The organism is Variovorax sp. RA8, assembly GCF_901827175.1.
GTDB lineage: Bacteria > Pseudomonadota > Gammaproteobacteria > Burkholderiales > Burkholderiaceae_C > Variovorax.
Genome location: NZ_LR594662.1, coordinates 2516361 through 2573501 on the forward strand (window position 1 = coordinate 2516361; position 57141 = coordinate 2573501).

General features: G+C 67.3%; 49 protein-coding genes (1 of these 49 cut by a window edge). 19 read left to right on the forward strand and 30 right to left on the reverse strand.

Annotated elements, in window-relative coordinates; all coding sequences use genetic code 11:
- The 4 genes from E5P3_RS11930 to E5P3_RS11945 all read right to left on the reverse strand — a co-directional run.
- Positions 1-359 carry the start of an MBL fold metallo-hydrolase gene (locus E5P3_RS11930; RefSeq protein ID WP_162586164.1) on the reverse strand. It extends 544 nt beyond the left edge of the window, so only the first 359 of its 903 coding nucleotides appear in the window; its start codon is at positions 357-359; the stop codon falls past the left edge of the window.
- A gap of 85 nt (positions 360-444) precedes the next feature.
- The gene (locus E5P3_RS11935; RefSeq protein WP_162586165.1) at positions 445-1278 is read right to left on the reverse strand and encodes a universal stress protein; all 834 of its coding nucleotides are present in this window, start codon (positions 1276-1278) and stop codon (positions 445-447) included.
- Between the two features lie 117 nt (positions 1279-1395).
- On the reverse strand, positions 1396-1923 hold the full coding sequence (locus tag E5P3_RS11940; protein WP_162586166.1) for a flavodoxin family protein: 528 nt from the start codon (positions 1921-1923) through the stop codon (positions 1396-1398).
- A gap of 195 nt (positions 1924-2118) precedes the next feature.
- Positions 2119-2310, reverse strand: coding sequence for a YgaP family membrane protein (locus E5P3_RS11945; RefSeq protein WP_162586167.1), 192 nt, complete (start codon positions 2308-2310; stop codon positions 2119-2121).
- A gap of 174 nt (positions 2311-2484) precedes the next feature.
- Here E5P3_RS11945 and E5P3_RS11950 point away from each other — a divergent pair, with 174 nt between their 5' ends.
- From E5P3_RS11950 to E5P3_RS11975, 6 genes are all read left to right on the forward strand, one after another.
- Positions 2485-2916, forward strand: coding sequence for a cytochrome c (locus E5P3_RS11950; RefSeq protein ID WP_162586168.1), 432 nt, complete (start codon positions 2485-2487; stop codon positions 2914-2916).
- A 185-nt stretch (positions 2917-3101) separates the two neighbouring features.
- Positions 3102-5720 carry an ATP-dependent chaperone ClpB gene (gene clpB, locus E5P3_RS11955; RefSeq protein ID WP_162586169.1) on the forward strand — a complete coding sequence of 873 codons (2619 nt, stop codon included), beginning with the start codon at positions 3102-3104 and terminating at the stop codon, positions 5718-5720.
- 46 nt (positions 5721-5766) lie between these two features.
- Positions 5767-7467, forward strand: coding sequence for an alpha-glucan family phosphorylase (glgP, locus tag E5P3_RS11960; protein WP_197893959.1), 1701 nt, complete (start codon positions 5767-5769; stop codon positions 7465-7467).
- 106 nt (positions 7468-7573) lie between these two features.
- Positions 7574-8404 carry a universal stress protein gene (locus E5P3_RS11965; RefSeq protein WP_162586171.1) on the forward strand — a complete coding sequence of 277 codons (831 nt, stop codon included), beginning with the start codon at positions 7574-7576 and terminating at the stop codon, positions 8402-8404.
- Between the two features lie 79 nt (positions 8405-8483).
- The gene (locus tag E5P3_RS11970) at positions 8484-9158 is read left to right on the forward strand and encodes a response regulator (RefSeq protein ID WP_162586172.1); all 675 of its coding nucleotides are present in this window, start codon (positions 8484-8486) and stop codon (positions 9156-9158) included.
- Positions 9155-10537: an ATP-binding protein gene (locus E5P3_RS11975; RefSeq protein WP_162586173.1), complete on the forward strand. Its 1383-nt coding sequence runs from the start codon at positions 9155-9157 to the stop codon at positions 10535-10537. The genes E5P3_RS11970 and E5P3_RS11975 overlap by 4 nt, the downstream gene beginning before the upstream one ends.
- Positions 10538-10541: 4 nt before the next feature.
- Here E5P3_RS11975 and E5P3_RS11980 read toward each other — a convergent pair whose 3' ends face one another.
- From E5P3_RS11980 to E5P3_RS12055, 16 genes are all read right to left on the reverse strand, one after another.
- A complete protein-coding gene (locus tag E5P3_RS11980; protein WP_162586174.1) occupies positions 10542-11174 on the reverse strand; it encodes a tetratricopeptide repeat protein in 633 nt (210 codons plus the stop codon).
- Positions 11175-11238: 64 nt separating this feature from the next.
- Positions 11239-12099 carry an SDR family oxidoreductase gene (locus tag E5P3_RS11985; RefSeq protein WP_162586175.1) on the reverse strand — a complete coding sequence of 287 codons (861 nt, stop codon included), beginning with the start codon at positions 12097-12099 and terminating at the stop codon, positions 11239-11241.
- A complete protein-coding gene (locus E5P3_RS11990) occupies positions 12096-12794 on the reverse strand; it encodes a TenA family transcriptional regulator (RefSeq protein WP_162586176.1) in 699 nt (232 codons plus the stop codon). Before E5P3_RS11990 ends, E5P3_RS11985 begins: the two co-directional genes overlap by 4 nt.
- Before the next feature lie 21 nt (positions 12795-12815).
- Positions 12816-14237, reverse strand: a complete 1422-nt coding sequence (locus tag E5P3_RS11995; protein ID WP_162586177.1) for an AMP-binding protein — start codon at positions 14235-14237, stop codon at positions 12816-12818.
- On the reverse strand, positions 14234-14869 hold the full coding sequence (locus E5P3_RS12000) for a thermostable hemolysin (protein ID WP_232073105.1): 636 nt from the start codon (positions 14867-14869) through the stop codon (positions 14234-14236). The genes E5P3_RS11995 and E5P3_RS12000 overlap by 4 nt, the downstream gene beginning before the upstream one ends.
- Before the next feature lie 106 nt (positions 14870-14975).
- Entirely contained in the window at positions 14976-15338 is a 363-nt protein-coding gene (locus E5P3_RS12005; protein WP_162586178.1) for a hypothetical protein, read from the reverse strand.
- Between the two features lie 106 nt (positions 15339-15444).
- On the reverse strand, positions 15445-16164 hold the full coding sequence (locus E5P3_RS12010) for an ABC transporter ATP-binding protein (protein WP_197893960.1): 720 nt from the start codon (positions 16162-16164) through the stop codon (positions 15445-15447).
- 56 nt (positions 16165-16220) lie between these two features.
- Positions 16221-17465 (reverse strand): ABC transporter permease, encoded by a 1245-nt coding sequence (locus tag E5P3_RS12015; protein WP_162586180.1) that lies wholly within the window; start codon positions 17463-17465, stop codon positions 16221-16223.
- 4 nt (positions 17466-17469) lie between these two features.
- Positions 17470-18513: an efflux RND transporter periplasmic adaptor subunit gene (locus tag E5P3_RS12020; protein ID WP_162586181.1), complete on the reverse strand. Its 1044-nt coding sequence runs from the start codon at positions 18511-18513 to the stop codon at positions 17470-17472.
- A gap of 102 nt (positions 18514-18615) precedes the next feature.
- Positions 18616-20787 carry an exonuclease domain-containing protein gene (locus E5P3_RS12025; protein WP_232073106.1) on the reverse strand — a complete coding sequence of 724 codons (2172 nt, stop codon included), beginning with the start codon at positions 20785-20787 and terminating at the stop codon, positions 18616-18618.
- Entirely contained in the window at positions 20784-21152 is a 369-nt protein-coding gene (locus tag E5P3_RS12030; protein ID WP_162586182.1) for a response regulator transcription factor, read from the reverse strand. The genes E5P3_RS12025 and E5P3_RS12030 overlap by 4 nt, the downstream gene beginning before the upstream one ends.
- Entirely contained in the window at positions 21149-23920 is a 2772-nt protein-coding gene (locus E5P3_RS12035) for a sensor histidine kinase (RefSeq protein ID WP_162586183.1), read from the reverse strand. The genes E5P3_RS12030 and E5P3_RS12035 overlap by 4 nt, the downstream gene beginning before the upstream one ends.
- A 7-nt stretch (positions 23921-23927) precedes the next feature.
- Complete coding sequence (locus tag E5P3_RS12040; protein ID WP_162586184.1) at positions 23928-24128, reverse strand: hypothetical protein; 201 nt, start codon at positions 24126-24128, stop codon at positions 23928-23930.
- 12 nt (positions 24129-24140) lie between these two features.
- Positions 24141-25223, reverse strand: a complete 1083-nt coding sequence (locus E5P3_RS12045) for a putative nucleotidyltransferase substrate binding domain-containing protein (protein ID WP_162586185.1) — start codon at positions 25221-25223, stop codon at positions 24141-24143.
- Positions 25224-25233: 10 nt separating this feature from the next.
- Positions 25234-26961, reverse strand: a complete 1728-nt coding sequence (locus E5P3_RS12050) for a cation acetate symporter (RefSeq protein WP_162586186.1) — start codon at positions 26959-26961, stop codon at positions 25234-25236.
- Positions 26958-27266 (reverse strand): DUF485 domain-containing protein, encoded by a 309-nt coding sequence (locus E5P3_RS12055; protein ID WP_162586187.1) that lies wholly within the window; start codon positions 27264-27266, stop codon positions 26958-26960. The genes E5P3_RS12050 and E5P3_RS12055 overlap by 4 nt, the downstream gene beginning before the upstream one ends.
- 192 nt (positions 27267-27458) lie before the next feature.
- Here E5P3_RS12055 and E5P3_RS12060 point away from each other — a divergent pair, with 192 nt between their 5' ends.
- Positions 27459-27935: a bacteriohemerythrin gene (locus E5P3_RS12060; RefSeq protein ID WP_162586188.1), complete on the forward strand. Its 477-nt coding sequence runs from the start codon at positions 27459-27461 to the stop codon at positions 27933-27935.
- Between the two features lie 76 nt (positions 27936-28011).
- Here E5P3_RS12060 and E5P3_RS12065 read toward each other — a convergent pair whose 3' ends face one another.
- The 4 genes from E5P3_RS12065 to E5P3_RS12080 form a co-directional block, all read right to left on the reverse strand.
- Positions 28012-29208: an NnrS family protein gene (locus tag E5P3_RS12065; RefSeq protein WP_162586189.1), complete on the reverse strand. Its 1197-nt coding sequence runs from the start codon at positions 29206-29208 to the stop codon at positions 28012-28014.
- Complete coding sequence (locus tag E5P3_RS12070; RefSeq protein ID WP_162586190.1) at positions 29208-29855, reverse strand: nitroreductase family protein; 648 nt, start codon at positions 29853-29855, stop codon at positions 29208-29210. The genes E5P3_RS12065 and E5P3_RS12070 overlap by 1 nt, the downstream gene beginning before the upstream one ends.
- 21 nt (positions 29856-29876) lie before the next feature.
- A complete protein-coding gene (locus E5P3_RS12075) occupies positions 29877-32282 on the reverse strand; it encodes an adenosylcobalamin-dependent ribonucleoside-diphosphate reductase (RefSeq protein ID WP_162586191.1) in 2406 nt (801 codons plus the stop codon).
- Between the two features lie 93 nt (positions 32283-32375).
- Positions 32376-32819: a universal stress protein gene (locus E5P3_RS12080; protein ID WP_162586192.1), complete on the reverse strand. Its 444-nt coding sequence runs from the start codon at positions 32817-32819 to the stop codon at positions 32376-32378.
- A gap of 136 nt (positions 32820-32955) precedes the next feature.
- Between E5P3_RS12080 and E5P3_RS12085 the strand changes: the two genes are divergently transcribed.
- From E5P3_RS12085 to E5P3_RS12125, 9 genes are all read left to right on the forward strand, one after another.
- Positions 32956-34878, forward strand: coding sequence for a type IV pili methyl-accepting chemotaxis transducer N-terminal domain-containing protein (locus tag E5P3_RS12085; RefSeq protein ID WP_162586193.1), 1923 nt, complete (start codon positions 32956-32958; stop codon positions 34876-34878).
- 6 nt (positions 34879-34884) lie between these two features.
- Positions 34885-35568: a response regulator gene (locus E5P3_RS12090; protein WP_162586194.1), complete on the forward strand. Its 684-nt coding sequence runs from the start codon at positions 34885-34887 to the stop codon at positions 35566-35568.
- 164 nt (positions 35569-35732) lie between these two features.
- On the forward strand, positions 35733-37022 hold the full coding sequence (locus E5P3_RS12095; RefSeq protein WP_162586195.1) for an MFS transporter: 1290 nt from the start codon (positions 35733-35735) through the stop codon (positions 37020-37022).
- A complete protein-coding gene (locus E5P3_RS12100; protein ID WP_162586196.1) occupies positions 37019-38668 on the forward strand; it encodes an MFS transporter in 1650 nt (549 codons plus the stop codon). The genes E5P3_RS12095 and E5P3_RS12100 overlap by 4 nt, the downstream gene beginning before the upstream one ends.
- A gap of 26 nt (positions 38669-38694) precedes the next feature.
- Positions 38695-42600: a nitrate reductase subunit alpha gene (locus E5P3_RS12105; protein ID WP_162586197.1), complete on the forward strand. Its 3906-nt coding sequence runs from the start codon at positions 38695-38697 to the stop codon at positions 42598-42600.
- Positions 42597-44129: a nitrate reductase subunit beta gene (gene narH, locus E5P3_RS12110; RefSeq protein ID WP_162586198.1), complete on the forward strand. Its 1533-nt coding sequence runs from the start codon at positions 42597-42599 to the stop codon at positions 44127-44129. Before E5P3_RS12105 ends, narH begins: the two co-directional genes overlap by 4 nt.
- A 2-nt stretch (positions 44130-44131) precedes the next feature.
- The gene (gene narJ / locus E5P3_RS12115) at positions 44132-44827 is read left to right on the forward strand and encodes a nitrate reductase molybdenum cofactor assembly chaperone (RefSeq protein WP_162586199.1); all 696 of its coding nucleotides are present in this window, start codon (positions 44132-44134) and stop codon (positions 44825-44827) included.
- The gene (gene narI, locus E5P3_RS12120) at positions 44824-45555 is read left to right on the forward strand and encodes a respiratory nitrate reductase subunit gamma (protein ID WP_162586200.1); all 732 of its coding nucleotides are present in this window, start codon (positions 44824-44826) and stop codon (positions 45553-45555) included. Before narJ ends, narI begins: the two co-directional genes overlap by 4 nt.
- Before the next feature lie 18 nt (positions 45556-45573).
- Positions 45574-46401 (forward strand): peptidylprolyl isomerase, encoded by an 828-nt coding sequence (locus E5P3_RS12125; protein ID WP_162586201.1) that lies wholly within the window; start codon positions 45574-45576, stop codon positions 46399-46401.
- A 25-nt stretch (positions 46402-46426) separates the two neighbouring features.
- Here the strand turns inward: E5P3_RS12125 and E5P3_RS12130 are convergent, their stop codons facing one another.
- The 4 genes from E5P3_RS12130 to E5P3_RS12145 all read right to left on the reverse strand — a co-directional run bounded on the left by E5P3_RS12130 (position 46427) and on the right by E5P3_RS12145 (position 48653).
- Positions 46427-46831, reverse strand: a complete 405-nt coding sequence (locus tag E5P3_RS12130; protein WP_162586202.1) for a ribonucleotide reductase subunit alpha — start codon at positions 46829-46831, stop codon at positions 46427-46429.
- Between the two features lie 214 nt (positions 46832-47045).
- Positions 47046-47471: a hypothetical protein gene (locus E5P3_RS12135; protein WP_162586203.1), complete on the reverse strand. Its 426-nt coding sequence runs from the start codon at positions 47469-47471 to the stop codon at positions 47046-47048.
- Positions 47472-47563: 92 nt separating this feature from the next.
- Positions 47564-48214: a hemerythrin domain-containing protein gene (locus tag E5P3_RS12140; protein WP_162586204.1), complete on the reverse strand. Its 651-nt coding sequence runs from the start codon at positions 48212-48214 to the stop codon at positions 47564-47566.
- A 40-nt stretch (positions 48215-48254) separates the two neighbouring features.
- On the reverse strand, positions 48255-48653 hold the full coding sequence (locus E5P3_RS12145; RefSeq protein ID WP_162589655.1) for a group III truncated hemoglobin: 399 nt from the start codon (positions 48651-48653) through the stop codon (positions 48255-48257).
- A gap of 289 nt (positions 48654-48942) precedes the next feature.
- Between E5P3_RS12145 and acs the strand changes: the two genes are divergently transcribed.
- From acs to E5P3_RS12160, 3 genes are all read left to right on the forward strand, one after another.
- The gene (gene acs, locus E5P3_RS12150) at positions 48943-50919 is read left to right on the forward strand and encodes an acetate--CoA ligase (protein ID WP_162586205.1); all 1977 of its coding nucleotides are present in this window, start codon (positions 48943-48945) and stop codon (positions 50917-50919) included.
- A 13-nt stretch (positions 50920-50932) separates the two neighbouring features.
- The gene (locus E5P3_RS12155) at positions 50933-51433 is read left to right on the forward strand and encodes a universal stress protein (protein WP_162586206.1); all 501 of its coding nucleotides are present in this window, start codon (positions 50933-50935) and stop codon (positions 51431-51433) included.
- A 223-nt stretch (positions 51434-51656) separates the two neighbouring features.
- Positions 51657-52016: an antibiotic biosynthesis monooxygenase gene (locus tag E5P3_RS12160; RefSeq protein WP_162586207.1), complete on the forward strand. Its 360-nt coding sequence runs from the start codon at positions 51657-51659 to the stop codon at positions 52014-52016.
- A gap of 63 nt (positions 52017-52079) precedes the next feature.
- Here the strand turns inward: E5P3_RS12160 and E5P3_RS12165 are convergent, their stop codons facing one another.
- A complete protein-coding gene (locus E5P3_RS12165) occupies positions 52080-53501 on the reverse strand; it encodes an FAD-binding oxidoreductase (RefSeq protein ID WP_162586208.1) in 1422 nt (473 codons plus the stop codon).
- 143 nt (positions 53502-53644) lie between these two features.
- Positions 53645-56938, reverse strand: coding sequence for a PAS domain-containing hybrid sensor histidine kinase/response regulator (locus E5P3_RS12170; RefSeq protein WP_162586209.1), 3294 nt, complete (start codon positions 56936-56938; stop codon positions 53645-53647).
- Positions 56939-57141: the final 203 nt, after the last annotated feature.

Consider the following 57141-nt stretch of genomic DNA (forward strand, 5'->3'; position numbering starts at 1 on the left):
CTCCCGTCCGGCAGGAAACTGCGCTCGAAGTTGTAGAGTTTCCTGAAGGTCGCCTGGACGGTGCGGATGTTCTCGCCGATGGCGATGAGGCCGCCGACCTGCGACTGGATGTGGCGTGCGCCGGACAGATGGTCGGCGTGCGCATGGGTTTCCAGAATCCAGTCGACCTGCAGGCCCATGTCCCGGACATAGGCCAACAGCCGGTCGGCGCCGGCCGTGCTCGTGTGCCCGGACTTGAAGTCGTAGTCCAGCACCGGGTCGATGATCGCGGCTCGCCGCGTCGCATGGTCCCAGACGACATAGGAGACGGTCCACGTATGAGGATCGAAGAAGCCTTGGGTCGTCGTTCGGGCCGTCATGGAGTCCTCCGTAAGTGCGTCATGATTGCTTTCGCTTCGCGGCACGCCGGCCTGGTCGTCGGCATGGCGAGTCCGGCCCAAAGCTTCAATGCGCCATGAGCACCGGTACGCACATCGAATCGAGGACGGCACGCGATGCGCCCCCAAGCACAAGCTCGCGTGCCCGCGTGTGCCCGTAGCACCCCATCACGATCAGGTCGGCGGCGGTCTCGGAGGCCAGCGACAGGATGGCCCGGCCGGCGCCGCTGTCGTCGAGCCGCCGGTGCTCGTGGACGTGATCGATGCCATGCAGATGGAGGTACGGGATCAGTTCCACGGGCGCCGGGAATGCCTCGTCGACGTTGTCGCTCGCACAGACCAGATGGACCTGGCTCGCAGCGCGAAGAAAAGGCAGGGAAGCGGTCAATGCATGGGCACATTCGGGCGTCGATTTCCACGCCACCAGGACCGTTTTCGGTGCCGGCGTCGCGGCACCTGCGAAGGGAACAACGAGCGCGGGGCGGCCGCCGCCGATGATCACCGCCTCCGTGAGATCGCCGGGCACGTCGAAGCCGACGGCATCCCTGGGGTCGCGCTGGCCGAGCACCAGGAGATCCGCCGACAGTGCGCGGCGTGCGAAGCTCGGGATGACCGGCTCTCCTTGCAGCTCCAACCAATCGACTGCGACATCACCCCATGTACGCGCTCGCAGGACAAGCTCGTACGCGTGGGCGCGATGACCCGGATCGATCCGCCCGGCCATGCGGCTCGCCAGCGTGTCCCCCTTGAGAGGGAGCAGCGGCAAGTACTGGGGTGCCACCGCGAACAGGGCAGTGAGGACGGCGTCATGCCGTCGCGCCAGATGGTGCGCGAATCGCAGCCTCGCCTCGGCATGCGTACTGCCGTCGAGGTGCACCAGGATCGAACGGATGGGCGTCATGACGATCTGGTGGCGCGGGACCGAATCTGGTTGAAGCATCCATTCACTGTAGGAGCCGATCGCTGCTGTCGCGTTGCGCTGGATCAAGAGGTGCGTGCATGCGCGTCTTGACATGCATCAAGCCATCTTCGGCGAGTGCGCGGGTCGTCGCGCGGCGGCATGAGTCGCCTCGGCGCCGTTGAGCGCCGCGCCGAAGAACTGGAGCCGGCCGGCGCATGTCCCGTCGTTGATCTCTCGCGCAGTGAATGTCGTACTCAAGATGGGCGCTTCGCCGACGAGATCGGCGATTTCGGCGGCCGCCCCAAACTCGCCGGTGCCTCCGGCGACCGAGATCACCGCGACGTCAGGCAGATGGTCCCGCCGTCGGGTGACGAAGCTGCGCATCGGTCCTGCCAGCCGGCCGAGCCAGATCGGCGACACCAGGACGACCGCGTCGAAGTTTTTTGGAAACGGTCCGTCGTAGCGGATGGCCGGACGCCGTTGCAAAAGTGAATCCAGCACGCATCGCCAGATGCCCGGGATGCCCCGGCGCGGCCGTTCCTCGACGATCTCGGCCAGCTGCCAGCCCAGCTGGTTGCACAGCTGCTCCGAGAGCCGACGGGAGGTGCCGGTGTGCGAATAGACGACCACAAGGACCTTGCTCATTGAGTTCCTCCATCGGTGCGACATGAAAATGGTAGAGCGGCGCGGGCGAGCGAACCTTGCGCTCGATCAACCGCCTGGCTCCTTGGTCAGTCTCGGGTCACCCAGAGGATCAACGCCTTGAAACCGAGCCAAAGCACCGCGGCGCCCAGCAGCGCCAGCGATGCCGCGATGATCCGAAGCCTCTGCACGGCGCCCTCACCCATGCGACGGACAAGTGCTGACGCCGAAGAGCGTATAGGCAGGGCACTTGCCGAAGACCCCGGTCAGCAACAGGATGAGGCCGAGATAGCCCCAGGGGCCGATCACACTCGCCAGGGCCAGCGCGCAGAGCACGGCGCCCATGGTGACGCGGATCACCCTGTCGATGGTTCCCACGTTGCGCATCATGTTGGATTCCTTTCGGCATTGAATACCCGCATGGTGCTTTCTGGCGCGTGTGGCGCTATTGCGGTAGATCAAGCTTTGGTGCCGATGCGGCGTGCAGGAAAGCTTGATGCAGGTCAACCGTCACAGCAGATGCTGTGCCTAGCATCGTCACCACATGCTGCAGGAGAAACTCACATGGCACGCGAACTGATTCTTGCGGGCGTCACGACAGCCATGTTGCTGGGTGCCTCCCTGTCCCTCCCGGTCCTGGCACAGTCTCGCGGCGAGCTGCTGTATTCCACGCACTGCATCGCGTGCCATACCGCGCAGGTTCATTGGCGAGAGAGAAAGCTCGTCACCGACTGGACCAGCCTCAGGGCTCAGGTCTGGCGCTGGCAAACGGACGCAGCGCTGGGTTGGAACGACGATGACGTGGCCGAAGTCGCGAGATATCTCAACGACGAGTTCTACCGATTTCCGCCAGCAACCACGCCGGCGGGCTTGGGCGGATTTGCGTCACGCTGGGAAGGCCGAAGCCAAAGCCAGGAGCAACGCCGGATGCCGGCGGGCGAGAACCTGCGGCCGCCCGCTACAGGGGACAGCGAGAGCGGCGGACCTCGGCGCTGACGCGCACGCGTCGCCCGGCACGAACGGCAGGGCAGAGCGGTGGTCGATGCGCAAGGCTCTCCGGAAGCGGGCAGGAAAGGGCTGCCTGCGAGTTGATCTCGATCAGATGGTTCAAGTATTCATCGGCGCAGACTCGTAGCCGTCGCCGGGATACCTCCTAGATGCCCGGGAAACCGGAGTCATTCATGCGCCAAGACAAACTCACCACCAAGTTCCAGGAAGCCCTCGCCGATGCGCAGTCGCTCGCGCTGGGCAACGACAACGCCTACATCGAGCCGGTCCACCTGCTGGTGGCCATGCTGCGCCAGGGCGAGGGCCCGCGTGCATTGCTGGAGCGTGCCGGCGCCAACGTGCCGGGCCTGCTGAACGCGGCCGAGGCGGCCATCAAGCGGCTGCCGCAGGTCCAGGGCCACGACCAGGTCCAGGTCGGACCCGAGCTGGCCAAGCTGCTGCAGGCCACCGAGAAGGAATCCATCAAGCGCAACGACCAGTTCATCGCCAGCGAGCTCTTCCTGCTGGCCCTGGCCGACAGCAAGGCCGAGATCGGTAACCTTGCGCGCAGCCACGGCGCCACGCGCAAGTCCCTCGAAGCGGCCATCGAAGCCGTGCGCGGCGGCCAGGGCGTCGACAGCCCCGAGGCCGAAGGCCAGCGCGAATCCCTCAAGAAATACACCCTCGACCTCACCGAGCGCGCGCGCCTGGGCAAGCTCGACCCCGTCATCGGCCGCGACGAGGAAATCCGCCGCGCCATCCAGGTCCTGCAGCGCCGCACCAAGAACAACCCCGTGCTCATCGGCGAGCCTGGCGTCGGCAAGACCGCCATCGTCGAAGGCCTCGCCCAGCGCATCATCGCCGGCGAGGTCCCCGAGTCCCTCAAGGGCAAGCGAGTCCTCTCCCTGGACATGGCCGCACTGCTTGCCGGTGCCAAGTACCGCGGCGAATTCGAGGAGCGCCTCAAGAGCGTCCTCAACGAACTTGCCAAGGACGAGGGCCGCACCATCGTCTTCATCGACGAGCTCCACACCATGGTCGGCGCCGGCAAGGCCGAGGGCGCCATGGACGCCGGCAACATGCTCAAGCCCGCCCTTGCGCGCGGCGAGCTCCACTGCGTGGGCGCCACCACCCTCGACGAGTACCGCAAATACATCGAGAAGGACGCTGCCCTGGAGCGCCGCTTCCAGAAGATCCTCGTGGGCGAGCCCAGCGTCGAGGCCACCATTGCCATCCTGCGCGGCCTGCAGGAGAAATACGAAGTCCACCACGGCGTCGACATCACCGACCCTGCCATCGTCGCTGCCGCCGAGCTCTCCGACCGCTACATCACCGACCGCTTCCTGCCCGACAAGGCCATCGACCTCATCGACGAGGCCGCCGCCAAGATCAAGATCGAGATGGACTCCAAGCCCGAGGTCATGGACCGCCTCGACCGCCGCCTCATCCAGCTCAAGATCGAGCGCGAGGCCGTGCGCCGCGAGAAGGACGAGGCCTCCCAGAAGCGCCTGGGCCTCATCGAGGAGGACATCGCCCGCGTGCAGAAGGAGCTCGCCGACCTCGACGAGATCTGGCAGGCCGAGAAGGCCCAGGCCCAGGGCAGCGCGCAGATCCGCGAGGAGATCGACAAGATCAAGTTCCAGATCGCCGAATTCACCAGCAAGGGCGACTTCAACAAGGTTGCCGAGCTGCAGTACGGCAAGCTGCCCGGCCTGGAAAAGCGCCTCAAGGAGGCCCAGGACACCGAGGCCACCAAGGGCAAGTCCAGCGCCCCCACGCTCTTGCGCACCCAGGTCGGCGCCGAGGAGATTGCCGAAGTCGTGGCGCGCGCCACCGGCATCCCCGTCTCCAAGCTCATGCAGGGCGAGCGCGACAAGCTGCTGCAGATGGAGGACAAGCTGCACGAGCGCGTGGTCGGCCAGGACGAGGCCATCGGCGCTGTCGCCAACGCCATCCGCCGCTCGCGCTCGGGCCTGGCGGACCCCAACCGCCCCACCGGCTCCTTCCTCTTCCTGGGCCCCACGGGCGTGGGCAAGACCGAGCTGTGCAAGGCGCTGGCGGGCTTCCTGTTCGACAGCGAGGATCACCTCATTCGCGTCGACATGAGCGAGTTCATGGAGAAGCATTCGGTGGCGCGCCTGATCGGTGCGCCGCCCGGCTACGTCGGCTACGAGGAGGGCGGCTACCTCACCGAGGCGGTGCGGCGCAAGCCCTACAGCGTGCTCTTGCTCGACGAGGTCGAGAAGGCGCATCCGGACGTGTTCAACGTGCTGCTGCAGGTGCTCGACGATGGCCGCCTGACCGACGGGCAGGGGCGCACCGTGAACTTCAAGAACACGGTGATCGTGATGACCAGCAACATCGGCTCGCCCATCATCCAGTCGATGGTGGGGCGGCCGGCCGAGGAGATCAAGGACGCGGTGTGGGACGAGTTGAAGAACTACTTCCGCCCCGAGTTCCTCAACCGCATCGACGAGACGGTGGTCTTCCATGCGCTGGACGCGAAGAACATCGAGGCGATCGCGGCGATCCAGCTGAAGGTGCTGCAGCAGCGCCTGGCGAAGATGGACCTGGCGCTGGAGGTGTCGCCGGCGGCGCTGGCGGAGATCGCCAAGGTCGGCTTCGACCCGGTGTTCGGTGCGCGGCCGCTCAAGCGGGCGATCCAGCATCGCATCGAGAACCCGCTGTCCAAGCTGCTGCTCGACGGCAGCTTCGGGCCGAAGGACACGATCGTGGTCACCACCGATCCGATCCGGGCTCCCGGCAAGTTCATCTTCTCGAACGATCAGGAACTGGAAGTCCACGCTGCCTGAGCGCAGGCGGCTCCCATGAACAGCCCGCCAGATCCAGGAGATGCACATGACAGTGGCGTTCGAAGGTTTCCTCCAGGAGCCCCGCATCGCGTATTTCTCGATGGAGTTCGCGCTGAACGAAAACATGCCGACCTACAGCGGCGGCCTCGGCGTCCTGGCGGGAGATACGATGCGCAGCGCGGCGGACCTCGATCTCCCGATGGTCGGCGTCACCCTGGTCAGCCGGGCCGGCTATTTCCGCCAGGAGATCATCGACGGAGCGCAGGTCGAAAACCCCGATGCCTGGCAGCCGGAGAAGTGGTGTCAACGCTTGCCGGCCAGAGTGGCGCTGTCGATCGGCGGCCATGACGTCTGGATCGGCGCTTGGCTGCACCGGGTGGAGGGCCATTGCGGCGGTGTGATCCCTGTCATCCTCCTCGATACCGACCTGGCCGACAACAGCCCCGAGGACCGCGAGATCACGCACCATCTCTACGGCGGCGACGATGCGTATCGTGTGAAGCAGGAGATCGTGCTCGGCATCGGTGGGGCGCGGATGCTCGCCGCTCTCGGCGTGAAGGTGCTCAAGTACCACCTCAATGAGGGGCACGCCGCGTTCCTCACGCTGGAGCTGCTGCGGCGTCATGCTCATACGCCCCAGGAAGCGGGCAGCGGCGCTTTGCGTTACGACACTGCGGCCGTGCGGAGCCGCTGCGTGTTCACCACCCATACCCCCGTGGAGGCCGGCCACGACCAGTTTCCGTACGCGCTCGCCCAGCCGTTGCTCGGCGACTTCGTCGACGGTGCCCAGCTGAGGGCGCTCGCGGGCGCAGACCGGCTCAACATGACGAGGTTGGCGTTGAACCTGAGCGAGCATGTCAACGGCGTCGCCGGGCGGCACGCGGAGGTCTCCCGCCGCATGTTCCCAGGCTATGAGATCCGTGCCATCACCAATGGGGTGCATCCGTGGACATGGGCCTGCGACAGCTTCCGGCAGCTCTACGACAGATGCATTCCGCCCTGGTGCCATGAACCAGAGCTCCTGATGCGCGCGAACGAGATTGCCGACGAGGAGGTTCGAAAGGCCCACGCCGATGCCAAGGCTGCACTTGCCGAGGAGATCGTCAGGCTGGGCGGGCGCGCGCCCGACGCCGCGGTGGCAACCATCGGCTTCGGGCGGCGAATGACCCCCTACAAGCGACCGGACCTGCTGTTCTCGGACCTCGACCGCCTGCGCGAGATCGCCCGGCGCAATCCATTCCAGATCGTGCTTGCAGGCAAGGCCCATCCTCGCGACAGCGGCGGGAAGCAGTTGGTGGAGCGCCTGCACGAGTACGCGCGCCAGCTGGAGGGCGCTGTCCCTGTGGTGTTTCTTCCCGACTACGACGTGCGCATCGCACGTTTGCTCGTATCCGGCGTCGATGTCTGGCTGAACACGCCGCAGCGCCCGCTCGAAGCCTCTGGAACCAGCGGCATGAAGGCAGCCTTGAACGGCGTGCCCAATCTGAGCGTACTGGACGGCTGGTGGCTCGAAGGATGGATAGAAGGCGTGACAGGATGGGCCATCGGACGCGACGGCAACCCGGATGACGTGGCGGGCGACGCGAGTTCTCTTTTTGGCCAGCTGGAGAACGTGGTGCTTCCGCTCTTCTACAACGATGCCGCCGGGTGGACAAAGGTGATGAAAGGCGCCATCTCGCTCAACGCCTCCTACTTCAACAGCCACCGGATGTTGCGCCGCTATGCCGCAGAGACCTACCTGCGCTGAGCCGCGCCCCCGGCATTGATGAACATCAAGGCCGTCGAATGCTCTGCACGCGAAGATCGATGTATCGCGCCATTCTGCCGATGCACACTTGAAGAGGACCCGAGCCATGAACATCAAGACCATCCTCGTTCACCTGGACCACGCGGACAGGTGCAGCGCCCGCGTCGACCTCGCGCGCGCCATCGCGCGGACGCAGGGCGCTCATCTGATCGGGCTGCTGCCCAGCGGCTTGCTGGAGGGCACGGTTCCAGCAGACGCGCTTCCCACGGGCATGACCGACTACATCGCAGAATCCGCTCGATACTTGCAGCAGCGTGCGCAAGGCATCGCTGAGGGCTTCAGGGCCAGGATGGGGCAGATCTCGCATGAGGTCCGTGAGACCGACGGCACCACCATCGGCTCGCTCGTCGCGCACGGCCGGTCGAGCGACCTTGTCGTCGTCGGGCAGGAGGACCGCGCGAGCGAGTCGGATGTGCCGGTGCGCGGACTCGTGGCCCAGGTGATGCTCGACGTGGGCCGGCCGGTGCTCGTGGTGCCCTACGCCGGCAACTTCGAGCAGGTGGGGCAGGACGTCCTGCTGGCATGGGACGGGTCGCGCGCCGCCGCAGTGGCAATGCGCGAGGCCTTGCCGCTGCTGGCCCATGCGCGCCGGGTCACCCTTGCTTCGTTCCGGCGCACGGCGTCGAGCCAGGAGGATGCGCTGCTGATCCCGGACATGACCCGCTGGCTGCAGCGTCATGGCGTGGAGGCGACAGTTGAGCAGCACGTCACGGAGATCGACACTTCGGACGCGTTGCTTTCGCGAGTCTCCGACCTCGGTGCCGATCTGGTCGTGATGGGTGGATACGGGCACTCGCGTCTGCGCGAGAGGGTGCTGGGCGGCGTCACGCGCGAGGTTCTTGCCCACATGACAGTGCCGGTGCTGATCGCCCATTGATCTCTCTCCCGCGGGGACCAACCCCGGCGGACGTGCGCATAATCGGCCACGCCAGACGGACGATTGCGAGACCCCCTCAATGCGCATCCTGATCGTGGAGGACGACACCTTGCTGGGCGACGCAGTCGCAACGGGCTTGCGCCAGCTCGGTCATGCCGTCGATTGGTTCGGCGACGGGGTTCTCGCAGACGCCGCGCTTTCGACCGCGCCCTACGACGCAGTGGTGCTGGACCTGGGTCTGCCGGGCGGCGACGGCATGCAATGGCTTTCCCGCTGGCGTGGACGCGGCTTGAAGCTGCCCATGCTGATCCTGACGGCGCGCGATGCCGTGGAGCAGCGCATCGCCGGCCTTGATGCAGGAGCGGATGATTACCTGATCAAGCCGATCACCATCGACGAGCTCGCGGCGCGGCTTCGCGCCCTGGTGCGCCGTTCGTCGGGCCAGGCGCAATCGGTGTGGCAGCACGGCGCGCTCGAATACGACCCCGCCGCCAAGGTGGTGCGCTGGAAGGGACAGCAAGTGGACCTCACGGGGCGCGAGATGGCGTTGCTGGAGGCGCTGCTTGCGGATTCGCAGCGGGTGTTGTCCAAGGCTCACCTGCAGGAGAAGCTCTACGACTGGAGTGGCGGCGAACCGGAAAGCAACACCCTCGAGGTGCACATCCATCGCCTGAGGCGCAAGATCGACCCCCGGATCGTCCGCACCGTCCGGGGCATCGGCTATGCGCTCGGCTCCGGAGAGCCCTCGGCATGAGCGAGCGGAAGGCGCGAGAGCCGCGCAGCCTTCAGCGCAGGCTTGTGCTTTATCTGCTGATATGCGCGCCGCTCGTGTGGGCCGTGGCGCTGATCGTCTCCGTCGACCGGGCCCGCCACGAGGTCAACGAGCTCTTCGACACGGAGCTGATCCGCCTCGCGCGCCAAGTGCAAGTGACGCTCAGCGACACCAAGGTGATGGGCGCAGATGCACTGCCGGCGCCGCCGGGGCCAGGGAGCCAGGCAGCCGGCGAATCCGACTTGCGCGACCTGGCCGTCGCGGTCTGGGACGGGCAGGGCCGGCTGTTGCTGGCCGACCGGGAAGGGGCGGAGCTGCCCCGTCGGCAGGACCGTTCGGGTTTTGTCGACGAGAAGATCGGTGACGAGAGTTGGCGCGTGTACTACCTCCAGTCGGTCAACGGCGAATGGCTGGTGGCTGCCGGGCAGAAGATCTACGAACGTGACGAGCTGGTCTTCGGCCTGACGGCAAGCCAGGTGATCCCCTGGCTTCTCGTGCTGCCCGTGCTGCTGCTCACCATGAACTGGGCGGTTCGCCGGGCCCTGGAACCCCTGCGTCAGCTGACCACCGACCTCCAGGGGCGTGGCGCCGACGATCTGGAATCTGTCCCCACCCATTCGACCCCGGCCGAGTTGAAGCCCTTGGTCGGCGCCATGAACGGCCTGTTCGCGCGCATCGAGGCGTTGCTGGCACGGGAGCGCCGTTTCACGGCCGATGCCGCGCATGAGCTGCGCACGCCGCTGGCGATCCTGCGGGTCCAGTGGGATGTGGTCCGTCGTGCGGCCATCGGGCCGGAGCGCGACGAGGCCGAAGCCAAGTTCACTGCCGGCATGGAGCGGATGGGACGGCTCGTTGCGCAAATGCTGGCGCTCTCCCGCCTGGAAGCCGGCAACATGCCCAAGCCGAAGACGGAGGTCCGTTGGCCGATCGTGGTCGAGGAGGCGGTGAATGAATGCCTCGCCCTTGCGGAGCGCCGCAGGATCGAACTGGCGTGCGAATGGCCACCTGCTGACAGGTACCCCATGCCATTGCTCGGGGACGAGCACCTGCTCGTTGCTCTGCTGCGCAATCTGCTCGACAACGCCGTGCGCTACGCCCCGAGCGGAAGCACGGTGACGCTGCGCATCGGCGAGGAGCAACTGGAAGTGGAGAACGAAGGACCGCCCCTCGGCGAGGAGCAATTGGCCCGGCTGGGGGAGCGCTACTACCGCCCGGTCGGTCAGCGCGAGAGCGGCAGCGGCCTGGGCGTTTCCATCGCCCGTCGCGTCGCCGAGCTGCACGGGCTGGAGGTGGCCTTCGAAACCTGCTCGAACGGGCAGGGCGTGCGCGTCGTCGTGCGCTTCGCCGCCCCACCGCGCTGATGGCCTACCTGGCCTTCGCCTTGTCGAGCAGCGCCCGTGCCTCCTCGCGGCGCCCGGCGTCGGCCACCTGCCGCCCCGGGCGCGGTGGTGCCTGAATCGCGCGCTCCAGATAGGCTACAGCCTGATCGGGCTGCTTGGTCTCGAGCAGGTACTCGCCATAGAAGAAGTTGGGGTCGATGCCCTTGGGATTGAGCGACAGCGCCCTCTGCAGGAGCTCCCTGGCCTTCGCCTTGTCGCCGAATCCGACCGGCCAGCCCGGCACTTTGTAGTAGAGAACGCCGAGGCTGTTGTAGGCCGAGCCATCGAGCACGTCGCCGTTGATGCGGATGGCTTCCTCGTACAGCGCCTTGGCCTGCTTGACCAGGCCCAGCGCCCCGAGCCCGCCCTTTTCGCCCGCCCACGAGCTGACGATGATGCCTTCCCACACCAGGGGTTCGCTGCGGTCCGGATACGCCTCGCTGACCTTGCGCGCCTTGGCGGCAAGTGCCTCGAAGCGCTTTTCGCGCTCGGCGGGCGGGGTCTGGTAGCGAATGACTTCCCAGTCCCGCTGCAGTTCGGCGATGGACTCTTCCACCGCAGCGGCACCGGCAAGGCGCGGCAGGCCGGCGAGTGCGGCGGCGGCGAGCAGGGCGCTCATGCAGCGTCGTCGAGGCAATGGGGTGGGCGATGGGTGTTCGGATCGGTTGGTCATGGCACAAGCCTCATGGATTGACAGTGAAGGAATCGGTGCGGGTCGTGGTACCCCCGGCCCCATCGGAGGGTTCCTGCGGCAATACCGGCAGGCTGCGGCGATGCTTGGCGAAGGCACCGTCGAGCAGCGCCGGAGCCAGGCCGTTGATGCGTACCGCGAGCTTCTCTGGATAGCCGAGGAAGCGCTCCGGTGCTTCTTCCTCGAGCATCTTGAGCATCGACCGAGCCACGACGGCAGGGTCGTCCACCGCGCTTCCGGTGGCGCGGTTGTAGGCCTCCACTTCCCGGCTGTTGAAGGTGGTTCGCGTGGTGCGCGGGCCTACGTACTGCACCAGCACCGTGCTGTCCGCCAGCTCGCGGCGCAGTGCTTGCGCGAAGCCGCGCAGGCCGAACTTGCTCGCGCTGTAGATGCTGTAGCCGGGCAGCCCGATGCCTCCCAATGCCGAGCCTACGCAGATCACCTGGGCACGGGGCAGGTGGCGCAGATGGGGCAGCAGGGCGCGCGTCAGCAGCATCGGCGCCAACAGGTTCGTCTGCACCACGCGCGCCATGCTTTCCGGTGTCGCCGTCTCGAGGTGTCCGAAGCTGGCAAGGCCGGCCGCGTGGACGATCACGTTGCATCCCCAGGCACGCGCGGCTTTCGCCAGGCCGGTCAGGTCCGCGGCGCTGGTGAGGTCCGCGGAGTGCCACTCGACACGTGGCGGATGGAAAGTCGAGCGACCCATCAGCGCCCGCGACTGGGCTGCCAGCTTGGCCGGCGAGCGTCCCGACAGCATCAGCGCGGCTCCGGCCTGCAGGAGGACTGTGGCGGCTGCCTCGCCGATACCGCCGTAGGCGCCCGTCAGCAGGACGCGTGCCTCGGCGGCCTTCACGAAGCGACTCCCATGCCCGACCGGCTCGAGGCCTCGCGGGTCGCTTGCGGCAAAGGCAGGTCGCGGAACACGTCGCCGTAGAGCCGGAAGAAGGCGCGGGCTGCGTGGACGATGTCCGCCTGGTCCCGGGGGTCCTCGATGACATTCATGAGCATCGCAAAATGCGCCGTGTGCTCCTGGTCCAGCGTGCCGTGCGAGCGCAGGTAGCTGAAGGCACCGTCGGGAAGGGCCAGGGACTGCTGGATCTGGTCGGCGGCCAGCAGTGCCAGCGAGACGCTGGTGCCTTCCAGCACGTGCACCATGCCGAAGAAGCCTAGTGGATTGCGCCTCGCGATCATGTCGTACGCGTAGGCCACCATGACTTCGGCAGCATGGCCGGGCATCCCTTCGCGAACGGCGTCGGCATCACCGCCGCAGGCCCGGATGTCATCGAGGATCCAGCCGTCATGGCCTTGCTCTTCCTCGATGTATTCGTCGAGCGGACCGCGCAGCCAGGCATGGCGTTCGGGAAGCGCCGCCTTGCAAGCCCGCAGCAGCGGCACGGTATGGCGCACGTGGTGGTACGCCTCGCGCAGGAAGGCGACGTAGCTGGGGAGCGAGACTTCGCCACGCAGGCAGCCCTGGATGATGGGGGCTGTCAGCAGGCCAGAGCGGGCGTCGTCGGTTTGCTTGAGCAGGGTTTCGTAAAAACTCATGGGAGCTCCGGGCGGGATGATTCAAGTCGAGGGAATGCCAAGCGCATCGGCATGCGCCGTCAGGATGGCGGCGCGTTGCGGGCGCCCGTTGGGCGTCGCCATGCCGGAAGCGGCATCGAAAGGGGCGCGCCCGCGCGTCCAGCGGTGCACGCGCGCATAGTCGGGAAGACGTGCATTCGCGGCATCCACGGCCGCCTGCAGATCGGCGTCGGTGGTTTCGGCCCGCAAGGGCCACAAGACGGAACTGAGCGTGGCTTGCCCGTCTCCGAGGACGACGGCTTGGCCGATGGCGGCCTCGTCGCGCAGTTGGGTCTCGATCCACTCGGGCGAAACATTGCGTCCGAAGGAGGTGATGAGGACCAGCTTCTTTCGCCCGCGCACGGACACGAACCCATCCTCGTCGATGCTGCCGAGGTCGCCCGTGGGCCACCAGGCCGGCGTAGGGGTCGGGTCGCCGAGATAGCCCGAGAACAGGCTGCCCGCGATTTCGATCTCCCCGTCCGCCGCGATGCGCAGCCGCGCGTGCGGCAGCGCGCGCCCGGCGCTTCCGTCGCGCTCGGCGCCCGGCAGGTTGAGCGTCTGTACCGACGCGCCTTCGGACAATCCGTAGCCTTCGTAAGCCGGAAGGCCAACCGAACGCGCTGCGGCCAGCAGGCGCGATCCGACCGCGGCGCCGCCGACGGCCACCATGCGCAGCGAGGCCGGGGCGCGCTCACGGGCCTCGAGCAGATGATGGACCCAGGCCCGCAGCATCTGCGGCAGCAGGATGATGCTGTTGGGCTGGTGTCGCTGCACCATCGAATGGAAACGCGTGGCGTCGAAACTGGATGAGCCCTCGAGGCCGAGTTCCTTGAGTGGCAGGACGATGCAGGTTGCCCCGCGCGCAAGCGGCGCCATCAGCCCCGCGATGTTCTCGAGCAGCACGGCGAATGGCAGTGCGCACAGATGGCGCCGGATGTCCAGCGGGTCGAGCGCCTGCACCAGCCCGTTGGCAACGCGCTGCATGCTGTCTGCGCTGAGACAGACCCCCTTCGGTACGCCGGTGGTGCCCGAGGTGAAGGTGATCTTGGCCGTCCCCGGCGGCATCGGCGGCGCCCGGAAAGGCAGCCTGACCATGACGAGCGGTTCGTCGGCGATGTCGATGGCGCTCGAAGGTGCCGAGGGCCAGCGAGCTGCCAACGCGCCCAAGGTCAGCAGCGTATCGATGCCCGCGGTGCCGAGCACGTGGGAGAGCTGCTCGGCACTGAAGAAGAGCGGCAGCGGCACGTGTACCACCTGCGCCTGTGCACAAGCAAGGTCGGCCACCACCCAGGCGGGGGTGTTGTCCATCAGCGTGGCCAGCACCCGCGTGCCCTGCGCCGTGAGCTTGTGTGCAAGGGAGCGCGCCGCTGTGTCGAGGTCTGCGGCGCTCCAGGTGCGCCGCCCATTGTCCAGCGCTGTCATGCGGTGCGCTTGCCCAGTCGGCGCAGTGCATCCGGAAGATGTCCTGCGAGCACCAGCGGCCCATGCTCGTAATAGCTGCCCCAGTCCTTGGCATCCGGACCGAGCGCCGCCGAGTCGGCTTGGCCGAGTTCCAATGGCGCAACGCCGATCCGGACGAACAGTTGCCGCAGCTCCTGCGTCAGCGTGCCAACCACCCACTGGAAGCCTTGCGAGGCCAGGTACGGCCCCAGCAGATAGATCAGGCGGCGGCCTTCGCCAGCACGTCCGGCGGCCAGATGGCCGACTTCGACGATGTCCGAACGCGCGGCCCGCGGATTGTCATGCCGTGCGAGAACGCGTTCCACCGGCGCATCGAGATAGCGCTCCAGGAACAAGGGGCCCTGCGCGGCGTGGCGGTAGCCGGCCGCGGCGACGAGCGTGCCGGCACGGTCGTGCAGACTCACCAGCACGGGTGCGAAGTGCGTGACGTGGGCGCCGAAGCGTCTCGCGTAGACCTGCGTGATGAATTCCTCGACTTGCGTCCGACGAGGATCCCCGTAGGGATGAATCTCAAAGGGTGTTCGCGCGGGCGCCAGATGGGCGCGCGCCGACGACACACCGCCGTCCTTGTGGACGGACGAGGCCATGAACATATTCGCTCCAGATGCAGGCCCACTGAAGTGGGCTCAAGCATCCATGTTCACGGCGTTCGATGAACGGCTCCTTAAGCTGCGCTCTTTGCTGGCTGGACCGCCGTCGTCATCGTGCGGGCCCTCTCGGTGCCTCGCGATCCCGCATCATCTCCGTTGCCATGTCCCTCATCTCCATGCAGCGCTTCGCTCTGTCGGCCGGGCCGCCTCCCTGGGGGCCCATCCCGGGGCCGCCCATTTCGCACATCATCGACATGCCGCCGTGCATGGCCTGCATGTGCTCGGCCATCAAGGCCTGCCGTTCTTCGGGTGTCTTCGCGGCCATCATCTTCTGGTGCGCGTCGCGCATCCTTGTCATCTGGTGGTCGTAACGATGGGCCGGATCCTGCCACGCGCCGGAGTGATGCATGGCAGGCCCGGATGCGCAGCCGCCGAGCGCGATCGCCGCAGCGACAAGAAGGGTGGTTTTCATCATCGAGCTCCTTTGCGTCAGTATGAGATCCTCGAGCGGGGTGGACGTTGATGAAGATCAAGCCCCGACTGACTGCGTCGGTCGTCCCGCCGGAGCCGGCGCGCCGTCACACGCCCGGATTGGGCCGCCATGCCATGTCGATGCGGCCGTCGACGATGCCGATGCGGCGATCCGCGACCGAGGCGAAGTCCGTGTCGTGCGTAACCGCCACCACGCTCTTGTGAAGCTCGCGGGTCAGGCTCCGAAGAATGTCGCGTACGTTGGTGCTGGCGACCGAGTCGAGGTTGCCTGTCGGCTCGTCGGCGAGGATCACGAGCGGATCGTTCGCCAGCGCCCTGGCAATGGCGACGCGCTGGCGCTGGCCACCGGACAGCTGGCTGGGCTTCTTGCGGTGGTGGCCCTCCAGCCCGAACTGGTCCAGGAGCTCGGAGGCGCGAGCCACGGCCTCCCGGTCCGAGAGGCGTCCGAGCTTGCGGATCGGCAGCGACACGTTGTCGAGTGCACTGAACTCCGGCAGCAGGAAGTGAAACTGGAAGACGTACCCCAGCCGCGCGAGCCGAAAATCGGCGAGCCGATCCTCGTCGAAGGCGCTCGTGTCCTGCCCGTCGATCCAGATGCGTCCTTGCGTGGGCACGTCGAGCAGGCCGAGCAGGTAGAGCAGCGAGGACTTGCCGGAGCCCGAGGGCCCCATCACGCAGACGAACTCGCCGCGGTCGATCTCGAGGCTCACGTCTTCGACCAGGGTGACCGGAACCTCGCCCTCGAGCGTGCGGGTCACGTGTTCGACGCGAATCACCGGCCCGGCGCCCGGCTCGGCGCTGCTCACTGGAGCACCTTCGCCTTCGGCTGCGGTGCTATCCGCCTTCGGAGCGGCCGTGCGTCTCATGCCGCGCCCCGCAGGATGTCGACCGGTCGCACACTGCCTGCGCGCCGCGCGGGCAGGTATGAGGCCGCCAGGCAGGAGAGCATCGCGAAGCCGGCGGCCATTGCATGCTGTTGGGCACCCCAGGACATCGGCAGGCGGACAAGCTCCGTGACGCCGGGCGGGCGAATTTCGACCTGCGAGAGCATGTGCATCAGCGCCAGGCCGAGCAGCTCGCCCACGGCGCTGCCGATGAGGCCGACGATGAGGCCTTCCAGAAGAAAGATCCGTCGCAGGTCGCGCGGATGGAAGCCCATCGACTTCATGATCGCGATGTCCCGCGTCTTCTCCATCACGATGGTCGAGATGGTGTTGTAGATGCCGAACGCGGCCACCACGAGGATCGCCGCCACGACGCTGTACATGATGATGTTGCGCACCAGCAGCAGGCTCAGCAGGTCCTCGGAAGCTTCGATCCACGACACCGCCTTGTAGCCCGTGGCCGCCTCGATGTCCCGCGCCGTGCGCTGCGCCTCGTACGGATCGGCGAGCTGGATGATCACTCGGTTGACCCGGTTCTCCCGGCCCAGCAGCGCTTGCGCCCGCTTCAGCAGCACGAAGGCCTGGGCTTCGTCGTAGCTGGCGTTCCCGGTGCGGAAGATGCCAACCACGCGCAAGGACCGGCTGGTGCCGTCGGCGGCCAGCACGAGCAGCGTGCTTCCCAGGCGCAGGCTGAACTTGTCGGCAAGTCCGCGGCCGACCAGGATGCCGTTGGGGTCGGCTGCGAGCGCGTCGAGCGAGCCTGCCTGCAGCTTCTCTTCGATGGTCGTCACGTGTTTCATCTTTTCGGGCACGACGCCCGACAGGGTGACCCCCTGCTGACGCCCTGCGAAGGTGAGCACGGCAGCGTCGGCGAGCACCGGTGCAGCGCGCACGCCCGGCAGCGTCTCGATGAAGGCAAGCCGTTGCGACCAGCCGCGTATGCCCCTTGTCTCGCGCAGCGGGCGCACATTGCTGAGGTGGACTGCGCCCTCGGGCCAGCGCTGCGCGGCCGGCTGTGCGCGGCCTTGCCGAACGTCGTCGTAGACCGTGATGTGGGGACTGCTGTCCACGAGGCGCTTGACGAAGTCCTCTTGCGACCCGCGCATCAGGCCCGAGACCGCCAGGAAGAAGGCGACGCCAAGCACCACGCCCGTGAGCGACACGAGCGTTTGCCGCTTGCGGGTCGTCAGGTGTGCCAGCGCGATGTCGAGTGCGATCGCCATGTCGTCACTCGCTGGCCAGCGCAGCGGCGGCAGGAGAATCCGGTGGGGCAAGTACGCCGTGCGCGCGCTGCCCGTCGCGCAGGGCGTCGGATGGAGAGAGCACCACCACGTCGCCATCGGCGAGCCCCGACGCGATCTCGGTGCGCTCGGCCCCGACGATGCCCTTGACCACGGAGCGCCGGTTCAGCCGCCCGCTGGCCAGCAGCCACACGCGATCACGCTGGAGTGCGCGGTTGGGCAACAGCAGTGCACCCTCGCGCCGCGAGACGATCACGTTGGTGTCCATGGTCATGCCGCTTCGCATCGGCCCCGCATCGATGGGCGGGGCGTCGATCAGGCGCACCCGTACCCGGTAGCTGCGCGAAACGGGATCGCCCTTGGGAGTGATTTCGGCCACCCGCCCCTCGTAGAGCCGCTGGGGCAGGGCGTCGCTGCGCATCATGACGGTCTGACCGACCATGACTCGGGCGATGTCCTCTTCGTCGACCTCGGCCGTCACCCTCAGCGGGGCGCAGCATGCCAGCGCGAACACGGTCTGGCCTGCAGGCACGAACTGGCCCGCCTCGCCGTCGCGGCGCAGGACGATGCCGTCGGCAGGCGCTACGAGCTGGGTGTAGTCTCGCTGCGCCTGTGCCCGGCGCACTGCAGCCTCGGCCGCCTGCCACTCCATGCGTGTGCGATCGAGCTCGGCCGGTGCGACGAAGTGTTGCTCCACCAGGGAGCGGGTGCGCTCGAACTGGACCCGCGCCAGCTGTTCCCGCGCGCGCATCTCCTGGACGGTCTGGTCGAGGTCGCTCGACTCGATGCGCGCCAGCACCTGGCCCCGCTTGACCTGCCGGCCTTCTTCCGCATCGACCGACAGCAGCCGGCCGCCGGCCCGCGGCGCCACGGGCACCATGACAGTCGGCTCGACCGTGCCGGTGGCGTATACCGCCTCGATGGCCGGACCCCGCGTCGGCAGCGTGGTCTGCACGCGCACCGGCCATTGCCACCAGACAACGGCGATGGCCGGCACCGCCAGCAGGCCGAGGCCGAGGAGGATGAGCATCCTTGGTTTCAAGCGCGTTCTTTCCGCATGAGTGAAGCCTGTTATCGGCGAAGCGGGCACCTCGCCGGTTGATCCAGGTCAAGTCCTTCTTCCGGGCGAGCCTCAATAGCTCAAGCGCGCGTACCAGGTGCGCTGCGCGGCCTCGCGCGCCTGGTCCAGCGTATGGATCCCCTGGATCGCGAGCAGCGGGATCAGCCGCAGGAACACCTCCGCCGTCAGCAGCGCATCGCCCAGGGCGGTGTGGCGGCCAAGCACCGGGATGCCGAGGCGCTCGGCGATCGCCTCCAGCTCGTGCGACGCCTGCTGTGGACTGGCCACTGCCGACAGCAGCAGCGTGTCCAGCACCGGCTGGTCGAAGCGCAGCCCGGTGGCAGCTTCCTTCAACTGCAGGAAGCGCATGTCGAAGGCGGCGTTGTGGGCCACCAGCACCGTGTCGCTCGCGAAGGCATGGAAGGCCGGCAACACCTCGCCGATGCTCGGCTGGCCCGCCACCAGCTCGGGCGTGATGCCATGGATCGGAATGCCTGCCGCGGGGATGCCGCGGCCCGGATCGACCAGCTGCTCGAAGCACTCCTGGCGCAGCACCTTGCCGTTGACGATGCGCGCAGCGCCGATCTGCAGGATCTCGTCGCCTTGCGAAGGGTCGAGCCCGGTGGTCTCGGTGTCGAACACGGTGTAGGCCAGGTCGACCAGCCGCCGGCCGCCGAGCTCGTGGGTTTGCGCACCGCTGCCGAACAGGTCGAAATCGTAGTACTCGGGCCGGCTGCCGCTGCGCAGCACCGACGCGGCCTCCAGTTGCTCCTGGGGCTGGGTCAGAGGCAACAGGAAGCGGAAGAACGCCTCCTGCCGCGCGCGCTCGCGCTGGAACCAGAATGCGCCGCCGTGGCGCTCGACCACGTCGCGCACTGACAGCAGACTGGCTTCGTCGCCCACCGTCATGGGACTCGACTCCCAGCCGATGGCTGTCTCGGTGCTGATCGGCGCACCCTGCCAGACCAGGTCGAGGTGGGCGCGCTCGCCGTCGCGCTGTAGGCGCAGCTGAACGCGCCTGACGGCGAACTCCTCGGACAGGCGCGTCGCCAGCGAAGCCAGCGCCTGCAGCAGCGCATAGCTGTCGACCCTCAGCCACAGGCCCGCATCGACCTCGGAGGCGCTGGCGCGCATCGGAGTGCGTGCCTCGATGTGCCGCAGGGCGGCATGCAGCAGGTCCGCACCGAGCATCTCCTCGAGCGGCCAGCGCGTCTTCAAGTCTTTGCCGGCGCTCGCCGCGATCGCCTGGATGCGCCCGGTCATGGTGCGCACCTCCTCGCGCACCACGTTCAGGAAGCGCTCGCGCGCGGGCGCTTCCAGGTCGGGCAGCTCCAGCATGTCCACCGCCGCCTGCAGGCTGCCCAGCGACGAACGGCTGCCTTCGGTGAGCGCGTGCATGAGGCGGTCCCGCTCCGAATCCTGCTCGAACTCGCGCGTGATGTTGTGCAGCATCAGCACGAAGCCGGACAGCTGCGCGGTGTTCCCCGGCGCAGCGGACGGATCCCGCACCGGCGCCATCTGCACGCGCAGCAGCTGACCGGCGCGGGAGCTGGTGACGAACTGGGCCGCTGGCTGGGCGGCGCCGCGCTCCAGGCGCTGCTGGATGCTCTCCAGCGCGTGGGCGACGAGCTGACGATCGAACACGGCATAGATCGAGCGCCCCAGCCCTACGAGCTCTGCGCCGGCGGCCGGAGACAGCGCGCGGAACTGCAGCCGCGCGCGCGGGTTGTAGAGCAGGATGCGGCCATCGAGATTGCACACGATCACGCTCTGCGTGAGCTCCGACATCAACGCCGCCAGACGGCTGCGCTCGTGTTCGATACCGCGTGCGCCTTCCTGCACCTTGGCGGCGATGTCGTCGCGAAGCGCATTGCGCTCGCGAGCGAGCCGCTCGGCAACGTCGGCCAGGGCCCGGGTGCCGGCAGGGCATGCCGCCGTCGCAAGTACCGGCTGCCCATTCCCGGCATCATCGGCGACCAGCAGCGCCTGGGCGGCCTCGGCCACGCGGGCCGGCTGCTTCACCCAGAAAGCATGAGCACGATGGCCCAGCGCCCCCAACGCGAGGGCCAGCACCGCCCAGCCCAGCAGCAGCAGCGCGGCGCGCGGCCCCAGCACCGCGCCCAACGTTTCGCGCTCGGCTGGGCTCAGCGTGGCCGCCAGCATGGCACCGAGCCCCAGGCCGGCGAGCGCCAGCACGGCACCAGGCCCCAGCACGGCCGCGAGCTGGCGCGCAGCGGGTTTCACGGGGACAGCATCCGGCGTACGCGCTCGGCCAGCTCGCGCGTCGAGAAGGGCTTCGTCATGTACGCATCGGCGCCCAGGGCCAGGCCCTTGGCGATGTCGGTCTCCCGGCCCTTGGCGGTGAGCATGAGAATGCGGGTCCCGGCGAATGCCTCGTCGGCGCGCACCGCCTGGAGCACCTCGATGCCGGACTTGACCGGCATCATCACATCCAGCAGCACGAGGTCGGGCCTCAGCGTGCGGATGGCGTCCAGCGCCTGCTGCCCATCGCGCGCGATGCTCACGTCATAACCTTCGCGCTTCATCAGGAACTCGAGAGAAATGACGATGTTGGGCTCGTCGTCCGCGATCAGCACCTTGGAATTCATGGGTCTGTCTCCGGTTGCGCGGTCTCGTGCCGCAGTGGAAGCTCGAAGCCGAAGCATGCGCCCTGGCCGGATGCCGGATCGAGCCACATCCGGCCTCCGTAGTGCTCGACGATGCGGCGACTGATGGGCAGGCCCAGCCCGGTGCCCTGCGGCCGGTTCGCAGCGTCGCCGCCCTGGCGGAACTTCTCGAACACCAGCTCGCGCTGCCCGGGCGGCACCCCCGGGCCGTTGTCGCGCACGGAGCACACCACGCGGTCGCCTTCCGCCCGCAGACACAGCTCGGCATGCCCGGAGCCAGGCGGCACGAACTTGGCCGCGTTCGACAGGAGGTTGACCAGCACCTGCATCATGCGGTCCGGGTCGGCTTGCAGCGGCGGCAGTGCCGCAGGCAGGCGCAGCGACACGGTCGCGCCGCGCTCGCGGAAGAGCTCCTGTGTCGTCTGGACTGCCTGCCGAGCGAGTGCGCACAGGTCGACCTCCGTGGTGCGCCACTCGGCGGCGCCGGCTTCGATCTTGGCCATGTCCAATACCTGGTTGACCAGCCGCGTCAGCCGTTCGGTCTCGGCGACGACCAGGCCCAGGAACTGCTGGCGCTGCGCGGCGTCCATGCCGGGGTCGTCGAGCATCAGCTCGGCCAGCGCGCGTATGGAGGTCAGCGGCGTGCGCAGCTCGTGCGTCACCGAGGACATGAAGTCGTCCTTGAGCCGGTCCAGGCCCTTGAGCTGCTCGTTGAGCTGGCTCAGCTCGGCTGTCGCGCGCTCCAGGGAAAGCGATTTCTCCTCCAAAGCCTGCGAGTGCGCGCGCAGCGCGGCCGCCTCGCGCGAGGCCTCGTCCAGGATGCTCATCACGTCGTGCAGCTGCAGGTCCTCCTCCTGCACGACCGAGGCCACCATCAGTCGGGCCGACGACCCGCCAATGGCGCCGGCAAGCTGGCGCTCGACGAACTGCACCAGCCGTGCATCGGCGGCGATCGGGTCCGGCGCCGGCGCTCCGGTTCGCCGCGCGTACTCGTCCAGCAGCCGTCCGGTGGCTTCTGCGCCCAGGAAGCGGGTGGCCAGCTGGCGCAGGTCGGCGAGTTTCGCGGTGCCGCGCCAGAACACCGGGCCGGCATCGGCCGCAGGATCGGCGGTGCGCTGGAGCGCATCCACGAAGGTCAGCGCCTGGCTTGCTTCGCGCGCCGAGGGCCGCTGCAGGAGCGAGACGCCGAAGTACAGCGTCGTGTTGGCCAAGAGGCTCCAGAACAGCGCGTGCGTCAGGTTGTCCAGGCCGGCAAGACCCAGCAGACGTTCAGGCCGCAGCCATGCAATGCCGAAAGGCCCTTCGTCGACAAAGCGTGCCGCGATCCAGCCCGACTTCGCGATCGAGGGCAGCATCAGCGTCCAGGCCCATAGCAGGAAGCCAGCGCCCAGGCCTGCCAGCGCGCCATCGCGGGTGCCTCCTTTCCAGTACATCCCCGCGAGCATGGAAGGCGCGAACTGCGCCACCGCGGCAAAGCTGATCAGCCCGATGCTCACCAGCGCATAGTCCTCGCCTGCGATACGGTAGTAGAAGTAGCCGAGCAAGAGGAGCACGACGATCACCGTGCGCCGGACGCCCAGCAGCACGCCGCCGAGGTCCCGCGCAGTGCGCAGGCCCGCGCGCAGCAGCAGCGGCATCACGAGGTCGTTGCAGACCATGGTGGAGATCGCGATCGCCTCGACGATCACCATCCCCGTGGCCGCCGAGAGCCCACCGATGAATGCGGCGAGCGCCAGGCCGGGCTGGCCGGCGGCCAGCGGCAGCGAGAGTACGAAGGTCTCCGGGTTCTCGCTGCCGCCCTGGAAGTGCAGCAGCCCGCCGATGGCGATCGGCAGCACGAACAGGTTGATCAGCAGCAGGTACAGCGGAAAAGCCCAGGTGGCGCGTCGCACGTGGCGCTCGTCGACGTTCTCCACCACCATCATCTGGAATTGGCGTGGCAGGAAGAACACCGAGAACATGGCGAGCAGTGTCAGCGCGAACCACTGGCCGCCCGCGAACCCGCCGGCCCCGGGCGCGCCGCCGGAGTCGCTCCCAAGGGTGAGCAGCCGCGCAAGCTCGGGCTGGGCGGCGGCGCGGCCGAACAGGTCGCTCGGCCCGTCGAAGAGGCCCCAGGTGACGAAGGCCCCGACGGCAATGAATGCGATCAGCTTCACCAGCGACTCGAAGGCGATGGCCGCGACCATGCCCTCGTGACGCTCCGTGGTGTCGAGATGGCGTGCGCCGAAGGCCACCGTGAAGCCGGCCAGCACCAGGGCGATGTACAGCGTGCTGTCGCTCCACCAGGCCAGCGGCCGCGCGGGCGCGTCGGCGAGCAGCGCGTAGCCGCTTGCGATCGCCTTCAGCTGGAGCGCTATGTAGGGAAGGATGCCCACCACGGCGATCAGCGTGACCAGCATGGCCAGCAGCGGACTCTTGCCGTGCCTGCTGGCAATGAAGTCGGCGATGGAGGTGATGCGCTGGCTGCGTGAGATGCGGATCATCTTGCGCAGCACGGTCCAGGCCATCAGCATCCCCAGCGTCGGACCGAGATAGATCGGCAGGAACCAGAGTCCGGACGAAGCTGCTCGGCCGATGCTGCCGAAATAGGTCCAGGCTGTGCAGTAGACGCCCATCGAGAGGGTGTAGATCCAGGGGCTGCCGATGAGCGAGCGCCCTTCGCGGGCCCGGCGGTCGCCGACGTGCGCGATCGCGAACAGCACCGCCAGGTAGCCGAAGGCGGCCGCAATGACGAGGGGTGCTGCCTGCATGTCCTTCTCAGGGCTCGCCGGACGACTCGGCCGCCCATGCGGCGAGCGCGATCAGGCAGGCCCACCCGCCGAAGAGCGCGATCGGCATCAGCGGCAGTCCCCAGACCATGACCGCACGGTCCCAGAGCGTGAGCAGCGGGACATTGAACAACAGCCACCCGAGCGCGAACAGGCCGACCAGGCGTTGGGGCTTCGAGCTTTCGGACATGCGTTCCTGCCCTCAGAGGGCATCGAGGCGGAAGCGCTGCTGGATCTCGCCGCGGAAGCGCCGCACGATACCCAGCGCGCTGCGCAGCGTGTCTCGTTCCAGCGTGCCGAGCTCCGACGGACGCACGCAATTGTCAGGCACCTGTCCGCCTTGCTTGCGTCGCAGTTGACCCGTGAGCTTGAGCGCCATGAGCCAGTGCAGCGCATCGAGCACATCGCGCGCGAGGCCAGGCTCGATCTGCTGCTGTTCGACCAGCAGGCGCAAGCGCTGTGCCGTGCCCGTGTCGCGCAGGCGCTGCTGCAACGCAAGCGCCCTGACGCCGTGGACGATCGGAAAGGTGCCGAGCTTCTTGAGGTCCAGCGCCTCGTCCTGGTCGCGCGCGACAAGGCGGTGCCACCAGTTGGGATGCGGATCGAACAGCTCGATCGCGCTGGCAAAGCGCGCGAAGAAGACATCGGTGCGATCGAGGATCCGGTCGAGGTGATCGCGCGCCTGCGCGAGCAGGCTGGCGTCGCCGGCGACTGCCAGGCTGTCGATGAAGATGGCCAGGTGCATCGGCCCTTCGGGTTGGACGCCGTAGACCCACTCCCGCAGCACCTCCCTGAAGCCCGCCAGCGGCTGGCACCAGAGCGGGTTGCTGAGCATGATGCGGCCGGGGCAGGGCGGATAGCCGAGCTCGGCCAGCCCGGCGCTGAACTGTGCGGTGACAGTCTCCAGTCCGGGGTACTGGAAGCCGTCGCGCAGCAGCAGGGCATTGTCCTGATCGGTCTTCAGGAGCTGCTCGCCGCGGCCTTCGCTGCCCATGACCACCAGGCAGCTGTTGGCCACCAGCTCCGCCGGCGCGAGCAGCGACCACATGCGCCGAAAGAGGCAGGCGTTGAGCTCTGCGGTGACCTTCGCGATCCGATCGATCTTCAGGCCGCCATCGTGCAGCAGCGCGACTATGGCATCCACCCGCGCGGCAGCGACAGCAAGCTCGGCCACCGTGGCAGCGTCGTCCATTTGACGCGCCACGGCTCGCGGGTCGTCGCAGGCGAGCCCGGCAGCGCCCAGGAGTTGCATTTCCGGCACGCTCCCGGGTTCGCCGCTGCGCATGGCGGCACCCTCAATGCCCGCTGGCGCTGGCGGCTCCGATGCCGGTTTCCGAGCGCACCTGCTGCGCAAGGAAGCCGCCCCTGTCGATGTCCGCGCGCTTGCTGCTGTCCAGCAGCGAGAAGATCCAGATGCCGAGGAAGCCGATCGTCATCGAGAATAGGCAGGGTGACGCATAGGGGAAGAACGCCGAGCCCGGCGGGTTGCCCAATGTCGCTTCCCATACGGACGGAGAGACCACCGTGAGCGCCACCGAGGAAATCAGCCCGAGGAAGCCGCCGATCACCGCGCCGCGCGTCGTGCAGCCCTTCCAGAGCACCGACATGAACAGCACGGGGAAGTTGGCCGACGCCGCGATGGCGAAGGCCAGGGACACCATGAATGCGATGTTCTGCTTCTCGAACACGATGCCGAGCAGCACCGCCAGCGCCCCGAGTGCGACGGTGGTGATGCGCGAGACGCGCAGTTCGGACGCACTGTCTGCCTTGCCGTTCTTGACGACGGTCGCATACAGGTCGTGCGAGACTGCCGAGGCACCCGACAGCGTCAGGCCGGCCACGACCGCCAGGATGGTCGCGAAGGCGACCGCGGAGATGAATCCGAGGAACACGTTGCCACCCACCGCATTGGCCAGGTGGATGGCCGCCATGTTGCCGCCGCCGATCAGCACGCCCTTGCCGTCGAGGAACTGGGCGTTCGTGAGCACGAAGGTGATGGCGCCGAATCCGATGATGAAGGTCAACAGGTAGAAATAGCCGATCCACCCGGTCGCCCACATGACCGATTTGCGGGCTTCCTTGGCGCTGGGCACGGTGAAGAAGCGCATCAGGATGTGCGGCAGCCCGGCGGTCCCGAACATCAGCGCCATCCCGAAGGAAATGGCCGAGATCGGGTCCTTGACGAAGTTGCCCGGGCCCATGATCGACTGGCCGATGGCCGCCGCCGCCTGCGCGGTCTTGCCGTCCTTGAGCGCCAGGTCGGTCTTGACCTTCACCGCCCCGGCGAACATCGCCTCCGGGCTGAAGCCGAAGTGCCACAGCACCGACAGCGCCATGAAGCTGGCGCCGCCCAGCAGCAGGCAGGCCTTGATGATCTGGACCCAGGTGGTGGCGGTCATGCCCCCGAACAGGACATAGACCATCATCAGCGAGCCGACGATCACGACCGCGATCCAGTACTCGAGGCCGAACAGCAGCTTGATCAGCTGGCCCGCGCCGACCATCTGGGCGATCAGGTAGAACGCCACCACGACCAGCGTGCCGGAGGCGGCGAAGATGCGAACCGGCGACTGCTTGAAGCGGAACGCCGCGACATCGGCGAAGGTGAACTTGCCCAGGTTGCGCAGCCGCTCCGCCATCAGGAAGGTGATGACCGGCCAGCCGACCAGGAAGCCGATGGAATAGATCAGCCCGTCGTAGCCGGCGACCATCACGGCCGCGGAAATGCCGAGGAAGGAGGCGGCGGACATGTAGTCGCCGGCGATTGCCAGGCCATTCTGGAAGCCGGTGATGCCGCCGCCGGCCGTGTAGAAGTCGGCCACCGACTTGGTCTTGGACGCTGCCCATTTGGTGATGAACAGCGTGCCGATGACGAACACCCCGAACATGCCGATGGCCGTCCAGTTGGTTGCCTGCTTCTGGGCCTGGCCGAGATCGGCACCGGCGGCCCAGGCTGCTGCGGACGCGGCAAGCAGGCTTGCGAGGATCAGCGCGCCGCGTGGGTTCGGGAAACGGGCTTTCATCGGAGTGTCCCCTTCGCCACCGCGTCGGACAGCGTGTCGAACTCGGCGTTGGCTCGCCTCACGTAGTAGGCGGTGATCGCGATGGTGAAGAGGATGACGCCGAAGCCGATCGGAATGCCCAGCGTCATCACGCCGTCGCCCATCCGTTGCGCGAGGAAGGGCTTGTTGAACGCCACCAGCAGTACGAAGCCGTAGTACACGAGCAGCATCAGCAGCGTGAGGATCCAGCCGAAGCGTGTGCGCTTCGCCTTGAGCATTTGGTATTGGGGATGGCCGGCAATGCGCCGAACCAGATCGTCGTCCATGGAATCTCCTTCAAAGAGGGGGTTGGCGACGCCATTGGAAGCTGGGGCGCGGTGCGCGCCTTTGCGCTAGCGCAAGGTCTTTGAATTTCGTGTTTCCGGGATCGACCGTCCGGAGTGACCGACTGTTGAGCCATGTCAAAGTGCTGTTCGCCAGCGCCGGTAGCCTTGTGTCTCCACATCAGAGGAGATCAAATGGCTGCCTTGGATCGCTCCGGCGCGCTTTCGCTCGACTTGCCTTTCATGGATCGCGCGCGTGAAGAGTTCATCCGCCTCCTGACGCGGGTCGACGAGGCCGACAACGCCCGGCTGCCCTCAGCCTGGAGCGAACTGGTCGAGTGCGCCGCCGAGAATTTCGCGCGCGAGGATGTCTGGATGCGTGCAACGAGCCATGCCTCTCGAAACGAACACGCGATCCAGCACCGCGTGGTGCTGGGCGTGATGCGAGAAGGTGCGTTGCAGGCCGGGGAAGGAAGGCTGCTGCAGGTGCGCGAGATGGCGCGTCAACTGAGGGACTGGCATGTCAAGCATGTCCAGACCATGGATGCAGCGCTCGCCCTCCATCTGCGCGGTGCGCGATTCGAGCCGGCGAACGTTGAGCCGCAAGCGAAGGATTCGCCTCCCGTGTGGTCGGCACTGCGCGGCGCGGTCGAACACGTCTCCTCCCTTTGAACCCAAGACCGAGGCGTGGCAGGAGCAGGTGCTCCTCGATGTCGCCAGGCCGTGAATGCGTCGGATGCCGGCAAGTTCAGCCGGGAGCGCCGTCCAGGCGCGGCCGCGTCAGCACCGGCCAGTAGCGCACCGCATACAGGGCGAAACCCGCGGTCCAGAAGACGGCCGAGGCCAGCACCGCGCCGAGGGTTTGCGACGGTGCGACGAGCGGCACGAGGATCCGCGCCAGCGCCGCGAGCATGACCAGCAGGAAACAGGCGGTATCGGCCCGGTCTGCATGCAGGAGCCTGGCCGTGTGGCCGCGCGCAGTGCGCACCATCATCCCGATGATGAGTCCCCCCGCTGCTCCCACCGTCAGCGCGTGGGTGGCCAGGGAGGGGGACACCCAGCCCTGCGAGGCCAGCACCCGCAACACGAGGTGAACGGGAATCCACGCGTAGGCCAGGTGCAGCACGAGAACGAGTGGGTTGTGCAGTGTCTTCCACGGCCGCCACAGCAGCCACCGCACCAGGTGCGCGAGCGCTGCGACGAAGGCGGCAGCGGCCATGACGACCGGCGGCAGGCCCGACACGTCGACCAGCAGCAGGGCGAGCACGGCGCCGAGCGCCACCCGCTCGACCATGGGCCGGCGCGTTGCATTGGCGCCGGGAACGCCGTTGTTGGTGAACATCGGAATGACCCGGCCGCCCATCACCGCCATGATGAACAGCAGGATGTCCAGCGCCAGCTGGATGCCGATCCAGGCCGGCGCCGCGATCACGCCGAGCGCCGAAAGATGGAACGCCAGGGCCGCTCCCGACATCAGCAGCAGCAGCCCGATGAAGAAATAGTTGCGGCGATTGCGCGCACCCACGAGCGCAATGGCCAGGGCGATCGCGCTTGCCAGCGGAAACGCCGCGTTGACCACGGCGGCCGTCCATGCGAATGGCGTGAGCACGAGGATCCGCCCGGCCACCCAGAGTGCCGCCAAGGCCGCCAGCGGCAGGCCCGTGGGCGTCGGCCGGCCGGACCAGTTGCGCCCCGCGGTGAAGAGAAAGCCGACGATCACAGCGAGCAAGAAGCCGAACAGCATCTCGTGCGCGTGCCACAGCGGACCCTGAAGATAGGCCAGCGGCAGCCAGCCGGCGAACTGCGCCGCCCACAGCCCGATGGACAGGGCTGCGAAAGCGCTGGCCAGCAGGTAGAACGGGCGGAAGCCGAGTTGCCACAGGGCGAAGCCGGGCGGCTGGGCGACGGGTGGTTGCGCCTGCTTGACGGCGATCAAGGGAGCCATTACCTGTTCACGGGCGTCTGTCCCAGCTCGGAGACATAGCGCTCGAGGGTGGGGCGCGCCGGACCGGCCTTGTGTGCCAGCACCGTGCCCACGCTGATGAAACACAGCGGCTCCTCGTGTTCCTCCAGGCCGAACAACGAGCGCAGTCCGGCAGACGGAAGCGACCGGCCGGTGGTCAAGGCCGAGCCGTAGCCCAGGACCGTCGCGGTCAGAAGCATGTTCTGGATGGCACATCCGGCCGACAGGATTCTCTCGGTTGCCGGGATCTCCCCGTTGTCGGGGCCCAGCCGCACGATCGCCAGCATCAGGACTGGAGCCTGGAAAGCCTCTTCGCGCGCCATGCCGCGCTCCTCGGGCGTGGCTGCGGCATCGCGTTCATTCAGGGACTGTGCGAAGACTTCGCCCAGCCGTCCCCGTTGCCGCGGCGGAACGATGACGAAGCGCCATGGCACGAGTCCTCCGTGGTCGGGGGCAGCCGCAGCGGCGCCGAGAATGTGCTCGAGCTCGGACTGCTCGGGTCCGGGCGCCCCCAGCCGCCTCGGCAGCACGGTGCGGCGCGTATGCAGGAGTTCGGCCAGTTGCCGTTCGGTGACAGGTGGATCAGCCGGAACAGCGGTCGACGCGCCGGGTTCGATGGGAGTAGGCATTTCGAATTCCCCAGAAGTGTTTCATCCGCAGCTTCCCAGGTGTCCGCACTGTGTGCAATAGTCGCATCCGTCCTTGCGGATCATCGCGTGGGCGCCGCATTCCGGGCACCTGGCGCCCATCAAGGAGGGCGCTGCGGATGCCGCCGATGCCGAGGCCTCCGATGTGGCTGGCAGCGCGCCGCTTCGCTTTGCGATCAGCTGCTGGATCGCGTACGCAATGGCGCCGACCTCGGAGTCGTGCCACATGGGCACGCGGGTGCCATCGGCCTTCGCGTGGGTGCCCAGGCGCACGGGGCCGCGGTCCCAGGCCACCTTGCGCATGTCTGCGAGCGCACGTTCGAGAAAGCCGCCGCGTGCGGCCAGCGACAGCAGCCGCATGCTCGCGGTGATCCATTGCTGTGATTCGCCGCTCTGGCCCACGGGCATGAAGAATTCGATGGCCCGCTCCCGCCCGTCGGGCAGCGGCAGGAACGACACCACGAGGTAGAGCGTCTGCCGTCCCTGCTGCGTCCAGTACTCGATCTTCTCGGCGCTGGCGTTTAACGCACCCGTCGGGCGGCTGGCGATCATCGCGCGCATCGGGTCGGCTGCGGCGTGGACGGCGCGCGTGGGCAGATCCTGCTTCGCTGCCGGCGCGGCCTCCAGCACCGACCCGAGGATGCTGTTGGGCCGGTAGGTGGCGAGTCCCTTCAGCCTGGCTGTCCAGGCGTGCAGGTAGAGTTCCTTGAACTCCTCGTACGGACAGTCGGCCGGCACGTTCACCGTCTTGGAGATGGCGGTATCGACGAAGGGCTGGACTGCTTCCATCATCGCCAGATGGCCGGCCGCCGGCATCGACAGGGCCGAGACGAAGCAGGACGGCAATGCCTCGGTGTCGCCCCCCAGGGCGCGGTACAGCCGCCAGGCATGGTCTTCCACCTCGTACTCCGAGATGCTGCCGTCGGCTTCGCGCTTCTTGCGGCGGTAGGTCCACGAGAACGCCGGCTCGATGCCGTTCGAGGCGTTGTCCGCAAACGCCAGGCTCACGGTGCCGGTCGGCGCAATGGAGACCAGGTGGCTGTTGCGGATGCCATGCATGCGGATCTGCTCCTGCAATGCCTGGTCCAGGCGGCTGGCGAAAGTGCCTCGCGCCAGATAGCGCTCCGCCTCGAAAAGAGGGAAGGGGCCTTTCTCGCGCGCCAGGCCCACCGACGCCATGTAGGCGGCGTCACGCAGGCTGCGCGCGATGCGCACGGCCATGGCCCGGCCCTCCGGCTGGTCATAGCGCAGGCACAGCATGGCCAGCGTGTCGCCCAGGCCCGTGAAGCCCACGCCGATGCGGCGTTTGGCCATCGCCTCCGCGCGCTGCTGCGGCAGCGGCCAGAACGTGAGGTCCAGCACGTTGTCGAGTGCCCGGACCTGCACTGCGACGCTGTCGCTGAAATGCTGGAAATCGAACTGCGCCTCGCCACCAACCCCGAACGGGTGGCGGACGAAGCGCGGCAGGATGATCGGACCGAGGTCGCAGCAACCGTAAGGCGGCAGCGGCTGCTCGCCGCATGGATTGGTCGCCTCGATGTGTTCGCAGTAGCGCAGGTTGTTGTCGGTGTTGATGGCATCCGTGAACAGGATGCCCGGTTCGGCGAAGTCATAGGCCGATCGCATGACCGTGTCCCAGAGCTCCCGCGCGGGCAGGCGCCGATAGATCCAGTTGCCGTCCGGGGCCTGCGTCGCACCTCGCGCGATCAGCTCGGCTCCCGGCCTGGCGCGGTGCGCCAGCGCCCATTCCTCGTCGGCCGCCAACGCGCGCATGAAGTCGTCGCCTACCGCGATGGACACGTTGAAGTTGTTCCAGCGCCCCGGCGTGCGCTTGGCGGTGATGAAATCCAGCACGTCGGGGTGGTCGATGCGCAGCACGCCCATCTGCGCGCCACGGCGCGCGCCGGCGCTCTCGACGGTCGAGCAGGACCGGTCGAACACGTCGATGTAGCTGCACGGACCGGAGGCCAGCGAGGCGGTGGCATGCACCTGCGCGCCGCGCGGCCGGATGCGGGAGAAGTCATAGCCGACCCCGCCGCCGCGGCGCATGGTTTCCGCCGCCTCGCGCAGCGCCTCGTAGATGCCGGCATAGCCTGCGTTGTCCCGGCCCTGGATGCAATCGCCTACCGGCTGCACGAAGCAATTGATCAGCGTGGCGTCCACTCCGGTGCCGGCGGCGCTCATGATGCGCCCGGCCCCGATCGCCCCGGCCTGCAGGTTGGCGAGGAATCGCGCCTCCCATTGCTCGCGATCGCCCTTGGCCTCCACCGACGCCAACGCTCGCGCGACGCGCGCAAAGAGATCCTCGGTGTCCTTCTCGCCAGGCTTGAGGTATTTTTCCAGCAGCACGTCGCGGCTGATGGGCTGCACGGGCAGCGGCGAGTCCAAGACGGCGTCATCGCGCTTCATGTGGTGGCCTGGACGATCCGGGAGAAACGAGCGCGCTTGCGGATCGTTCGCTGGCGGCGATTCCAGCACTTCGGAGGAGACCACGCCGGACCATCAGCGCAGCACGAGCACCGGCACGTCGGAATGCGCGAGGACCTGCGCGGTCTGGCTGCCCAGGAAGGCGCTCGTCAGCCCGGTGCGTCCGTGCGTGGCCATCACGATGAGATCGCTGCCGTACTTGCCGGCTGCATCCACGATGGATTCGGCCACGCGGCTCGATCTGACGATCGCCGAATTGACCCGGACGCCACAAGCCTGGGCGCGTTTCTCGACCTCGTCGAGCATGGTCCTGGCCTGCTCGGCGCGCCGGCCCTCGATGCGGTCCATCTCCTCGGATTCGAAGCCGAGGGCCCCATCCATGTGGCTCTTGACCTGCCGCCGCACCACGGTGAAGGCGGTCAGCTCGGCCTTGTGTTCCGTGGCCAGGTCGATGGCCTTCGACACGGCTTTCTCCGCCAATGGGGAGCCATCGGTGGCGACGAGAATGCGCTTGAACATGATCAGTCTCCTGCGACGTTGAATGCCCCGAGCGTAGGCCGGCAGGGCTTTTCGCTGATTGATATGGATCAACCAAGGACGTCGATCCGGATGGAGAATGCGGCAAGCAAACGCAAAGACTGGTTGGTGGCGTTCGATGATGAAATCCAGGCAATGGACTCTTGGCGCCAAGCTGGCCTTGGTCGCCATGCCGTTTCTGCTGGCCGCCCTGTGTGCCATTGCCACGCTCGTCTACATGTCGTGGCAGATCGAGGGTGGCGCCGCTGCCGTCAACGAGGCGGGGCGCATGCGCATGCGTACTTATCAGATCGTGCTGTCGGCCAGCGCGCAGGACGTGCAGGCGTTGTCCAGGCAAGTGGCAGAGTTCGAGCGCAGCCTCCAGCTGCTGCGCAGCGGCGACGTCGAGCGGCCGCTCGCCGTGCCCTGGGGCGGCGCCAGTCGCGAGCGCTTCGCCGTGGTCGAACGCGACTGGGCCGCCTTCCGCGGCCGCCTGGCCGATCCGGCGCCGCCCGGCGCCTCCATCAGTACCGACCTCGGCACGGAAGCGGCCGCGTTCACGTCGGGCATCGATGCATTCGTCGCAGGCATCGAAGACCATCTGTCCCGGTGGACCGCCGTCATGCATCTGCTGCAGGTCGCGATGATGGGCATCGCGCTGATCGGCGCGGCCGTGCTGGTCCATACCGGCTACCGGTTCGTCCTGGAGCCGCTGAGCTTGCTCAAGCAGGCGATTCATCGGCTCCAGGGCGGCGACCTCGGCGCCCGGGTCGCGCGCACGAGCACGGACGAATTCGCGACCCTGGCGGAGGGATTCAACGACATGGCCGAGCAGTTGCAGTCCATGTACCGGGGCCTGGAGAGCAGAGTGCAGGAGAAGACGGCGCAGCTGGAGGAAGAGCGCGGCCGCCTGGAATGCCTCTACGAGATCACGACGCTGGTCGCCAAGGCCGCGACACTCGACGAACTCGCCCGCGGATTCACCGAGAGCATCGCCCGCATCGCCCATGCGGACGGCGTCGCCCTGCGCTGGTCGGACGAGGCCAACCGCCGCTACCTGATGCTGGCCTCGCAGGGCTTGCCGCAGGTGATGCAGGACGCCGAGCATTGCGTGGCCGCCGGTGACTGCCATTGCGGCTCCACTCCCGCGTCGTCGGGCGCGCGCGTGATTCAGATCCGCACCACGCAGCCCGTTCGGATGCTGCATTGCGCGCAGGCCGGCTTCGAGACCGTGGTCTCGATACCGATCCGCCTGCATGAGCGGCTGATGGGCGAGGTGGACCTGTTTTTCCACGCCCGGATCACGATCTCCGAGGCGGAGCGCTCGCTGCTGGAATCGCTCACGGTCCACCTCGCGGGTGCCATGGAGAACCTTCGGTTGAACTCGCTGGGGCTCGAGGCCGCGATCTCGCAGGAACGAGGCCTCCTGGCGCGCGAGCTGCACGACTCGATCGCCCAATCGCTCGCATTCTTGAAGATCCAGGTGCAGCTCATGCGAGACGCGCTCGCCGCCGGCGACGGCACACAGGTTCAGCATGTGCTGGGGGAGATCGACATCGGCGTGCGCGAGAGCTATGGCGATGTGCGCGAGCTGCTGATGCATTTCCGCACGCGGGCCAACGGCGAGGACATCGAGCCGGCGCTCCTGACGACGCTGCGAAAGTTCGAGCACCAGAGCGGCCTCAAGGCAAGACTCCAGATGCTGGGGCAGGGCATGCCCTTGTTGCCGGACACGCAGATCCAGGTGCTGCACATCGTGCAGGAGGCGCTGTCGAACGTTCGCAAGCATGCTCGTGCCAGCCAGGTGTGGCTGGACGTGCAGCAGGCACCGCAATGGCGGGTCGAAGTGCGCGACGATGGTGTCGGGTTCGCCGACGGAAGCCGGGGTGCCGACGAGACCCACGTCGGCATGCGCATCATGGCCGAGCGTGCGGAACGCCTGGGTGCGCTGCTGGACGTCATGTCCTCGCCGGGCCGGGGCACGTCGGTCGTCCTGACCCTGCCGATGCCGTCCGGCACGGCCGGCATGGCGGCGATGGCACCTCAACGGCGCGTGGCCTGAACTCCCATGAACACGCTTGCGACCAGAATCCGCATCCTGGTGGTCGACGATCACACGCTGTTCCGGCGCGGGCTGACGGCACTGCTGCACCGCGACCCCGAGTTCGAGGTGGTAGGCGACGCCGCCGATGCGGGCGAGGCGCAGCGCCGCGCCCAGGAACTCAAGCCCGACCTGATCCTCCTGGACAACCATCTGCCCGGTGTGACGGGGGTCGACGCCTTGCCGGCGCTGCGCGAGGCCGTGCCCGCGGCACGGGTGCTGATGTTGACGGTCAGCGAGGACGAACGCGACCTCGCCGGCGCCCTGCGTGCGGGCGCGAGCGGCTACCTGCTCAAGACCATCGAGGGTGACGCGCTCGCCGTGGCGATCCGCAGGGCGATGCGCGGGGAGAACATCGTGGCCGAGGAGATGACCGGCAAGCTGGTGGCGGCCTACCGCGACGCCGCCACGCCGAAGCCCGGAGCAAGTGCCGAGCCCGCGGCGCCGGCGTCGCCGCTGGACGCACTCTCGCCACGCGAGCAGGACATCCTGCGCGGCATCGCCAGCGGGCAGGGCAACAAGGAGATTGCACGCTCGCTGGGCATCGCCGAGACCACGGTGAAGATCCACGTGCAGCACATCCTGCGCAAGCTCGACGTGAGCTCGCGCGTGCAGGCCGCCGTTATCGCAGTCGAGCGCAGCCTGGGTTGATCCAGCGCAAGCGCGCGCCGTTCTCCCGCACCGGTAGTTCTTCATGAGGATGCCGGCTTCCGGCCGCATCGTCCTCATGCCATGCCACCGCCCTCCCACCGAGGGATTCCGCCAGGCGTCGGTGCTTCCTAAAGTGCAACCATGATCAACGAACGGACTCCGTCATGAGCAGGAACAGCCAGGCACTGGCGGTCTTGATGGTCAGCACGCTGGCGTTCACGGTGTGCTTCATGGTGTGGATGATGTTCGGCGTGATCGGCATTCCGATCAAGAAGACGCTGGGCCTGAACGCCACCGAGTTCGGCCTGCTGACCGCGACGCCGGTGCTCACCGGTTCGCTGATCCGCGTTCCCCTGGGGATCTGGACCGACAAGTACGGCGGCCGCATCGTGATGGCGCTGCTGATGGCGCTCACCGTGCCTGCCATCTGGCTGATGAGCTACGCAACGGCCTACTGGCATTTCCTGGTCATCGGCCTGTTCGTCGGCCTGGCCGGCGGCTCGTTCTCGGTGGGCACGCCGTACGTGGCGCGCTGGTTCCCCAAGAACCGCCAGGGCTTCGCGATGGGCGTCTACGGCGCCGGCAACTCGGGCGCGGCGGTCAACAAGTTCATCGCACCGGCACTTGTCGTCGCCTTCGGATGGTCCATGGTGCCGCAGGTGTACGCCGCCATCATGCTGGGCACCCTGGTGCTGTTCTGGATGTTCAGCGCGAGCGACCCGGCGCACCTCGTTCCGAGCCATACGCGCTTCTCGGACCAGCTGCGCGCGCTGAAGGACCCGAAGGTCATCAAGTACTGCCAGTACTACAGCATCGTGTTCGGCGGCTACGTGGCGCTGAGCCTCTGGATGGTGCAGTACTACATCGGCGAGTTCGGGCTCGACATTCGTACCGCGGCGCTCCTGGCGGCGTGCTTCTCGCTGCCGGGCGGGGTGCTGCGCGCCGTGGGCGGCTGGCTGAGCGACAAGTACGGCGCACATGCCGTCACCTGGTGGGTGATGTGGGTCAGCTGGATCTGCCTCTTCCTGCTGAGCTACCCGCAGACCGATTTCACCATCGTCACCCTCACCGGCCCGAAGACCTTCCACATCGGCCTGAATGTCTACGCCTTCACCGGCCTGATGTTCCTGCTCGGCATCGCGTTCGCCTTCGGCAAGGCCTCGGTGTTCAAGTACATCGCCGACGACTACCCCGAGAACATCGGGACCATCAGCGGCATCGTCGGCCTGGCCGGCGGGATGGGCGGCTTCGTGCTGCCGATCATGTTCGGCGCGCTGGTGGACGTGACCGGCATTCGTTCCAGCGCCTTCATGCTGATGTACGGCGTGGTCTGGGTGTCGCTGATCTGGATGTACTGGACCGAGGTGCGCAGCACCGAGGTCATGGGCCGCCACGCCCACGCCTTCCGGCTCGACGGCCGAACCACGCCCCCTTCATTGAAGGAATCCGCATGAGCACTCTTGACACGACGGCGCGGGCGCAACCCCCCAACGGCGCCGACATCGCCGACTGGCGGCCGGAAGACGAGGCCTTCTGGGCCTCCACCGGCCGGCACATCGCCTATCGCAATCTGTGGATCTCGGTGCCCGCGTTGTTGTGCGGCTTCGCGATCTGGGGCATGTGGGGAATCATCACGGTCCAGATGCTGAACCTGGGCTTTCCGTTCAGCCAGGCCGAACTGTTCTCGCTGACCGCCATTTCGGGGCTCGCAGGCGCCACGATGCGCATCCCGGCCTCGTTCCTGATCCGCCTGGCGGGCGGCCGCAACACCATCTTCCTGACCACCGCCATGCTGTTGGCCCCGGCCATCGGCACCGGCATCGTGCTGCAGCACAAGGACTGGCCGTTGTGGTCCTTCCAGCTGATGGCGCTGTGGTCGGGCGTGGGCGGCGGCAACTTCGCAAGCTCGATGTCCAACATCAGCACCTTCTTCCCCAAGCGGCTGCAGGGGACCGCCCTGGGGCTGAACGCCGGCCTGGGCAATTTCGGCGTGACGAGCATGCAGATCGTCATTCCTCTCGTCATGACGGTCGGGCTGTTCGGCGCACTCGGCGGCGAACCGATGACGCTGGTGAAGGACAGCGGCTGGATCTTCGGCAAGATCCCCGCCGGCACGGCCACCTGGATCCAGAACGCCGGCCTGGCCTGGGTGCTGTCGCTGGTGCCGCTGGCCGTGTTGTGCTGGTTCGGCATGAACAACCTGAAGACCGTGTCGCCGAACACGGGCAATGCGATCGTCGCCTTCCTCAAGATCATCTGGCTCTACACGCTGTCCTTCGTCCCGGCCGGCCTCGGCCTGTACCTGTACCTGCCGCCGCCCACGGGCCTCGGGGTGCTGAACATGTGGATCGCGATGCCGCTGATCATCGTCAGCACGCTGATGGTGCTCAAGCTGACGGCCTTCGGGCCGATGAAGGAGAGCATCGCCAAGCAGTTCGAGATCTTCCGCAACAGGCACACCTGGGCGTTGACGCTGCTGTACATGGTGACCTTCGGCTCGTTCATCGGCTTCTCGATGGCGCTGCCGCTGGCGATCACGGTGATCTTCGGCGTCAGCCACGTGCCCGATGCGTCGGGCGTGATGCAGCACACGCTGAAGAACCCCAACGCGCCGTCGGCGCTCACCTATGCATGGATCGGGCCTTTCATCGGCGCGGCGGTGCGGCCGGTCGGCGGCTGGATCTCGGACAAGATCGGGGGCTCGATCGTGACCGAGATCATTTCGGCCGTGATGGTGGTGGCCTCGGCGGCTGTCGGCTACGTGATGCTGCTGGCCTACCGCTCGGCTGCGCCCGAGCAGTACTTCCTGATCTTCATGGCGCTGTTCGTGGTGCTCTTCACCGCCAGCGGCATCGGCAACGGCTCGACCTTCCGCACCATCGGCGTCATTTTCGACCGGCAGCAGGCCGGGCCCGTGCTCGGCTGGACCTCGGCCGTGGCGGCGTATGGGGCCTTCATCGCGCCGGTGGTGATCGGTGCGCAGATCAAGGCCGCGAGGCCCGAACTCGCCATGTACGGCTTCGCGGTGTTCTACGCGCTGTGCCTCGTTCTCAACTGGTGGTTCTACCTGCGTGCCAATGCGTACGTGAAGAACCCCTGACTCCACACTTTTCCGGAGCCCAAGCGATGAGTCATTTTCTGGACCGCCTCAGCTACTTCAGCCAACCGAGGGAAGCCTTCTCTGGCGACCACGGCGTCACGACGGGCGAGGACCGCACGTGGGAAGACGCCTACCGCAACCGCTGGGCGCACGACAAGGTCGTGCGCTCGACGCACGGCGTGAACTGCACCGGCTCGTGCTCCTGGAAGATCTACGTCAAGGGCGGCATCGTCACCTGGGAGACGCAGCAGACGGACTACCCGCGCACGCGCTGGGATATGCCCAACCACGAGCCGCGCGGCTGCGCACGCGGCGCCAGCTACAGCTGGTACCTGTACAGCGCGAACCGCGTCAAGTACCCGATGGTGCGCGGCAGGCTCCTGAAGAGCTGGCGCGAGGCGCGCATCGCACACGACCCCGTCGGCGCTTGGGCTTCGATCGTCGAGGACGATGCAAGGCGCCGCGACTACCAGCAGGTGCGCGGCCTCGGCGGCTTCGTGCGCTCGACGTGGGAGGAAGTCAACGAGATCGTTGCAGCGGCCAACGTCTACACGATCAGGAAGCATGGCCCCGACCGCATCATCGGCTTCTCGCCGATCCCCGCGATGTCGATGATCAGCTATGCCGCGGGCAGCCGCTATCTCAGCCTGATCGGCGGGGTGTGCATGAGCTTCTACGACTGGTACTGCGACCTGCCGCCGGCAAGCCCGCAGGTCTGGGGCGAGCAGACCGACGTGCCCGAGTCGGCCGACTGGTACAACTCCAGCTACATCATCGCCTGGGGCTCCAACGTGCCGCAGACGCGCACGCCCGACGCGCACTTCTTCACCGAGGTGCGCTACAAGGGTGCGAAGACGGTGGCCGTGACCCCCGACTATTCCGAAGTCGCCAAGCTGGCGGACATCTGGATGCACCCGAAGCAGGGCACCGACGCCGCCGTGGCCATGGCCATGGGCCACGTGATCCTGAAGGAGTTCTACTTCCCCGACGGCGGACGCGAGCGCAGCGCCTACTTCGACGACTACGTGCGCCGCTACACCGACATGCCGATGCTGGTGATGCTCAAGGAGCACACCCTGCCCGGCGGCGAGGTCATCATGGTGCCCGACCGCTACGTGCGCGCTTCGGACTTCAACGGCAAGCTCGGCCAGGCCAACAATCCCGAGTGGAAGACCGTCGCCTTCGACCAGCACGGCAAGGTGGTGCTGCCGCACGGCGCGATCGGCTTCCGATGGGGGCCCGATGGGCGCGCCGACGAGGGCCAGTGGAACCTCGAGGCCAGGGAGGCGCGCCACGGCGACGAGGTGAGGCTCAGGTTGTCGGCACTCGAGGGCGACCAGCCGAGCACGGAGACGGCGCGGGTCGGATTCCCGTACTTCGGCGGCATCGCGAGCGAGCACTTCCCGTCCAGCGAACAGGGCGACGTGCTGGTGCGCATGGTGCCGGTCACGCGTGTCCCGCTGGGCAAGGCCGGCGAGCATCGCGACGCGATCGTGGCCACCGTGTTCGACCTGCAGGTGGCGAACTACGGCGTGGCGCGCGGACTCCCCGGCGAAGATGGTGCCCCCACGCTCGGCGCTGACGCGTCCTCGCTGCCCCCCGAGGGGGCTGGCGCCACCTTGGGGCGGCCCGGCGGCGTCGCCCGCGCAGCCGCCAGCTTCGACGACGACACCCCCTACACGCCGGCATGGCAGGAGCGCATCACCGGCACGCCGCGCGCGCAGTTGATCACGGTGGCGCGCCAGTTCGCCGAGAACGCGCACAAGACGCAAGGCAAGTCGATGGTGATCATCGGCGCGGCGATGAACCACTGGTACCACAGCGACATGAACTACCGCGGCGTCATCAACATGCTGATGATGTGCGGCTGCATCGGCAAGAGCGGGGGAGGGTGGTCGCACTACGTCGGCCAGGAGAAGCTGCGCCCGCAGACCGGCTGGACCGCGCTGGCCTTCGCGCTGGACTGGATCCGCCCGCCCCGCCAGATGAACAGCACCAGCTTCTTCTACGCCCACACCGACCAGTGGCGCTACGAGAAGCTGGGCATGGAGGAAGTGCTCTCGCCGCTGGCCGACAAGAAGGCGTACGCGGGCAGCATGATCGACTACAACGTGCGCGCCGAGCGCATGGGCTGGTTGCCGAGTGCGCCGCAGCTGCAGACCAATCCGCTGCAGGTGGTGCGCGACGCGCAGGCCGCCGGCGTCGACCCGAAGGACTACGCCGTGCGGGCACTGAAGGACGGCTCGCTCAGGATGAGCTGTACCGACCCGGACCACCCGGACAACTGGCCGCGCAACATGTTCGTGTGGCGCTCCAACATCCTGGGCTCCAGCGGCAAGGGCCACGAGTACTTCCTCAAGCACCTGCTCGGCACGAGCAATGGCGTGCAGGGAAAGGACCTGGGTGCCGAGGAGGCCAAACCCGAGGAGGTCGTCTGGCACGACAAGGCGCCTGAAGGCAAGCTCGACCTGCTGGTGACGCTCGACTTCCGCATGAGCACCACCTGCCTCTACAGCGACATCGTGCTGCCGACGGCGACCTGGTATGAGAAGAACGATCTCAACACGAGCGACATGCATCCCTTCATCCATCCGCTGTCCACGGCGGTGGACCCGGCCTGGCAATCGCGCAGCGACTGGGACATCTACAAGGGCTTTGCCAGGAAGTTCAGCGAGGTCTGCGTCGGCCACCTCGGCGTCGAGCGCGAGCTGGTGCTGACGCCCCTGATGCATGACAGCCCTGCCGAACTGGCCCAGCCCTTCGAGGTTCGGGACTGGAAGCGTGGCGAATGCGAGCTGGTGCCGGGCAAGACCGCGCCCAACATGCAGGTGGTCGAGCGCGACTACCCGAACGTCTTCAAGCGCTTCACCGCCCTGGGTCCGCTGATGGGCAAGGCCGGCAACGGCGGCAAGGGCATCGGCTGGAACACGCAGTCCGAGGTGAAGCAGCTCGGCGAGCTCTCCGGCTTCGTCACCGAGCCCGGCGTGACCTGCGGGATGCCGAAGATCGAGAGCGACATCGACGCCGCCGAGGTGGTGCTGATGCTGGCGCCCGAGACCAACGGCCAGGTGGCCGTGAAGGCCTGGGAGGCGCTGGGCAAGCAGACCGGCCGCGACCACACGCACCTGGCGATCCACCGCGAGGACGAGAAGATCCGCTTCCGCGACATCCAGGCGCAGCCGCGCAAGATCATCAGCTCGCCGACCTGGAGCGGCATCGAGAGCGAGACCGTTTCGTACAACGCCGGCTACACCAACGTCCACGAGCTGATACCTTGGCGCACCCTGACCGGGCGGCAGCAGTTCTACCTGGACCATCCGTGGATGATCGCCTTCGGGGAGGGCTTTGCCACCTACCGCCCGCCGGTCGACCTGAAGACCACTGCGGGGGTCCTGGGCGTCAAGCCGAACGGCAACCCCGAGATCGCGCTGAACTTCATCACCCCGCACCAGAAATGGGGCATCCACTCGACCTACACCGACAACCTGCTGATGCTCACGCTCAGCCGCGGCGGGCCCTGTGTGTGGATCAGCGAGGACGATGCGAAGCGCGCCGGCATCGTCGACAACGACTGGATCGAGCTGTTCAACGTGAACGGCGCCATCGCGGCGCGTGCGGTGGTGAGCCAGCGCGTCAAGCCGGGGATGGTGATGATGTACCACGCCCAGGAGAAGATCATCAACACGCCGGGCTCCGAGATCACCGGCGCGCGCGGCGGCATCCACAACTCGGTGACGCGAATCGTCCTCAAGCCCACCCACATGATCGGGGGCTACGCGCAGCTGAGCTACGGCTTCAACTACTACGGGACCATCGGCACCAACCGCGACGAGTTCGTCGTGGTGCGCAAGATGAACAGGATCGACTGGCTCGACACGCCGGTCGCCGACGAGCTGATTCGCCCCGTGCAGGCCGAAGGAGAAGTCGCATGAAGATCCGCGCGCAGATTGCCATGGTGCTCAACCTCGACAAGTGCATCGGCTGCCACACCTGTTCCGTGACCTGCAAGAACGTCTGGACCAGCCGCCCCGGCATGGAGTACGCCTGGTTCAACAACGTCGAGACCAAGCCCGGCATCGGCTACCCGAAGGAATGGGAAAACCAGGGCAAGTGGAACGGCGGCTGGGTGCGCAAGGCCAACGGCGCGACCGAGCTGCGGCAGGGCGCGAAATGGAAGCTGCTGATGCGCATCTTCGCCAACCCGAACCTGCCCGAGATCGACGACTACTACGAGCCCTTTACCTTCGACTACGGCCACCTGCAATCGGCGCCGGAGATGAAGGCGACGCCCACGGCGCGTCCGCGCAGCCTGATCACAGGCAAGCAGATGGAGAAGATCGTCTGGGGCCCGAACTGGGAAGAGATCCTCGGCGGCGAATTCTCCGGTCGCAGCAAGGACAAGAACCTGGATGGATTCGACCAGATGCAGAAGGACATGCTCGGCCAGTTCGAGAACACCTTCATGATGTATCTGCCGCGGCTGTGCGAGCACTGCCTGAACCCGGCGTGCGTGGCGTCGTGCCCGTCCGGCTCGATCTACAAGCGCGAGGAGGACGGCATCGTTCTGATCGACCAGGACAAGTGCCGCGGCTGGCGCATGTGCGTGAGCGGCTGCCCGTACAAGAAGATCTACTACAACTGGAAGAGCGGCAAGGCCGAGAAGTGCATCTTCTGCTACCCGCGCATCGAGGCGGGCCAGCCGACCGTGTGCAGCGAGACCTGCGTCGGCCGGATTCGCTACCTGGGCGTGCTCCTTTATGACGCGGACCGGATCCAGGAGGCCGCGAGCGTCGAGCACGACCGCGACCTGTACAAGGCACAGCTCGACATCTTTCTCGATCCGAACGATCCCAAGGTCATCGCCCAGGCACGCCTCGACGGCATTCCCGACAAGTGGATGGAAGCGGCGCGCACCAGCCCGGTCTACAAGATGGCGGTCCAATGGAAAGTGGCCCTGCCGCTGCACCCCGAGTACCGCACGCTGCCGATGGTCTGGTACGTGCCGCCGCTGTCGCCCATCAGCGCCGCTGCCAACGCGGGGCACGTGGGCAGCAACGGCGAGATCCCTGACGTCAACCAGCTTCGCATCCCCGTCAACTACCTGGCCAACCTGCTGACCGCCGGAGACACCGTGCCGGTCGTGCGGGCGCTCGAGCGCATGCTGGCCATGCGCGCCTACCAGCGCGAGAAGCATGTCGACGGGCGCATCAACCACGATGTGCTCGCACAGGTGGGCATGAGCCAGGCGGAGGTCGAGGAGATGTACCAGGTGATGGCGATCGCCAACTACGAAGACCGCTTCGTGATCCCCTCGACTCACCGCGAGTACGCGGAGAACACCTTCAACGTGCGCGGCGGCTGCGGCTTCACCTTCGGCAACGGATGCTCGGAAGGCACCAGCGAGGCGAGCCTGTTCGGCAGCGAGAAGAAGCGCACGATCCCCATCCGGGCGGAGGTCTGAGCATGTTCACGCTGAACTCGCAACGTCCGTTCACGAAGACCCTGCGCATCCTCTCCGCCGTGCTCGGCTATCCCGACGCAGGCATGCGCAGCCATCTGCCGGAGATGGGCGAACTGCTTCGCAGCGAGCATGCCCTGTCACCGTCGCGGCTGGCCGAGCTCGAGGGGCTGATGGACATGCTGTGGCGCGCCGAACCCCTGGAGGCGGAAGCCGACTACGTCGAGCTCTTCGACCGGGGCCGCGGCACCTCCCTGCACCTGTTCGAGCATGTGCACGGCGACTCGCGCGAGCGCGGGCCGGCCATGATCGACCTCGGGCAGACCTACGAGAAGGCCGGCCTGTTCCTGGCCGAGGGCGAGCTCCCCGACTACCTGCCCGCGGTACTGGAATTCGTCTCCACGCAGCCGGTGCGCGAGGCGCGGGCTTTCCTGGGCGAGATGGCGCACATCCTGAATGCCATCTTCGGTGCCCTCCAGCACCGCGAGAGCCCCTACGCCAGCGTGCTCGGCGCGCTGCTCGAGCTGGCCGGGGAGAAGGCGCAGCCGGTCAAGCCGCCCGCCGACGAGGCGCTCGACGAGAGCTGGGCCGAACCCCCCGCCTTCGATGGCTGTTCGTCCAAGGGGCAGGCCAGCCCCGGCCAGCCGCAACCCATCCGGATCGTGCGCAAGAGCAACGTCACACAAGGAGCATCGTCATGAAAGGCGTGTATGGCTTTCTCTTCCAGGTCTATCCGTATGTCTGCTTCATGGTGTTCGTGCTCGGCAGCCTGATCCGCTTCGACCAGAGCCAGTACAGCTGGAAGAGCGACTCCTCGCAGATGCTGCGGGCCGGCACCCTGCGCTGGGGCAGCAACCTGTTCCACTTCGGCGTGCTGTTCCTGTTCTTCGGGCACATGGTCGGGCTGTTCACGCCGCACAGCGTCTACGGCATCTTCATGAGCGCTGCGACCAAGCAGATGATGGCCGTCGTGGCCGGCGGCATCGCCGGCGCGCTGTGCTTCGTCGGCCTGTCGCTGCTGCTGTACCGGCGCGTGTTCGATCCGCGCATCCGCCTCACCAGCCATCCGACGGACATCGCGGTGCTGGTGGTGCTTTGGGTCCAGCTCGTCGTGGGGCTGATCACGCTGCCGTACTCGGTGCAGCACGCAGACGGCAGCGTGATGCTGATCCTGGCGGACTGGGCGCAGCGCATCGTCACCCTGCGTCCGGTCGATGCCACCGCACTGGCCGCCCTGGCCTGGCCGTACCAGGTCCACATCGTGCTCGGCATGACCATCTTCCTGCTGTTCCCGTTCAGCCGGCTGGTGCACGTGTGGAGCGGCTTCGGGACCATCCGGTTCCTGTTCCGGCCGCACCAGGTCGTGCGCAGCCGCCGGCTGAACGTTCCGGCCGGCCACAACCAGCCACGCGAACCCGGGGCCGTCTGAAACAAGGAGAGAACCCTCATGAATGTCCAACCTCTCGATCCGGCCGCCGCGGCGCCGCAGGCGATGGCAGCGCCGGTGGCGCGGGTCAATGGCGTCGCACTCCACGCCGAGGCCGAGGCCTTGACGACGGAGGAACTGCGCCAGCGCGCGTGCTCCGAGCTGCTGCGGCAGGCCGCGATCCACGCGGGTCTGCTGGCACCCACGGATGCAGCGGCCGGCGACGGCGTGCTCAGCGAAGCCGCCTCGCAGGCCATCGATGCGTGGCTGGAGCGCGAACTTCAGTTGCCCGAGCCGTCCGAGGAGGCCTGCCGGCGCCATCATGCGGCGCACCCGGCCCGCTATCGGACGGGGCAGCGCGTGCGGGCGCGGCACGTCCTGTTCGCAGTCACACCGGGCATGGACGTGGTGGCACTGCGCAATCGCGCAGAGGCCTGCCTGCTCGATGTCCGCTGCCACGACGGCAAGGCGGGTGGCGGCGCAAGCGCCGGCTTCGAGCAGGCCGCCCGCGAGCTGTCCAACTGTCCCAGCGGCGTCGAAGGCGGCGAGCTCGGATGGCTGACCCCGGCCGACTGCGCGCCCGAGTTCGCCCGGGAGATCTTCGGCCAGGTCGAGGTCGGCGTGCTGCCGCGCCTGGTCCACAGCCGGTTCGGCTTGCACGTGGTGGAAGTTCTCGAGCGCGAGGGCGGCGAGCCGCAGTCCTTCGAGTCGGTGCGCGGCGCGGTCGCGATGGCACTGCGCCAGCAGGCGTATGTGACGGCGCTTCGGCAGTGCCTCCAGCTGCTGGCGGGACAGGCCGTGGTCGAGGGCGTGGACCTCGATGCGGCGCAGACGCCGCTGGTTCAGTAACCGCGCGTGGGGCTGCCAGAGGGCGTCAGCCGATCTGCACTGGCTGGCCTTCGCTGTCGAAGGGGACGAGGCCGGCCACATCGCCGGACTTGATCGATTCGACCATGCGCCGCAGCGGCGCTTCGGCCTGTTCGCTGGTCGGGCTGCGGCTCGCGCTGCCGGACATCGCGGCAACGAACACGATGTCCCACAGCTGGCCGAATTGTCGTGCCTCGTCCCGCAGGGCGTCGAAGGAGACGACCTCGTCGGGCGTCTTGTCGACGCACATCAGGGGCGTCAGCGTGCCGCCCTGGCCCGATTGGTAGCGCTCGTGCTGCGCAGGTGTGGCGTCCTCGGGCACGCCGGCGGCCGTGAAGACGAAGAGCAGGCGCTGCGCCTGCGTCATCTCGCGCGCGGCGCGCAGCAGATCGTCGAAGCTTGAAATGGACATGTCGGTTTCTCGGTGCAGGAACGAAGCGGGCCGCTTGCCAGCGGGCGGGGTGCCGTGCAGGACGGTCGATCCGGGTAGTGTGACCTTGCGCCGGGCGATTGGCTTGAGTTTCCTCAAGCGTGGCGAAGGCATGGCCCAGGTCTTTGACCGAAGCGCAAGTTTGACCTTCATCGACACTGCGTCGAAGGTGCATGTGATCGAGATTCCCCCGCTGTCAGTGCCACCGATCGCGCATGATGGCGTGCGTGACCATGGTTTGCGTCACACCCCATTGGCCCAGCAACCATGCGTAGATCTGGCGTTCATCATCGGTAACCCGGCCATCGGCCGTGATCACGGCCGCAGCCAGGCGGCATACCAGCAGGCGCAGTTCGGGATCCACCACCGCCTGCTGCAAAGCCAGCATCAGGCACCGATCACTCGAGCGCAGCCATTGCGTCTGGCTCAAGGGGCGCCCGATCTCCTCCAGCGCCGCCTCGGCCCGCGTCAGGAAGTCGTCCCGATGAACCCCCAATCTTTGGTAGGCGCCGAGCCGGTCGAGTTCCGCCACCTCACGCGGATCGATCCGCCCGTTGGCAGATACAGCGATGGCAAGCAGCGATGCAGCGGCATCGGCTGCCGCATGTGTGGTCGATGGCATGGTCATTCCTGTCATGTGTGTGGTTCAAGAGACGGCACCCGACGCTGCCGCTGATTGGTCGTCGAACTGCCGTCGATGGCAAACAGGACTCCTCATGGAAGCGGGTGGCGTGTGTCGTTCGGTATGGCGGCGCCGGCAAAGGCTTCGAGCGCCGAGCCGACACTGCCGGAATGCTGCAGTGCGCCGACGATCTTCCTGAAGAGGGGCCGGTACGCCTCGTCCGCCTCGTAGCCCGCCAGCGGGTCGCGGTTGAGCAGGAACGCTGCATCGAGGTCGGCCCATTCGTCGGCGTCGAGCACCGCCTGGGCCAGCGGCAGGATCTCGGTCTCCTCGATATGCATGTGATCGAGATAGAAGTGGGCGTACTGCTTCATCAAGGCCTCGAAGTGGCGCCGGCGCGCTTCGCACTGGCCGGTGCCGCTCATGATGCGGAATCCGAGCAGCGCGTGTTCGAGCTCACGGATGGCCTGCTCGCCATGTGCATGGTCGCGGTCAAGGCGGTCGAGCACCGCGTCGATGCGCGCATCGCGTCCACGGAGCTTGGCAAAGAGCAGGCGGCTCTCCTTGGGATGGTGCAGCTTCTCCGGGAATTCGTCCATATAGAACAGCATGGCCTGCAGGGCATCGAAGTCGGGCAGGGTATTGCGCCGCCGATGCTCGCGCAGGAGCAGCATGATCGAGCGCAGCATGGCCGAGAGCGCCCGATGTTCGTGGCAGATGATGGCCAGGCTGGGATGCGTCATGGGCTGATCTTCCCTTCTACCCCCGGCTGCTTCCGCCTGTTCAGGGGGACTGCCTTGCGTCGGCCGGCGCGCCATGCCGCGCCTGATAGCCATACCAGAGGCTGCCGGCGATGCGATGCGCGAGGTCGTCGGCGCGTTGCCGCAGCGCTTCGTTCTCCAAGGCCCGGGTGGTCTCGTGGAAAAGGGCGAGCCAGCGGTGGAACAGCGTCGGGGTGAGCCCCGGCAATGCCACATGCCTGGGCATGGGCGTTCCCCTGTAGCGGGCCGTGCCTCTGAGGGCGGACGACCAGAAGTCGACCATCTTGGCCAGGTGTGGATCCCAGTCGGCGATGCGCGACTCGAAGATCGGGGCGAGCAGCTCGTCGTTGCGCACCTTCGAATAAAAGGCGTGGACCAGCGACACGACCTCTTCCTCGGTACAAAGGTCAGGACTTGGCATGTGGGGCCGCCCAAGCTGCGCGCCGGTGGGCATTTGCTGCGCGAACATCCCGCATCTCCTTTTGTCTCCTGGCATTCCACTTCGAACCGCACTGGAAGCCTAGCGCGGGCCGATCGCCGCTTCCTTGATCTGAAACAAGCTCCTTGCGTTTGGCCGCGACAGAAGGTTCGCACAGGCCTGGCACGCCGCGCGCCCTCGAATGCGACCACCTGCCGGCAAGACATTTGCGCTAGCGCAAGGTCCGCCGATGTGGAGTCGCCGACCATCGGGACGTACAGGAGACCAAGGCATGACATCACCGGACAACGCGCAGACCCCGAAACACTATCCTCCGCCGGAGGGCCTGGCCCGCTCGGCCCATGTGGCCGGACGCGCCGCCTACGACGCGCTGGCGGCCGAGGCCGAGGCCGACTACGAAGGCTACTGGGCGCGCCTGGCGCGCGAGTTCGTGGAATGGAAGACACCGTTCGAGAAGGTGCTCAACACCGCTCACGCGCCCATGTACAAGTGGTTCGAGGACGGCACCTTGAACGTCTCCTACAACTGCCTGGACCGGCAGGTCGCCGCCGGCCGGGGCGACAAGGTCGCGATCATCTTCGAGGCCGACGACGGCAAGGTGACCCGCACCACCTACGCGCAACTGCTGTCGCAGACCTGCCGCATGGCCAATGGGCTCAAGGCGCTGGGCATCGGCAAGGGCGATCGCGTGGCGATCTACATGTCGATGTCGGTCGAAGCCGTGGTGGCGATGCAGGCCTGTGCGCGCCTGGGCGCGGTGCACTCGGTGGTGTTCGGCGGCTTCTCGGCGCATTCCCTGCGCGACCGGATCGCCGACACCGGCGCCGTTGCCGTCATCACGGCCGACGAGCAGGTGCGCGGCGGCAAGACGCTGCCCTTGAAGGCGCTGGTCGATGAGGCGCTGGCACTCGGCGGCTGCGAGGCCGTGCGCAGCGTCGTTGTCTACCGCCGCACCGGTGGCGCCGTCGCGTGGCAACCGCATGACCATTGGATGCACGAGCTCACGCAGGTTCAGCCGGAGACCTGTGAACCCGAATGGGTTGGCGCCGAGCATCCGCTGTTCCTGCTCTACACCTCCGGGTCCACCGGCAAGCCGAAGGGCGTGCAGCACAGCAGCGGCGGCTACCTGGTGCAGGTTGCAGCCACGGCCAAGTGGACCTTCGACCTGCATGACGACGACGTCTTCTGGTGCACGGCCGACATCGGCTGGGTCACCGGCCACAGCTACATCGCCTACGGGCCGCTCGCGCTGGGCGCGACCCAGGTGGTGTTCGAGGGCGTCCCGACGTATCCCGATGCGGCCCGCTTCTGGAGGATGATCGAGAAGCACAAGGTGACGGTGTTCTACACCGCGCCGACCGCCATCCGTTCGTTGATCAAGGCCGCCGAGGGCCATGCCGAGGTGCATCCAAGCCGCTTCGACCTGTCGAGCCTGCGCATCCTCGGCTCGGTGGGCGAGCCTATCAATCCGGCAGCATGGGAGTGGTATCACAAGCATGTCGGCGGCGGGCGCTGCCCGATCGTCGACACCTGGTGGCAGACGGAAACCGGCGGCCACATGATCACGCCGCTGCCCGGCGCAACCGACCTGGTGCCAGGCTCCTGTACCTTGCCGTTCCCCGGCATCATGGCCGCGATCGTCGACGAGACCGGCGACGACCTGCCGAATGGGCAGAGCGGCATCCTCGTGATCAAGAAGCCCTGGCCCGGGATGATCCGCACCATCTGGGGCGACGATGCGCGCTACCGGTCGAGCTACTTTCCGGCAGAGCTGCGTGGCTATTACCTGGCAGGGGACGGCGCGGCGCGCGACGCCGAGACAGGCTACTTCACCATCGGCGGTCGCATCGACGATGTCCTGAACGTGAGCGGCCATCGCATGGGGACCATGGAGATCGAATCCGCGCTGGTGGCCTGCACCGACCTCGTGGCCGAGGCGGCGGTGGTCGGCCGGCCGGATGAAACCAGCGGCGAGGCGATCTGCGCCTTCGTCGTGCTCAAGCGGTCCCGGCCGACGGGCGAGGAAGCTCGCAAGCTGGCCGCCGAACTGCGCAGCTGGATCGGCAAGGAGATCGGCCCGATTGCGAAGCCGAAGGACATCCGCTTTGCCGACAACCTGCCCAAGACGCGCAGCGGCAAGATCATGCGCCGCCTGCTGCGCTCCGTCGCGAAAGGCGAAGCCATTACGCAGGACATCTCGACGCTGGAGAACCCGGCCATCCTGGATCAGCTGTCAGAGGCGCACTGAAGGGAGCCACCTCATGTATCAACGCATACTTGTTCCCATCGACGGCAGTGCCACCTCGCTGCGAGGCCTGGACGAAGCACTTCGGCTGTCCAAGCTCACCGGCGCGAAGCTCCGGCTCGTTCACGTGGTGGACGAGTTGAAGTACGTGACGGGGTTCGAGACCTTCGCCACCTACAGCGGTGACGTGGTGCCGCTGATGGCGGAGGCGGGCAGGAAGATTCTCGAGCAGGGGAGGGAGCGTGCACAGCGCGCCGGCATCGATGCGGAGAGCGCGCTCTTCACGTCGGTCGCGGGCCGGGTCTCCGAGATCGTGGTCGACCAGGCAAAGGTCTGGAACGCGGATCTCATCGTGATCGGCACGCACGGCCGCCATGGCGTTGCGCGGGCGTTCCTGGGGAGCGACGCCGAGCAGGTGTTGCGCATGGCGCCGATTCCGGTGCTGCTCGTCAATGCCGGCCAGCGCGAGGCGGAAGGCAGCGGTGCGGCAGCCGAGCCGGCGGTCGTTCAAGCCTGACCCTGCGCACTCGATTGCCGGAACTTGTTCACGCCGAAGCACGATTCGGCGACGGAACGCGCCCCCCTGTGCCCTAGTTCCTCGCGTGACGGAAGATGCACGCGCATCATTGCCGAATCGGCACGCTGGCGCAGGCATCCGCCCTCGGCAGCAATCACTCGCCTCCACCCTTGAACTCGCAACCGAGGTCGCTCGCGGCCTCGGAGGCCGCTTGTGTTTGCCAATGGACAATATTCTTCGGACATGGACGTTCTGGATTCGCACCCCGCTGCGCGAAGAATGCAGGGCGCATCTCGAACAGGGAAAGCTGAAAGAGATGCGGGCAGCCCCGGGCAACCAGCGAGCGGCTGCACTGTTTCGCGACCGGGGGGACGGCACGACCGTGGTGGTCGTCATGTCGATCTGGGATTCAATGGCGAGCATTCGCGCATTTGCCGGCGAAGATCATGACCAGCCATCCATCGACGCAGCCGACAGGCCCAAGCTCTTCGATCGAGAACCCGTGGTGCGCCATTACACGGTGCCCGATTGGAATTCTCTCGATCGCCTGCCGCCCGGTTGTCTTCCGGACCTCGACGAGTGACGCCAGGCCTGAAGCTGCTTCTTCGCCTATGTTGCAACGGCGGCCGCCAGCCCATCGGCCGATTCAGGCCTGCGGCCGGATGTTCTGGTTCTGGCTGAACAGGTTGCCTGGGTCGTATTTGGCCTTCAGCCTGGCCAGCCGTGCATAGTTCGGACCATAGGCGCCGCCCGCCACGCGCTGCATCTCGTCCTCTGGCATGAAGTTCACGTAGACGCCGCCGGTTGCGTGCGGCGACAGTGCGTCGAACAGTGCGCGCGCCCAATCGATGCACTTGCGGTCGCTGCCGGCGTCGCGCCAGCGCGTGTGCACATTGACGACGAACTCGGCATCGCGGTGCGGATAGGCCGTGTCGCCGACCTCGACTCGATTGACCTGCCCGCCCAGTTGGCCGATGAAGATCTCGCACTCGTCGCTCGGGAGCCGGGCGGTGGCGTCGCACACGATGCGTTCGACATCGGTGGTCAGCGCCGTGAAATCATGCGACTTCCAGTAATTGCGTGCGCCCGGTTGCAGGAGCGGGTCGAAGGCGGTCTGCCAAGCCGCGAAGGGCATCGGTCCGACGTGCTCGCCGGCCGGCACGCCCCAGCTGCGCAGCGGCCTCGCGAGCTCCTCGCCTCGCCCGAGCTCGCCGATCCAGCAGAAGGGGATGACGACCACCTCCTTGCCGTGCACATCCGCCGGAAGGAAGGGAAGGGGGGGCGCCTTGCGCAGCACCATCCAGGTGGTCATCTCGTCGCCAGCCTCGGCCGTGAACCTGCGATAGCCCTCGAACACCTGCTTCGCCTGAGCGAGCGGATAGACGATCAGCCCGGCCAGCACCTCGGGGCCGAGGGGATGCAGCCGGTATTCGAACGAGGTGACCACGCCGAAGTTGCCGCCGCCGCCGCGCACGGCCCAGAACAAGTCGGCATTCTGCGTCGCGCTCGCCTGCACGAGCTCGCCGGAAGCGAGCACCACGTCGACGGCCGTCAAGTTGTCGATGGTCAGCCCCCGCTTGCGGCTTTGCCAGCCGAAACCGCCACCCAGCGTGAGTCCTGCCATGCCGGTGGTCGAGTTGATCCCCGTGGGCGTGGACAACCCGAAGGCCTGCGTCTCGCGATCGAAATCAGACAGCAGCGCTCCGGGTTCGACACGCGCCAGGCGTGCCACCGGGTCGACGCGGACCGATTTCATCCCTGACAGGTCGATCATCAGGCCGCCGTCGCAGGCGGCCTTGCCGGCGATGTTGTGGCCACCGCCCTTGACCGCCATCAGGAGCCGGTGCTCTCGCGCAAAGTTCACGGCCTGGATCACGTCGGCTGCGCCCGCGGCACGCACGATCGCAGCCGGCCGGCGGTCGACCATGCCGTTCCACAGCGTGCGCGACACGTCGTAGCCTTCATCCGCGGGCAGCAGCAGGCTGCCGCGCAGCGCCGCGCGCAACGTTGCAATGGGCTCGTCGGCGATGCCGACCGTACCGCCTTGGGTGGTGTGAAAGTCAATCATGGAACTGTTCTCCTTGAACTGCCGCCGGCCGGCCGGAAGGCCGCGGTTTCGACGGCGTGAGAGGAAGTCTGCGAGGTGTCGGTAATCACCGCGCGTCGCGGCAGCTCATGTTTGTATCGCCCTGGTATCGGAGGGCAAGCGGTTTAGCCGCCGTGGGAGGTGCTGCCGCGCCCCCTGTGAAGCCATGACTCCATCAGCGCACGCAGTGCCCGGTTGTCCACGGGCTTGTGCAGCACGCCGCTGACGCCGTGGTGCTTCGCTTCGGCTTCATCGACGCTCTCGGCGTTGCCGGTGTACAGCAAGACCGGCAGACCCGGGCGCAGATCGGTGGCGCGCTGCGCGAGCTGCAGACCGTCGAGCTGCGGCATCGTCTGGTCAGTGATCAGCAGGTCGAGCGGCCGACCCGGATCGTCCAGCCAGGCCAGCGCCTCCAGCGGGCTGCGATGCAGCACCACCTCGATGCCCCAGCCGGACAGCAATTCGACCATGAAGTCGCCGACCATGACCTCGTCATCGACAACCATGACGCGCGCGCAAAGCGCTCCGCCGGCCGCTGCCACGGCCGGGGCGTCAGGGGCGTCGACCTCCGCGTCGCTGGCCGGCGGCAGCATCACGCGGAACACGGAGCCAGCGCCGAGCGATGTCTCGACGATGACATGGCCTCCGTGGTCATGCACGATGCCGTGCACCATCGCCAGGCCCATGCCCGAGCCACGGCCGACCTCCTTGCTGGAGGTGAAGGGCTCGAAGATGCGGTCGATCAGGTCCGGCGCGATCCCGCTGCCGCTATCGGCGACGCTCAACTCGACCCAGCGGCCGGCGTCGACCTGGGCGCGGCACGACGCGCAGGTCCACCCGCCACTGCTGCGGCCCAGACGAACACGTATCCACCCCGACCCGCTGATAGCGTCGCGCGCGTTGATGCACAGGTTGAAAAGCACCTGTTCGAGGTGCACGGCATCGACCGCCACGTGCAGCTCGCGGCCCCCGGTCGCGGGTGGTGCGGCAAATTCCAGCGACACCGAAGACGGCAGGGTGGCACGCAGCAGTTGCAGGGTCTGATCGACCAGCGGTGCCAACGCCAGGGTCCGGCGCTGGCCGCGCTGGCGCCGCGCGAAGGCCAGCATTTGCGCGATCAGCTCTCGGGCCCGCTGCGCAGCGATGTGCGCCTGGCCCAACTGGTGCTGCAGCCTGGCGTCTCCCAGGGCGTCGGCGCGCTCCAGGCCGAGGACCACGTAGCCGATGACGCTGGTGAGAATGTTGTTGAAGTCGTGCGCGATGCCGCCGGTGAGCTGGCCGATGGCCTCCATCTTCTGCGCCTGGCGCAGCTGGGCCTCGAGGCGCTCGCGCTCGGCCTCCGCGGCGCGGCGCTCGGTGATGTCACGGGCCGCATACAGCACGTGCGGCTCGCCGCGGTAAGTCAGCGGCATGCCGTTGACCTCGAGGTAGAAGTGGCTGCCGTCCTTGCGCACGCCCGGCACCTCGAAGCGGACTGCGCTACCTGCCAGGATGGCAGAGTGCTGTTCCCGGTGGCGCTCCTGGAGCGCCTTGTCGGGTTGCGTCAGCACCCGCCTCGCACTCAGCACTTCGTCGCGCGTGTAGCCGCTCATGCTCAGGTAAGCCGGATTCACGTCCACCGCGCGGTAGTCGGCATCCCGCACGACCAGGCCGTCGGCAGAAGCGTTGAAGATCGCCCGGTATTGTTCCTCGCTGTTGCGCAGGGCCCGCTCGGCGCGCTTGCTCTGCGTCATGTCGCGTCCGATGTAAAGGACATGCGGTTCACCGTGGTGCATGATCGGAACGCCGCGCAGCTCCAGGTCATAACGCTGGCCATCGCGCCGCACGAGCTCGGTCTCGAGCCGGATCGGCTCGCCGGCCAGTGCCTGCTCGTGCAGGCGGCGGATCGTGGCCGCGACTTCCGGTGGGTTGGCCAGCACCCGGTCCACACCCAGCACTTCGTCGAGCCGGTAGCCGCTCATGCGCTCATAGGTTGCGTTGGCGTCCACGATGCTGAAATCGGAGGCGCGCAGCACCAGCGCGTCGGCCGAGGCGTTGAAGATGCCGCGGTACTGCGCCTCGTTGGCGCGCAGCGCACGCTCGCTCACGATCCGCTCGCTCACGTCGCGGCCGACGCCCAGCACATAGGGCGTATCGCCCAGCCGGACCGGCAGATAGCGCAGTTCGATGAGGAACGAAGCGCCGTCGCCACGCGTCACCGGTTCGACCGCCTGCGTCTCGCGCCCTTGCAGAGCCGCTTCGATGTAGCCGATCAGGCGCTCCATGTCTTGCGAATCCGGGCGCTCCGTCCAATGCTTGCCGACCACCTGCTCGCGTGTCATGCCGGTCATGCGCACGAAGGCCTGATTGATATCCACCGTACGCAGGTCCTGACTCCACAGCACCATCGAATCGACGCTGCCGTCGAAGATGGCCCGGTACTTCTGCTCCTGGGCCTGCAGCGCCGCCAGCGCCGCCTTGCGCTCCGTGATGTCTCTCCCGACCGCCAGCACATGCGGGGTGCCGGCGTAGCCGATCGGCAAATAGCGCAACTCGATGTCGAACGTGCTGCCGTCCTGGCGCACGCCGCGCGTCTCGATCGATCCTTCCTGGCCGGCCAGCGCAGCGCGGATGCACCGGATGCGACGGTCGCGCTCATGGTCATCGATGTTCGACGGGAGGGACTTGCCGATGATCTCCTCGCGCGCATAGCCGAACATGTACGCGAAGGCCGGATTGATATCGACGATGCACAGCGCATCGTTCCACAGTGCCAGCGCATCGGCGCTGCCGTCGAAGATCACGCGGTACTGCTCCTCGCGCGAGCGCAAGGCCTCGATAAGGCTCGAGTCCTCGGAATCCTCGAAATCGGCGCGGTGGCCGGCCTCCGGGCGCCGCAGCGCCTCGCCTGCGCTGTTGCGCTCGATCTCGGCAAGGATGCGACTCGCGAAGATCTTCAGCAGCGCCTCGGCCAGCGCGGGGTCGGGAAGCGGCTTGCGGTCCATTGCCGCCAGCAGCCCGAGCGGCCTGCCGCCAGCGTCGTTGAGCGCAAGAGCGGCATGCCAATCCATGCCCTCGGAGGCAAGAATCTTGCCGGGGGCGATTTCCGCCGCGCCGCGACGCCCGACGAAGTGGGCGGCGCGGCCGACCATCTGCGCCCAGGGGGAGCCCTCCAGCGGGAACTCGAAGTCGTCCAGTGGCTTGCCATCGAGCACGGCGGCCAGCGTTCGCAGGGTGCTGCGCGAGCTGTCGGTGAAAACCGCCACGAACACAGTCGCCACGCGCAGGATCTTCCGCAGCTCTTCCAACAGCGCGGCCATGGTGCCGGCCCCGGCGGCACCGGTACCGGCCACGACCTGCGCGGCCAGGTACATCGCTTCGGCCGCGTCGGTCCACGCGGGTTCGTCGGCGCAGCGAAGACGGCGTTCCGGGGCAGCCATGCACTGAAGTCTAGACCGCCGCGCAGCCGCGCGCAGGGGCATTGCCTTGGTGATACAGCGCGGATACATGCCGGACACACGCCGACGCTGACGCGGTCATGAGCAACTATCTGTCAATCGAAAGCGTTGCTTGCGCCTGCGCCGGGCGCCCGTCCTCCCCGAAAGTCAGCCGCAAGAGGGTCAGCTTCAATCCAACCGATCTT

Bases quoted from the DNA above. Each gene is read 5' to 3' on its own strand.
- clpB (WP_162586169.1), top strand. From the start codon at position 3,102: ATGCGCCAAGACAAACTCACCACCAAGTTCCAGGAAGCCCTCGCCGAT.
- narJ (WP_162586199.1), top strand. From the start codon at position 44,132: ATGTTCACGCTGAACTCGCAACGTCCGTTCACGAAGACCCTGCGCATC.
- E5P3_RS11970 (WP_162586172.1), top strand. From the start codon at position 8,484: ATGCGCATCCTGATCGTGGAGGACGACACCTTGCTGGGCGACGCAGTC.
- E5P3_RS12005 (WP_162586178.1), bottom strand. From the start codon at position 15,338: ATGAAAACCACCCTTCTTGTCGCTGCGGCGATCGCGCTCGGCGGCTGC.
- E5P3_RS12040 (WP_162586184.1), bottom strand. From the start codon at position 24,128: ATGTCCGAAAGCTCGAAGCCCCAACGCCTGGTCGGCCTGTTCGCGCTC.
- E5P3_RS12090 (WP_162586194.1), top strand. From the start codon at position 34,885: ATGAACACGCTTGCGACCAGAATCCGCATCCTGGTGGTCGACGATCAC.
- E5P3_RS12030 (WP_162586182.1), bottom strand. From the start codon at position 21,152: ATGAATTCCAAGGTGCTGATCGCGGACGACGAGCCCAACATCGTCATT.
- E5P3_RS12055 (WP_162586187.1), bottom strand. From the start codon at position 27,266: ATGGACGACGATCTGGTTCGGCGCATTGCCGGCCATCCCCAATACCAA.
- E5P3_RS12100 (WP_162586196.1), top strand. From the start codon at position 37,019: ATGAGCACTCTTGACACGACGGCGCGGGCGCAACCCCCCAACGGCGCC.
- E5P3_RS12155 (WP_162586206.1), top strand. From the start codon at position 50,933: ATGTATCAACGCATACTTGTTCCCATCGACGGCAGTGCCACCTCGCTG.
- E5P3_RS12105 (WP_162586197.1), top strand. From the start codon at position 38,695: ATGAGTCATTTTCTGGACCGCCTCAGCTACTTCAGCCAACCGAGGGAA.
- E5P3_RS11935 (WP_162586165.1), bottom strand. From the start codon at position 1,278: ATGACGCCCATCCGTTCGATCCTGGTGCACCTCGACGGCAGTACGCAT.
- E5P3_RS12015 (WP_162586180.1), bottom strand. From the start codon at position 17,465: ATGGCGATCGCACTCGACATCGCGCTGGCACACCTGACGACCCGCAAG.
- E5P3_RS12060 (WP_162586188.1), top strand. From the start codon at position 27,459: ATGGCTGCCTTGGATCGCTCCGGCGCGCTTTCGCTCGACTTGCCTTTC.
- E5P3_RS12085 (WP_162586193.1), top strand. From the start codon at position 32,956: ATGATGAAATCCAGGCAATGGACTCTTGGCGCCAAGCTGGCCTTGGTC.
- narH (WP_162586198.1), top strand. From the start codon at position 42,597: ATGAAGATCCGCGCGCAGATTGCCATGGTGCTCAACCTCGACAAGTGC.
- E5P3_RS12140 (WP_162586204.1), bottom strand. From the start codon at position 48,214: ATGACGCATCCCAGCCTGGCCATCATCTGCCACGAACATCGGGCGCTC.
- E5P3_RS12145 (WP_162589655.1), bottom strand. From the start codon at position 48,653: ATGCCAAGTCCTGACCTTTGTACCGAGGAAGAGGTCGTGTCGCTGGTC.
- E5P3_RS12070 (WP_162586190.1), bottom strand. From the start codon at position 29,855: ATGCCTACTCCCATCGAACCCGGCGCGTCGACCGCTGTTCCGGCTGAT.
- E5P3_RS11975 (WP_162586173.1), top strand. From the start codon at position 9,155: ATGAGCGAGCGGAAGGCGCGAGAGCCGCGCAGCCTTCAGCGCAGGCTT.
- E5P3_RS12160 (WP_162586207.1), top strand. From the start codon at position 51,657: ATGGACAATATTCTTCGGACATGGACGTTCTGGATTCGCACCCCGCTG.
- E5P3_RS12045 (WP_162586185.1), bottom strand. From the start codon at position 25,223: ATGCGCAGCGGCGAACCCGGGAGCGTGCCGGAAATGCAACTCCTGGGC.
- E5P3_RS12165 (WP_162586208.1), bottom strand. From the start codon at position 53,501: ATGATTGACTTTCACACCACCCAAGGCGGTACGGTCGGCATCGCCGAC.
- narI (WP_162586200.1), top strand. From the start codon at position 44,824: ATGAAAGGCGTGTATGGCTTTCTCTTCCAGGTCTATCCGTATGTCTGC.
- E5P3_RS12000 (WP_232073105.1), bottom strand. From the start codon at position 14,869: ATGTTCATGGCCTCGTCCGTCCACAAGGACGGCGGTGTGTCGTCGGCG.
- E5P3_RS12135 (WP_162586203.1), bottom strand. From the start codon at position 47,471: ATGCCATCGACCACACATGCGGCAGCCGATGCCGCTGCATCGCTGCTT.
- acs (WP_162586205.1), top strand. From the start codon at position 48,943: ATGACATCACCGGACAACGCGCAGACCCCGAAACACTATCCTCCGCCG.
- E5P3_RS11965 (WP_162586171.1), top strand. From the start codon at position 7,574: ATGAACATCAAGACCATCCTCGTTCACCTGGACCACGCGGACAGGTGC.
- E5P3_RS12065 (WP_162586189.1), bottom strand. From the start codon at position 29,208: ATGGCTCCCTTGATCGCCGTCAAGCAGGCGCAACCACCCGTCGCCCAG.
- E5P3_RS11980 (WP_162586174.1), bottom strand. From the start codon at position 11,174: ATGAGCGCCCTGCTCGCCGCCGCCGCACTCGCCGGCCTGCCGCGCCTT.
- E5P3_RS12095 (WP_162586195.1), top strand. From the start codon at position 35,733: ATGAGCAGGAACAGCCAGGCACTGGCGGTCTTGATGGTCAGCACGCTG.
- E5P3_RS12125 (WP_162586201.1), top strand. From the start codon at position 45,574: ATGAATGTCCAACCTCTCGATCCGGCCGCCGCGGCGCCGCAGGCGATG.
- E5P3_RS11995 (WP_162586177.1), bottom strand. From the start codon at position 14,237: ATGACAGCGCTGGACAATGGGCGGCGCACCTGGAGCGCCGCAGACCTC.
- E5P3_RS12035 (WP_162586183.1), bottom strand. From the start codon at position 23,920: ATGCAGGCAGCACCCCTCGTCATTGCGGCCGCCTTCGGCTACCTGGCG.
- E5P3_RS12080 (WP_162586192.1), bottom strand. From the start codon at position 32,819: ATGTTCAAGCGCATTCTCGTCGCCACCGATGGCTCCCCATTGGCGGAG.
- E5P3_RS11950 (WP_162586168.1), top strand. From the start codon at position 2,485: ATGGCACGCGAACTGATTCTTGCGGGCGTCACGACAGCCATGTTGCTG.
- E5P3_RS11940 (WP_162586166.1), bottom strand. From the start codon at position 1,923: ATGAGCAAGGTCCTTGTGGTCGTCTATTCGCACACCGGCACCTCCCGT.
- E5P3_RS12170 (WP_162586209.1), bottom strand. From the start codon at position 56,938: ATGGCTGCCCCGGAACGCCGTCTTCGCTGCGCCGACGAACCCGCGTGG.
- E5P3_RS11945 (WP_162586167.1), bottom strand. From the start codon at position 2,310: ATGATGCGCAACGTGGGAACCATCGACAGGGTGATCCGCGTCACCATG.
- E5P3_RS12050 (WP_162586186.1), bottom strand. From the start codon at position 26,961: ATGAAAGCCCGTTTCCCGAACCCACGCGGCGCGCTGATCCTCGCAAGC.
- glgP (WP_197893959.1), top strand. From the start codon at position 5,767: ATGACAGTGGCGTTCGAAGGTTTCCTCCAGGAGCCCCGCATCGCGTAT.
- E5P3_RS12020 (WP_162586181.1), bottom strand. From the start codon at position 18,513: ATGCTCATCCTCCTCGGCCTCGGCCTGCTGGCGGTGCCGGCCATCGCC.
- E5P3_RS12130 (WP_162586202.1), bottom strand. From the start codon at position 46,831: ATGTCCATTTCAAGCTTCGACGATCTGCTGCGCGCCGCGCGCGAGATG.
- E5P3_RS11990 (WP_162586176.1), bottom strand. From the start codon at position 12,794: ATGAGTTTTTACGAAACCCTGCTCAAGCAAACCGACGACGCCCGCTCT.
- E5P3_RS12075 (WP_162586191.1), bottom strand. From the start codon at position 32,282: ATGAAGCGCGATGACGCCGTCTTGGACTCGCCGCTGCCCGTGCAGCCC.